The following is a 57,671-nucleotide window of genomic DNA, read 5'->3' on the forward strand; positions in this document are numbered from 1 at the left end:
TGTACAATTTTTTAGCCTGATTTTAAGCATTTTAAGAGATAAATACACCACCAAAAATGACGGCAACCTAGTCGTTTAAGATCGATTGTAAATCCTTTCCTAACACTCATTTGTTCAACCTTCATATATTACTAAAATGTAAAAGCTTCGTACTTTAATAACTGCTTTTTTATATACCCCTTGCTATAAAAATTTTAGCGTTATTAAACAAAAAAACATTAAACTTTTGGTTATCGGTTTTTCTATATTTTGTGTGAAGAATGGGACGTCTATGGGCACTGGTTTTATTCAATAAATTTCCACTAGAGTAAATTCATGATCATTATAGATAATAAATTAAACAGATAAATTGTCTGTTTGATTTTTATGAAGGACTCCCTAGTTACTAAGAAGAAACTGTAAAGCTACCTATCAGTACTACTTTGTATAATTTTTTGCAAAAAAATCATACAAAGGCTCAATTACCTCAATGGTGTTCCCAGTAATGCGCAGCATATTAGTCTTTTATTAAACCCTACTATTAGATTAACTCCTACAAACTAATCAAGGTTTAAAGTTAGTTTTAAATTTTGGACTTATCCACTACTTTGCTATTATGGCCGTTTTTATTTCCCTATTAAGGCAAGAGCACTGCGTGGAAGTTTTTCAACTTAGAGATTATCAACAAGAAGCTGTTTCGGCGGTGCTTAAACACTTTCGAAAAACCAACGAATCTGCGGTGATTGTTTTACCTACAGGCTCAGGTAAAAGTCTGGTAATTGCCGAGCTTGCTCGATTGGCAAAGCGAAAAATACTGGTACTCACCCATGTGAAAGAATTGGTCGAGCAAAATCATCAAAAATATGAAAGCTATGGTGTTACCGCCGGTATTTATTCGGCCGGATTAAAACTGAAAGAAACTCAGCACCAAGTCACGTTCGCTAGCATACAATCGGCAGCTCGCAATTTAGATGACTTTAGTGAGCCCTACTCTTTAATTATTATTGACGAATGTCATAGAGTTAACTTAGCCAGCACTGAGCTTGCTAAGGACAAAGCTAAAGGGGAGCCCAAAGAGCAAACACAAGAAAAAGCAAGCAAGCTGTCCAATACTAACCAGTATCAACAAATTATTGAAAAATTGATGCAAGTTAATCCCGATGTTAAATTATTGGGTTTAACCGCAACCCCTTATCGTTTAGGTATGGGCTGGATTTATAAAAAACATTACCGTGGTTTCATGCGAAGTGAAGAAAAGCGACCTTTTGAGCACTGTATTTATGAACTACCCCTTCGTTACTTAATTAAACGCCAGTATTTAACCGAACCTAATTTAGTCGATGCCACCATAGAACATTATGATTTTAGTAGTCTGCGAGCAAACGCCTCTGGTGAATATAGTCCTGTGGATATCAATCATCTATTGAACAAAAATCCCCGGGTGACTCAAGGCATTATTGAGCAGGTCATTGAGTTAGGCTATAAACGTCAAGGTATTATGATATTTGCCGCTACAGTTGAGCATGCAAAGGAAGTCTTCAGTTATTTACCTGCCCAATTAAGTGCATTAATTACCGGTGCTACCGACAACACTGAACGCGACAAGTTAATTAAGGCATTCAAGCGTAAAGAAATTAAATACCTGGTTAATGTTTCAGTATTAACCACTGGCTTTGACGCACCACATGTCGATATGATTGCGATATTACGCCCAACCCAATCAGTTAGTCTTTATCAGCAAATCATCGGTCGTGGTCTGCGTTTGAGTGATAACAAAAAAGATTGCTTAGTCATTGACTATACGGGCAATGAATTTGACCTCTATCATCCCGAAGTTGGTGAGAAAAAGCCGAATAGTAAAAGTCAGCCGGTGCAAGTTATTTGCCCCAGTTGTGAATTTCCCAATTTATTTTGGGGCATTTGTGATGATGACGGCTATCTAGTGGAACACTACGGCCGACGATGCCAAGGCTTGATTGAAGAACAAGGGTCAGATAACCAATGTGACTATCGTTTTGTATTTAAAGAATGCCCACACTGCGGTGGTGAAAATGACATAGCTGCTCGTAACTGTTTACAGTGTCATGAAGTCTTGGTTGACCCCGATGATATGTTAAAAAAAGCACTGCAACTTAAAGATTCAAAAATTATACGTTGCGCAGGTCTTAATTTAACGAAAGTGAGTGATAAGGGAGCTGATAAGTTAAAAATCACTTACCATGATGAAGAAGGCGTTGAACTCAATGAATCTTTTGACTTCGCTAAGCCCAATCAAGTTAAAGCGTTCAATGATATCTTTTCTAAACGCCTTAGCGCTAAAATTAGTGTTCAGCTGGGCTCTACTGAATCGTTTGAAGTGACTACACTTGAACAGGCATTAACGTTAGCTAACATTTTACCGTGTCCTGACTTTGTCATTGGTAGAAAACAAAAATTCTACTGGCGTGTCAAAAACAGACTTTTTGACTATCAAGGTAAATACCGAAAAGCCAATGAGCTCAAATAGGCTCAATATAAAATATAAACAATGATTAACCTAATGAAAAAAATGAACGCACACACTTAACAAGAGTACTTTAAAAATTAAAATTAATAAGTTATCTGTGTAACTTACAGGATATAGTAGTGCGATAAAAATAGAACTCTGGAAAATAATGCTTCACGTACTCTTTAACTTGTATACTTTCCATCAAACTCACACCATTCTAAAGACTGATATTTTGAAAAAAGAGAGAAGTTTCCTACAACAAACACTCATGTTTTCGATTATATAGTCCAAGGTCACAACTGAGATATTTAGGTATTCACAAAATAACACCTTTTATTACTGATATAAAAAAAAATTTAGTACCTAATATGCTATTTGGGCTAATAAATCAGGAAAATCAAATAGCATTTAACCATAAAGTAACTTTTACCAAGGATAATTCTGATAAATTGGTGACTCCCGCCCTTACAATTTGTGGTCAACGATTTAGAAGAAGTCGGTTAGCCGTTATAGTGCAAAACACCATGTGCCTGATGATTTGAAGTGGTTAAGCAACTTTTAAAGACAAGGGTTGCTAAAACTTACCGTTACCAAATCCTACCATTAAACCTTCATTCTCGGGTCAGTGAGTTATCAGAGAGTTACGCAAAATATAACTATCCACAATTTCTGTTAATAAGGTATTTAACTCTAAAGCCTAGCATAGGTTTTAAAGTCACCACTTTGATAGTTTAAAGATGCGATATTTTGAGACGTATTAAAGCTTTTATTACTTTTATTACTTTTATTATAATAAATATAAAAGTTATTTATCAATATTGATACATTTAGTTATTAATGTTTTTGATATAAATGATGTATATTATTTTTCTTTATAATCTAGAACCTCAAATGAAAAATTTAAAAGTATATTCAATAAAAACGAAACTTATTGTCAGCTATAGTGTTTTAATTTTATTGTTAAGTATAATTGCCTGGTCGGGTATTACTGGGATGTCCAGTATAAATAAGTTACTCAAAGGAGCTGTAGATGTATCAGCTGAAAAAGTAAAACTGTCGGCACGTATAAACCAAAACGTGTTAGCTATTTCGAGAGCAGAAAAAAATATTATCTTAGCTCAAACTAAAGAAGAAATGGACGTGTTTTCTGCCAATACCGCTACAGAAAATATTGAAATGACTGAACGTAGGATCAAACTAAGGGCTTTGATTGATGATGATGGCAAGGCGTTATTAGATCAGTTTTCTAACCTTTGGGATGAATACATAACGATTAATGCTGAAGTACGGACACTCGCTAGACTAAACTCTAACAAGGTGGCAGGAAAATTATCTAAGGGTGAAGCCCGTGAAGCCTTCGATGCTGCATCTAAAGAAATTAGGTCCTTGGTAGAACTTGCAAACAATGCTTTAAACTCATCCAATAAATTAGATTTGGTTCGCCTCGCAGCAGATCAAATTAAACTTTCAGCCCGCATTAATCGGAACTTAGTAGAAATTCATCGTGACGAAAAAAACATGATTCTTTCGACTGATTTAACAGACATAGAAGCGTTCGCTATCAAGATTAACAAGAGGAAACTTGATATTTCTGACCGCTTATCCCAATTAAAATTGATTGTTTCTAATGAAGACAAACCAGTACTTGATAGTTTTATAAAAAAGTACAATCGATATCTAGTTTTACATCAGCAAGTAAGAAATGCTACACGTGAAAACGGTAACCATCGTGCCTTTGAACTATCATCGAATAAAGGACGAGAACTAAGTGACAAAGCCGGCGCTTTAATGACTAGCCTAGTAAAAAAAGCAGAACGTGAGATGGAAGATGATGCCATCAGTAGTTCTGAGAAATACTCTACATCGCGTAATTTCATGTTGATTATTACTTTTATAGCCATTGTTGTAGGTATCATTATGGCCCTATATATAGCAATGAATATCAGTGGTTCTCTGCAAAAAATATTGTCTCGAATGGAAGATATTGCTCAAGGCGAAGGCGACTTGACCGTAGTTATTGACGAAAGTGCTAAAGATGAGACAGGTGATCTCGCACGCGCTTTTAATAAATTTGTTGCCAAAATACGTAAAGTAATTAGTGAAGTAACAGATTCCTCTGATCAGCTTTCAGCAGCCGCAGAAGAGTTATCAACTGTTAGCCAATTAACAGGCCAAGGAGTAGAAAATCTTAGTCGTGAAACTGAACAAGTCGCTACGGCGATGAATGAGATGACAGTAACGGTACAGGACGTAGCCAGCAACGCCGCTCAAGCCGCTAGTTCAGCAGTAGAGGCCAACTCTTATGCTGAAAAAGGTGGTGATCTTATAATAAAAACTGTCGCATCAGTAGGTCTATTAACAGATGAAATTAATAAATCCTCAGAGGAGATTCATAAACTCAAAGTTGATAGTGACAATATTAGTTCTGTATTAGATGTAATTAAAAGTATTGCTGATCAAACAAATTTATTAGCACTCAATGCGGCTATTGAAGCGGCTCGTGCTGGAGAACAGGGGCGTGGCTTCTCAGTTGTTGCAGATGAAGTTCGTACGCTAGCGCAGCGCACTCAGCAATCTACTTTAGAAATTGAAACAATGATCGATAAAATACAAACTGGTACCCTCAACGTTGTTGCCAGTATGAATAAAAGCCATGAGCAAGCACTGCAAGTGGTGGAAAAAATTGATGAAACAGGCGATGTTCTCACACTCATCATATCATCAATAGTTTCTATTAATGATATGAATTGTCAGATTGCAACCGCTGCTGAACAGCAATCTTCTGTTGCTGAAGAAATTAACCGCAATGTTGTTAATGTGCAAAACTTAACGATTGAATCATCAGCATCAACGTCACAGGTATCGACAACAAGTAATGAATTGGCCAGATTAGGTGAAGGACTTACAAGCCAAATCAAACAATTTAAAATATAAACGATTAATTGGCATGAGTTATGTGGAATAAGAATTATCTATTTCCACATAACCACTAAGATCAGTACCTGACAATGACATGCTTGCAGCGATATCCTAAAACTAGCTACTTATTCGCGCTTAGAACTCTGTTAATTGTTGCTTTGCCTACAGGTAAAAAATATCAGCAATATTTTTTCCACTTATTCTACGATGGCTCAACTCCATTATTTTTATATGAAGTTCCTCTGTAATATTTCTAGATAAGCCATACTTTGCTACGTAACCATTATTTTTACTTCGCGTATTGCCCTAGGTTGGAACGGAATAATGGTAGGTTTTAAAAATTCAAGCAGTATTTTTGTTGTTTTAATACTATGTTCTGGCCCATTTGTCAGTCTATGTCTAGCTAAAGCAAACTTGCTATTTATTCTGAATTTTATGGACGCCCTTTTCTAATCACTCAACGACTAAGAATACGACTCAAGCCAGAGAGCCAAGAGAACAAGGGTTTACACTAGCTAAGATACAATAAAAACATGGTATTAATCTTATGACATTGCATAAAAGATTAAAAGGTACTGTGTAAAGTGACCTTCCTTTTGTATTGGTATCTAAAGTACCTGTTAAGGTGTTCTTTAATTATTATTACTAAATAGATTTAACTTGTTATAAGCAAAAAACCGCTAATCTTTCGATTAGCGGTTTTTCTTTGTTTGGCGGTGAGAGTGGATTTGAACTCTACTCGAAGGTTTAGTTCTATAAACCCTTATTTAAAATTTCTAATTATTAAAAAACAAAAAGCCCGTTACTTTCGTAACGGGCTTCTCTTTGTTTGGCGGTGAGATAGAGATTTGAACTCTAGAAGGGCTATAAACCCTTGCTGGTTTTCAAGACCAGTGCTTTCGACCACTCAGCCATCTCACCTGAATGTCTTAAAACAATTGCTTGCTTGAAGACGGGGCAGATATTAAGACCTGCAATAACATTTGTAAAGCACTAATTTTACTATTTCTTCTTTATGTTCGATAAATCAACAAGTGTGCGAAAAAAACAGCTATTTAGCGATAATTTACCATTATTGACTATTTACATAAAAACTTTCGCTGCGTTTAAATAATAATATTACCTGTTTATATCATGCTGAATACGTATGTAATTTGTTGTGTCAGTTTTTTGGTTGTGATTATATGACTTCATCGTGTGTTACTCTCATAAGAAAAATAATAAATGAAAAACAAACCTCAACTCAGTTTTTGGCAAATATGGAATGTTAGCTTCGGCTTTTTGGGCGTTCAATTTGGCTTTGCTTTACAAAACGCTAATGTCAGTCGAATACTTTCAGACTTGGGTGCTGACCTGCACTCTTTATCTTTATTTTGGTTGCTCGCTCCTATTATGGGTTTACTTATCCAACCTCTCGTCGGCGCAGCGTCAGATAGAACATGGAATAAGTTTGGTCGCCGTAACCCCTATATATTAATCGGTGCCATATGCGCAACTGTCGGTATGTTATTAATGCCAAACGCGCCGTTATTTGTCTCTGTTATCACGCCAATGATTTTTGGTGCGATGATGTTAGCGGTTATGGACGCATCTTTTAATATCGCTTTCCAACCTTTTAGAGCGCTAGTGTCTGATATGGTGCCCGATAATCAAATGAACAAGGGTTATGCTATCCAAGCCTTTTTGATTAATATTGGTGCCGTTATCGGCTCTATACTGCCATTTGTTCTTACAAATGTTGTTGGTTTAGAGAATACCTCACAGCAAGGTAGTATTGCTCCATCTGTTGTTTGGGCATTTTATATTGGCGCCACGGTTTTATTAGGCTCGGTGTTATGGACGGTTTTTAAAACTAAAGAATATTCACCTAAAGAATATTATGAATTCAAAGGAATGGATGCTGAACAAGTTGCCAAAGAACAAGCCATTGAAAAGTCGTTAATTGAAAAACTAACTGACTTCGTTGGCTTAATGAAAACTATGCCTGAGGTAATGAAGCGTTTAGCACTCGTACAGTTTTTCTCTTGGTTTTCTCTATTTATAATGTGGGTTTATACCATGCCAGCCATTGCTCAACAGGTTTGGGGCATAGACGTAAAATGGTTTGACCCAACCTATATCAGCTCTGTTGGTGGTATTCCCAATGATATCGCTGCAGCAAAAGGCGCAGCAGGTGACTGGGTAGGTATTTTGTTTGCAGCGTATTCTTTGTTTGCGGCGTTTTTCTCAGTTGTGCTGGCCAAGCTTGCCAATACCTTTGGCCGAAAAGCGGTTTACTCGTTTTCCTTACTCGCCGGTGGCTTAGGTTATTTAAGCTTTATGTTTATCAATAACCCTGAACCAACTTTAGTCAATTTATTGATCACCGAAATCACGGTGCCACAAGGCGCGGTTACTTTATTTATTCCTATGATAGGTGTAGGTATTGCTTGGGCGGCTATTTTAGCAATGCCCTACACAATACTTGCTGGTGCATTACCTGCCAACAAAACCGGTGTATACATGGGGATTTTTAACTTTACCATTGCCGCGCCACAAATTATCTCAGGAATTTTTGCTGGCTGGATATTAAATTCAGTTTTTGAAAATCAGGCAATAAATATTATTATCTTAGCGGGTGTCTCTATGGTACTTGGCGCTGTTTCCGTTTATTTTGTCAAAGAAAAAAGCGAGTAACCTCTACTCGCTTTTGTTTGTAGGTTAGGGCTCTACCTAAAATTTTTTAGTGAAAAACTAACCTATATAAACGCTATAAAACATCAATTACCACTGCCACAAGATTGACGAACCACAAGTGTGGTTGCCATCAACTCTGTTTTTGCTTCTTCACCATTCACTAGTGCTAAAAGCTTCTCTACTAATAACTCCCCTGCTAACATCGTATCTTGTTTAGCCGTAGTTAAGGTCGGAAAAGTAAAACTAGCAACCGGAATATCATCAAAACCAAACACGGCTATATCTTCGGGTACGCGCATATTGTGTTCTTGCAAAGCGCGCATGGCGCCCACGGCAATTAAATCACTGGCTGCCATAATAGCATCAAAACTTTCACCACCCTTGATAAGATTTAATGCAGCGTTATGGCCAGATTCTTCGGTAGAAATCGCGTCAAATTGAAGTTGGGTATTAACGACTAAGTCGTGATCAGTTTGCGCTTTACAATGACCTAAATAACGATCTAAAAATTCAGGAGAGCCCGTTGAAATACCGCCTAGAAAAGCAAATTTTTTGCGGTTATTATTAATGACATGTTCGGTGAGTTGATAGCCTCCTTGGAAGTTATCGCAACCGACAGAAACAACATCGAGGTCTTTTACTTCAGCCCCCCAACGAACAAAATGGGTTTCTTGCTCTATTAACTGAACAAGCTTTTCTTCGTAATCGGTGTAGTCACCGTAACCCAACAAAATTATCCCGTCAGCTTTACGGGTATCTTCAAAGTCAGCATGCCAATCGTGGCTCATTTGCTGAAAAGAGACTAATAAATCATAGCCCTTATTACCACAAGCTCGGGTAATGCTGCCTAACATTGACATAAAAAAAGGATTGATTAATGAGTCATCGTTGGTTGGGTCTTCAAACAATAACAAGGCAATGGTGACACTACGTTGAGTACGTAAACTGCTGGCGTTTTTATCTACTTTGTAATTAAGTTCTTTGGCAATGGCTTGAACACGTAGCCGTGTTTCTTCATTTACTAACGGACTATTACGTAGTGCTCTTGAGACTGTTGACTGAGAAACGCCCGCACGATAAGCAATATCAAACGAAGTATTTTTAGCTTTAACCATTAAATTAACCAATAACTTATTAATAAATATACTACTTAGATACTAACTTAGCCCTCTAGCCTTGTATACCTTATTAAGAGTAAAGCAAAAAATTACTCAGCTGATAAACGACGACTTTCATTAAATTTTAATGGTAGCGAGTAAGTCATCACCCTGAACTTTTCATTAAGCGCCAATAATCATCAAAAATGCATACGTATGCATGGCAAATAGTGCATAAATCCATCATGCATACGTATGTAGTTTATTGCTCTAATTTCTAACATCGGCATAATTTAATCATCACGTTATTTATTGTGGAAAAAATTCGTACAACTGATGCAAATAAAAAATAAGGATGAATAAAGTCCTATATATACGCCACAGATTTTAAATAAACAGGAAACAAATCAAAACGTCAGCAACGAAGAAGACGGTTTTTGATGATAAAAATTTATTATGATAAATAAAAAAATAAAAAGTAGCACCGCTGATATTACCGCCACAGAGTTAAAAAAACGCATTCAGCACCATTTGAATAGTACCTTAGGTGATCGCGTTATTTGTGAAGACGCCTACAAAAACACACCACAAAACAAGCAGGCTTATTGGCAAGCGACATCAATGGCGCTTAATGAAATTATTATTAATAAACTGCAAGCAAGTAAGGTTCAACAAGCAAAATCAGCGACTAAAAGTATTAACTACCTGTCACTTGAATATTTGATGGGGCGACTACTCTCTAACAACTTACATAATTTAGATTTATATAAAAATACCGAAAAGGCCCTTAAATCACTCGGTTTTGATTTAGCCGACTTATGTGAAGAAGGGGCTGATTTAGCACTAGGTAATGGTGGATTAGGCCGTTTAGCTGCATGTTTTCTTGATTCATTAGCGACACTTGATTACAACGCTATGGGTTACGGCATTCATTACCAACATGGTTTATTCAAACAAAGTTTTAAAGACGGACACCAAATAGAACAGCCTGATATGTGGCGTGAGTTTGGTAGTCCTTGGGAAATTTGCCGTTCTGAATCTATCCAGCTTATCCCCGTTTATGGTTATGTTGAACAACAAGCACAAACCAACGGTAGTTTAACATCGGTTTGGCGTGCAGGAAAAATGCTCAAAGGGGTTCCTTGGGATATTCCTATTGTTGGCTATAACTCGTCAACCGTAAATGCTTTACGCTTATGGGAATGTCGCGCAGACTCTGCCTTTGACTGGGATACCCTTAATCAGGGTGACTATTTACAAGCCCACCACGATCAAGTCAATGCTGAAACTGTATCTAAAGTCCTTTATCCTAATGACGAACACGATGCGGGTAATGAATTACGCTTTATTCAACAGTACTTTTTCTGTGCTTGTTCAATTAAAGACATTATTAGTCGTTATCAGCTGCAGTTTGGTCCACTTACCCAAGGAAGTAGTACAAACTTTGCTGAAAAAGTAGCGATCCAACTTAACGATACCCACCCTACCATTGCCATTTTAGAGTTAATGCGCGTATTACTTGATGAGTATGACTTCTCATGGCAAAACGCCTGGCAATTAGCCGGTAAAGTATTTTCTTATACTAACCACACCCTGTTACCTGAAGCGTTAGAAAAATGGTCTGTTTCATTATTTGAGCGCGTATTACCACGCCATTTAACTATTTTATATCGTATCAACGAAGCATTTTTGAATGATGAAGTGAATGCGATGTGGCCAAACAACGAGGCAATGCGCGCTCACCTTTCAATTATTGAAGAAGGTGAACAACGTAAAGTGCGTATGGCACATTTATGTGTCATTACTTCACATAAAGTTAACGGTGTTGCTCAAATCCATTCAGACTTAGTAAAAAAAGATCTATTCCCAGAATTCAACCAACTTTGGCCAGAGAAGTTAACCAATGTAACTAATGGTATTACCCCTAGACGTTGGTTGAAATCATGTAACCCATTACTGTCTGAATTACTATCAAAGCATGTTGACGATGATTGGGCTAAAAACTTAAACAGCTTATCTTCATTATCAACCCTTGCTGATAATGCCAGTTTCCAAAAGAAATTCATGGCAATTAAACATCAAAACAAAGTGGCATTAACCACTGAAATTAAAACATTAACCGGTATAGATGTGAGCCCAGAGGCCATTTTTGATGTCCAAATTAAACGACTTCATGAATACAAACGCCAGCACCTTAATTTATTGCATATCTTAGCGCTATACCACCGTTTATTGTCTGATCCTGACTTACCTATGCAACCACGCGTATTTATCTTTGGTGCAAAAGCAGCGCCGGGCTATCAGTTAGCCAAAGAAATTATTTACGCAACCAATAAAATTGCTGAAAAAATCAATAATGACTCCCGCATTAAAGACAAATTAAAAGTGGTGTTTTTACCTAACTATCGGGTCAGTTTAGCCGAAAAAATAATTCCGGCAGCCGATGTTTCAGAGCAAATATCAACAGCAGGTAAAGAAGCCTCTGGTACTGGCAATATGAAGCTCGCTCTCAACGGTGCCGTAACCATTGGAACTTTAGATGGCGCAAACATTGAAATAGCTGAAGAAGTTGGCGACGACAATATTTTCATCTTTGGCTTAACCGTTGATGAAGTTAAAGCCCTAGATAACATCGGCTACAACCCTTATCACTTTTATGAAACGAATAATGAAATCAAAGCCTGTTTAGACTGGTTAGACACGGACTACTTTACGCCAGGTCATATGGGAGAATTATCTTCGATTAAACAAAGTTTCCTTGGAGGTGGCGATCCGTACAAAGTGCTGGCTGATTTTGAAAGCTACAGTGACGCTCAACAAGCTTTAGGTGTCGCTTATCAAGACAAAAAACGTTGGGCAAAAATGGCCATTTTAAATACAGCGTTCATGGGTAAATTTAATTCTGATCGCTCGATTGAAGACTATGTGAAAAACATTTGGTTTTTAACACCGAGCGCTTAAGCATTAATTATTAAGAAAACTGAGGAAAACATATGAGTTTATCTGTAAATGACATCAAAGCTTTAGTCAGCGCTTGCCATAAGACACCTTACGAAGTTTTAGGGTTAAATGCTGACCAAAACACTTGTTATTTACGGATCACTTGCTACTTTCCTCACCTTAACGATATTGACGCTGTTGAGATAATGGCCATAGCCCCTAATAAAAAATCAGCGCAACTTAATAGTAATGCACAGATAAAATCATTAGGTAAGTTGGTGAAAATTCATCACAGTGGACTTTACTCACTGAAGCTACGTCGTAAAAAATTATTCACTTATAAACTTAAGCTAACCTATGCAAACGCATCATGGTTAATTGACGATCCCTATCAGTTTTCAGCTACCTTAGGGGAGCTTGATATTTACCTGCTGCAACAAGGTAATCATCAAAAACCTTACGAGAAATTAGGCGCTCATCAGCAAAATAAAACCCTTAATGGCCAAAAAATTCAGGGTGTTTCGTTTGCTGTTTGGGCACCTAATGCCAGTCATGTTTCTTTGCTTGGTGACTTTAATCACTGGGATGAACGTAGCCATGCCATGCAAAATATCACCTTGGGCGATGTCGCTAGTGGCTATTGGAATATATTTATCCCACAAGCGTCAGTTGGGCAACAATATAAGTATGCGATTAAAGACAAAAACGGCAACATGTTACCATTTAAAGCCGACCCTTATGGCAACCAAGCCCAATACCGTCCTGACACAGCATCAATTATCAGTGCAAAAGACAATTACCTTTGGCAAGACCAAGATTGGTTAGCTAAACGTGAAAAACATAACAGTAGAAACGCTGCAATTTCAATTTACGAAGTCCATTTAGGCTCTTGGCGCCGAGATAAAAATAACGAATTTTTAAATTACCGTCAGATAGCTGACCAGCTTATTCCTTACACTTTATCAATGGGCTTTACCCATATTCAGCTGATGCCAGTCAGTGAATTTCCATTTGATGGTTCATGGGGATATCAACCCGTTGGCTTGTTTGCACCAACAGCTCGGTTTGGTAATGAAGCTGACTTTCAGTATTTTGTTGATACCTGTCATCAAGCCAATTTAGGCTTATTGATTGATTGGGTACCGGGACATTTTCCAAGTGATAATCACGGTTTAGCGACCTTCGATGGTACTCATCTTTTTGAGCATGAAGACCCCAGACAGGGATATCACCCCGACTGGAATACCCTTATTTATAATTACGAGCGTGTTGAAGTTGCCAATTTTTTGCGAGCAAATGCCCTGCATTGGTTAGATAAATACCATGTTGACGGTATTCGCGTTGACGCAGTTGCCTCAATGCTTTATCTCGACTACAGCCGCAAAGAAAATGAATGGATCCCTAACATCCACGGAGGCAGAGAAAACTTAGCCGCTGTCGACTTTTTAAAACGCTTTAACGAAGAACTCTATCAACAATATCCTGGTACATTTTCTGTTGCAGAAGAGTCTACGTCATGGCCGGGTGTTTCTCGCGCGACCCATGATGGCGGTTTAGGCTTTGGTTATAAATGGAATATGGGCTGGATGAACGACAGCTTACAATACATGCAGCGTGAATCTGTGCATCGTTGCCATCACCATAACGAACTTAGCTTTAGCCTAGTTTATGCCTTTGATGAAAACTTTATTCTGCCACTTAGTCATGACGAGGTCGTTCATGGTAAAGGCTCTATTTTACAAAAGATGCCTGGTGATGCTTGGCAACAGTTTGCCAACATACGTGCTTATTACAGTTTTATGTGGGCACACCCCGGTAAAAAGCTCCTCTTTATGGGCTGTGAATTTGCCCAAGGTAAAGAATGGGATCATGACCACGAACTTGATTGGCATCAACTTGACGTTCACTGGCACAGTGGCGTACAGCGACTGATTAAAGCGTTAAATAAGGTTTATTGCAACACGCCAGCGCTCTATGAAAAAGATTGCCAAAGCGAGGGTTTTCGTTGGTTAGATCATCAAAACAGCGAACAATCAATTTACAGCTTTATACGTTTTGGCAATGACGCCCAAGAGAATGCGGTGGTCGTGGTATGTAACTTTACCTCACAAACCCATCATAACGTTAAGTTAGGGGTACCAAAATCGGGAGAGTACGTCGAATTACTTAACTCGGATGCTGAAATTTATGGCGGCAGTAACACCTTGAATCTTGGTGTTTTACCGAGTGTAGAATTGGCCTGGCAAGGTCAGCAATACTATATAGACATTACTGTACCACCGTTAGCAACAGCAATGTTTATCCTCAAAGATGCACGTTTACCACTTGAGAATAAACAATGACAACTGGCGTAATTAATACTGTATACAAAGTAACTTCGGGGCGTTCGTATCCGATGGGTGCTTCACTGGCTAAAAATGGTCTGGGCTGTAACTTTGCCCTTTTTTCTGCTCATGCAACAAAAGTAGAGCTTTGTCTATTTTCAAGTGACGGTAAATGTGAACTACAGCGCATTGAATTACCTGAGTTTACCGATGATGTTTGGCATGGTTTTGTTGAAGGGATCGTCGAAGGTTGTTTATATGGCTACCGCGTACATGGTCCTTTTGAACCTCATAATGGCCATCGTTTTAACGCTAATAAATTATTGTTAGACCCTTATGCTAAAAAATTGCACGGTAGTTTTATCCGCAGCGACCTTAATTTTAGTTATGATCTAAAAAGCACCCAAAAAGATTTAACTGTTGATAATCGTGATAATTCGGCGATTATGCCAAAGTGTGTGGTTGTTTTACCGTTACTTTTGAGTCAAACGCATCCACAAGTTCGTCGCCGTGACACCATTCTTTATGAATTACATGTTAAAGGCTTTACCCAACAAAACCCCCATGTACCCATTGAGCTACGCGGAACATTCGCGGGTCTTGCTAATAAAAAGGTTTGCCAGTATTTAAAGTCTTTAGGGGTAACCAGTATTGAACTGCTGCCAGTGCAACAGTTTATTAATGAGGACTTTGTCCAAGACAAAGGGTTAACTAATTACTGGGGCTATAACACCATTTCATTTTTTGTTCCACACGCCGCTTACTGCCATTCAGGTGAGGTTGGCGAGTTTCGTTCAATGGTTGAAACTTACCATGAAGCAGGTATCGAAGTTATTCTTGATGTGGTTTATAACCATACGGCAGAAGGTGATGAACTTGGCCAAACGCTGAGTTTTAAAGGCATAGACAATGCCAGTTATTATCGTTTACACCCCGCAGACAAACGCTATTATGAGAATTTTTCAGGGTGCGGCAATACCATTAATGTGCAGCACCCTCGTATTATTCAACTGATCACTGACAGTTTGCGCTACTGGGTTGAAATCATGGGCGTTGATGGTTTTCGTTTCGACTTAGCGCCAGTACTAGGGCGCGATGCACCTGATTTTAAAGCCAACAATCACTTTTTTACCAGTATAAGACAAGATCCTATCTTATCAAGAGTTAAACTTATTGCCGAACCTTGGGATGTCGGTCATGGCGGCTATCAACTAGGCCGTTTTCCCAATAGCTGGTTAGAGCTAAACGATCGTTTTCGTGACTCTTGTCGACGCTTCTGGCGAGGTGAACAAGGCTTAGTTGCAGAGTTTGCTAAACGTTTGCACGGCTCAAGTGACATTTTTGAACAGCCCAGTCGTCGACCTAGTGCCAGTGTAAATTTTATTACTTCACATGATGGTTTTACCTTAACCGATTTAGTGAGCTTCAATAATAAGCAAAACAAAGCGAACGGCGAACAAAACCATGACGGCCATAACAGTAACTTTAGTCATAATTTAGGGACTGAAGGGCCAACCGACAATTGTAGAATTAGTCTGTTACGCCGCCAGCAAAAACGTAATTTACTGACCACCCTCTTTATTGCTCAAGGCACGCCGATGTTACTCAGTGGCGATGAACTCAATAATAGCCAGCGCGGTAACAATAATGCTTACTGCCAAGATAATGAAATATCGTGGCTAGATTGGCAAAGCCCACAAGCACAGCAAGAATCAGATTTTGTTAAAAAATTAATTGCACTACGAAAAGCACATCCGCTATTAAACAGAACACATTACCAACACGGTGTAAAAGTAAGTGAACATACCGGTTTAGTTGATATCAGTTGGTTAAATTGTCACGGTAAAGCGATGACTAAAGACAATTGGCATGATCAATCCATCAAGTGCTTTGCAATGATGTTAGCCAATACCGAGCGCTCATCTACTCCTGAACATCAGCAAGACGATGCCCTACTGATTATTTTTAATGCTCATCAGCGCAGTATCAACTTCTTATTGCCAGTACTTAGCGGTTACTGGCAAGTGCTCATTGATACCGCTGTTGATAATCAAGAATACCGTAACGCTGACAACAAATTGCCAAAAAACAGTAGACACCCCGCTATTACCATTGCTGAACATAGCTGTGTGGTATTGCGGTATTTACATAGCCCAAAAGACAAATAGCAATACGGTTCTGCGTTAAGCAGTTGAATCGTAGATAACAAAATCACCACAAGCATTGGCAAAAGTATTCCTTTAGCCACTCAAAAAGAATAGAGTATTAAACTTATGAATTTGATAGAAAAACTTGCCGACCTAGTTGGCTTTCACAGAAGTTACACTGATAGTTATGGGCACCAAGTTCCAGTAAATGAAAGTGCTAGGCATAGCCTACTTTGTGCTATGGGTTATGACCTGTCTAATAACCATACTATTAATAACAGTATTACCGCCTTACAAGAAGATAGCTGGCGTAAAATGTTGCCTGGCGTCCATATTGCTAAGCTTGAAGAACACAGTCACACTATTATTATTAGCCTACCGGTAGATGAAAGTTTAAAAGTTGCTTGGCAGATAACGACTGAGCAAAGCGAAACCTTAACCGGTGAAGTGTTGGTCAGCGAGTTAATTTTTCAAGAAAAAAATCAGCTTGCTGATAAAGAATATCGAAAGTTTGCCTTAATACTCCCTTTGTTATCGCAAGGTTATCATAAACTTAATCTGAGTTATGACCAACAAACAGCAAGTTGTCATTTGATTTTTGCACCTAAAACTTGTTATAGCCCACAGGAAGCCTCACCAGAAAAAATGTGGGGATATGCTGCTCAGTTATATTCACTCAAAAGTGAAAGTAATTGGGGAATGGGCGATTTTGGTGATTTAAAAACACTGGTTAAAAATTCTGCCGAGCAAGGCGCTGCTGCCATAGGTTTAAATCCGTTGCATCCCTTGTATCAAAATAATCCCGCACATCGCAGCCCTTATTCCCCGACCAGCCGTTGTTTTCTCAATAGTTTGTATATTGATGTTACTCAGGTACCTAACTTTTCCAGCTGCAAGGCCGCTCAACTTCGCTTTAACAGTGATGAATTTCAAGCAAAAGTTAACTTTGTCCGAAACACTGAACTTATCGATTACCCTGGCGTTGCTGATGTTAAATTTGAAATTATTGAATTACTATTTGAAGACTTCATTCAAGCGAATAATGACCAGAATGTAAGCGAGTCCTACCAAGAGTTCAGCGACTTTAAAGCCGAGCAAGGCGATGATTTATTACTGTTAACCACCTTTGACGCCTTATATGAGCATTTTAGAAAGATTGATTTTAATGCTTATGGTTGGAAAATGTGGCCGAGTGAGTTTCAATCACCTCATTCAGCACAAGTCGCTGCTTTTCAACAACAGCATGCTAAACGTCTTGATTACTTTGCCTTTTTGCAATGGCTAGCTCATCGCCAGTTAACTGATGTTGCCGCATTAACAGAACAAACTGGTATGCCGATTGGTTTATATCTAGACCTTGCGGTTGGTTGTGACGGCTCAGGCGTTGATGTTTGGTCTGATAAAGATGTTTATGTGTCTGGTGCAGCGGTTGGTGCTCCACCCGATGCGATGAATACCTTAGGGCAAGATTGGGGGCTAACGCCAATTAACCCCGTAGCACTGCAGCAACAAGGATATTTACCCTTAATAAAGGCACTGCGCAGTAATATGCAATATGCTGGTGCTTTACGTATTGATCATATTTTAGGTTTAATGCGTCAATATTGGGTAGCGCCTGGCATGAAAGCCGATCAAGGTGTTTATATTACCTTTCCTTTTAAAGATATATTGCGCATTATTGCCCTTGAATCTCGTCTTAATGACTGTGTAGTTATCGGCGAAGACTTAGGGACGGTGCCCGATGGCTTTAGTGAAATAATGGCAGCCGCTGGTTTACTATCATACAAGGTGCTATTTTTTGAGCGTTGGGAGTCGGGTTTATTTAAACGCCCTGAGTTGTACCCAGCCCAATCTATGGTAACCGTGTCAACACATGACTTACCTACCCTTACCGGTTGGTGGACTGGACGTGATTTACATTGGCGACAAATATTGAATCTATATCCATCAGACGAAATGGGCCAACAAGAGCGCGAGGCTCGAATACAAGACCGTAGCTTATTAGTTGCAGCCTTAGCAGACTTAGACGTTATCGATGTGACAAAAGCGCCGCAACAAAGTCCGGCGATAATCAATACTGAATTATCAATTGCCGTACAGAAGTATATGGCGAAAGCACACAGCCATATCCAACTTATTCCATTAGAAGATACCTTAGAGATTGTAGAACAAGTTAACATTCCCGGTACTATCGATGAACACCCTAACTGGCGTCAAAAATTACCAGTAACTATGACTGAATTTTGGCAAAAAGATTCTGTTAAATCGCTTGCACAAGCGATGCAAAAAGCCAGGCCGAAAAACTAATATTGGGCATAATGTCGACTTTAATGAACACCATAATGAATGAGAATATAATGATAATAACAAATAGTACATTCACATTGAAAAGATCAAAGATTGCGCTACTTATCTTAAGTAGCTTATTTATTAGCGCTTGTAATGAAACTAAGCCAATTAACACAGAAAAATCAGCCAGCTTAAGTGAGGTAAAAGCCTTACCACTTAAAAATGCTGACGATTTAGCTCCTTATTTAAATAGAAATATACAAGATGAGGTTTTTTACTTTGTTATGCCAGACCGTTTTTATAACGGCAACACTGATAATGACCAAGGGTCTAAGACCGACATAATATCTGCTGGTGGTTTTGATAAAGCCGACAAAGGCATGTATCACGGCGGTGACATTCAAGGTTTGCAAGCTAAACTGCCTTATTTAAAAGGTATGGGTATTAGCGCTATTTGGTTAACACCTATTATGCGTAATCAGGCCATGCAAGGTGATTCTTCGGGTTATCATGGTTACTGGATCTTGGACTTTAATGAAATTGACCCACATTTGGGCAGTAATGAAGATTTAAAACGTTTCATTAATGCTGCACATAAAGAAAATATAAAAGTATTTTTTGACATTATTACTAACCACACCGCTGATGTTATTAAGTATGTTGAATGCCACGGAGAAGATGGCTTACAGTATTTGATGAAAGAAAATGATGGCTGTTTATATAAAACACTTGCTCAAGTGGCAGCCGGGGATACTTATCAAGCCATTATCCCAAAAGGCCAAGAAAACCTTAAATCACCCGCTTGGTTAAATGATAAAAAATATTATCACAACCAAGGAGATACAACCTATGAAGGAGAAGACTCAATATATGGCGACTTTAGTGGCTTAGATGATATTGATACTAATTCACCTGAAGTGGTTACAGGCATGACCAAAATATTCAAAAATGTCATCAGTGAATTTAAACCTGATGGTTTTAGAATTGATACCGTAAAGCACGTCAATATAGAGTTTTGGGCAGAATTTGCCCCTGCGCTTGTTGACCACGCAAAAGCGATAGGTATTCCAGAATTTTTTATGTTTGGTGAAGTATATAGTGGCGATGTTAAAGAATTAAGTGCTTATACCACAGTAGGTAAAATGCAGTCTGTACTTGATTTTTCCTTACAGTTTGCTTTACAAGACACCCTTATTAAACAGCAAGGAACACATAAACTCGTTGAGGTGTTCGAGAGTGATCCTTACTATAATGACAGTGACAGTAATGCCAATCAGTTGCTTAACTTTACCGGTAACCATGACATGGGACGTTTTTCTGGCATGTTGAAAAGTAGTGATTTCAATTATAGCGAAGCAGAGATTATTCAACGCACCTTGCTAGCCCATGCGATGGTTTACTTTCTGCGTGGCGTGCCAATTGTCTATTATGGCGACGAGCAAGGTTTTGTTGGTGATGGCGGAGATAAAGACTCTCGCCAAGACATGATGCCCTCCTTGGTAGAAAGCTACAACGATGATGATTTACTCGCAAATATTAAAACGACCGCTGATGACAACTTTGATGAAAATCATCTATTTTATAAGACATTTGCTGAGTATGCGGATATCTATTATCAATACCCAGCACTTAGGTTTGGCGAACAAAAATTCATAAATGCTGATAATAAGCCGGGGGTTTTTGCGGTATCTCGTACAATTAAAGACGAAGAAGAAATCGTTATTGTCTTTAATACAGCAAAAACAGAAAAGTCTGTCGCGTTAGGCTTTACCCTCAAAAATGGCGAAAAAATATACCCAGCCTTTAAAAGTGATGAGTTTGTCGGTGGAACATTAACCGTTCCCCCGTTAAGCTTTGCAATTTATCAGGTCAGGTAGCTGAGGATTTAGTGTTTTTTGTACAGATAAAGAAAAACCAAGGCGTTATGGGAGTGTCCTTGGTTTTTAATTTATTTATTCTTTAATTAGTAAACTATTTCATTATTTGCTGTTTCACCTCCTTATCTTATTTAAATAAATGATTGAACACACCTTTACCTTCACTTATACCAACACTTAATAATTATTAGCCACTTGCTCGGTGTTACTGTGCAGCTTTATGACTACACGTCGGTCATAAAAACTGACTTCTTGTTGAGTGTTAGCCACTACCGGCGCTTGCTCACCAAAAGCAAACAATTTAATGCGTTCTGCTTTAACGCCTTGATCAATTAGGGCATTTTTAACGGTGTTAACACGAGCAATAGAGAGCGCTTGGTTTAATTTTTTATTACCTTGTTTATCGGTATAACCCGATAAATCGATAAAGAGTTTTGGCGATTGTTGTAACATTTCTGCCAAAGCAACGATTTGACTTTTATAGTGCGGCTGTAAGTCACTAGAGCCAGTTGAAAATTGTAAACTCATCAGTAAATTTTCAGCCTGCAGTTGATTGGCATTTTGGTATTTTTTATCAAAGTTTTGTTCTAAAACCAATAATTCTAATTGATGATTTTGTTCAGAGCGTTGTAAATTGCGACGGAACTCGTTTGCAGCCTGCAAATAATCATGCTCTTGCTTTTTCAATGATGCCTGTAGTTCACTCAAGTTTTCTTTGTCGTTTTGTGTTTTCGCAATAAGTGTTCCGGTCGCTCCCACTAAAATAGCGCCAATAGGACCACCAAATATCGCGCCAATGATCATGCCGCTACCTAAGCCAATACTTTCTTTATCTCTGTCACTCAGTTCCACCGAATCGCTTGCTGTTAAGTTTGACTTTTCAAAGGCGTAAGCGGAGTGACTTAATGTTGGTGCAGCAATAAGCGCTGTGATTAAGAAAAGTTTCGCTGGGTTTAATTTACTGTTAATTTTTTTCATATTAATTCCTAAATGATTAAGGTGTTTTTTGTTGACGAGGTAATTAAAACAAGAAAAATAGGCTTTGAAACGACACAAAAAAGGCAAAGTAATGAGCAAATGTGGCAACAATGTGGCAATTACAACAATTGCGCGCATTTATAAAAAAACTCTTATATAGTGCCTTAAAACAAGTTAACCAATAGAGTCGTATAAAGTGTTAAAACGAATTGCCATAGTCGAAGATGAAGCCGCTATAAGAGAAAACTATGCGGATGTGCTGCGCGTTCAAGGTTATCAAGTGCAGACCTTTGCTAATAGAGAAAGCGCTTGTAAGGCCTTTGCAATAAGTTTGCCCCACCTTGTGATATTAGATATTGGCTTAGAACAAGAATATGACGGCGGTTTTACCCTATGCCAATGGCTTAGGAATATATCAACGACCTTGCCTATTATTTTTTTAACTGCGCGTGATAATGATGTTGATACGGTGTCAGGATTGCGTATTGGTGCTGACGATTATTTAACTAAAGATATTAGCCTGCCACATTTATCAGCGCGCATTGCAGCACTCTTTCGTCGCCAAGAAGCACTAAAGCAGCCAACGGCTGAAAGTAGTTTACTCACATTAGGGCCGCTAACTATCGACAATCAACGAATGAGCATTGTTTGGCAGGAACAAAGTGTTGATTTAACGATCACCGAGTTTTGGATGGTCTTTGCCTTAGCTAAAAACCCCGGACATGTGAAGAACCGTCAACAACTGATGAAAGACTCCAACATCTATGTCGATGACAGTACCATTACTTCCCATGTAAAACGCATTCGTAAAAAATTTAACCAAATAGATAAAGACTTTAACTGCATAGAAACAGTTTATGGCATGGGCTATCGTTGGAACAAAGATGAAAAATAAGCTCAATTTTCGTTTTGGCTTACGAACTAAGCTTTTACTCCTGTCTAGTTTTCTCTTTGCCATTCCCTGGTTTGGTTATCAATACGTATGGGAAATGGAAAAGTATTTACGCTTTGGTCAAGAACAAACAATCATAGGAACAGCAAGAGCCCTCGCGACTTCGTTGCATGAACGCCCTAACCTTTTTAATAACCAAGCCAGTTTTTTACCTGATGTTGAAAAAGGTAAAGACCTTTACGGTTATCAGTTATCCCAAGCGATAAATCTGGACGGTTTACCCAACGACTGGCCAAGTTTTCAAGAAAAAGCCCACTATTATGGGGTTAATAACCAGCTTGGTCAGCAATTAAGCGTTGATAAGCTCACTAATCATTTCAGTGCCGCTGTTGGTAAATATGACAAATACTTATACTTTTTTATTCAGGTGATCGACGATACGGTTATTTATCGTGATGAAAATGCTCGAGCCATCAACAAAAATGATCATCTGGAATTATCATTCAACGATATTAATGCCAATTTTCAACGTTTTATAGTCAGTAATAAAAATCAGGGCTGGCTTGCTGCCTATCGCATTAATGATCTTGAAAGTAATGAACGGCTTCAATTTCCAAAGCCCGTTAGCTTCATTCAGGGCCAATGGCGCAATACCGAGCAAGGTTATAATATTGAACTGCGCATCCCTTTAACTAAAATCAGTGACCGCTTAGCCTTTGCCATTCATGATGTCGATGCGCCATTGAGTGCAGCCACAACAATAATAGGCAGTGCAGATCCAAGTAGTGCAGCAACCTTAGGCACCATTTTAGTGCCATCACCTGAAATTGAACGCATAGTAAAGGGCATGAGTTACACGCAGTCACGTATTTGGGTGGTTGATCAACATCATCGCGTGCTAGCAAAAAGTGGCGACATAAAAAAAGCCAGTGGCTTATGGCAAAAAAACATCAATAACTCTGATGACGATGGCTCTTGGTATGCTTGGACCCAAAAATATTTACAACCGTTATTTCAACATTTGCTCAACAAACCTCAAGATGATTTTATTGACCGTCTTTACGACACGCAAAATCTAACGGGTGAACATATTGAAGCCGCACTTGCGGGGACGCCAAAATCTCAATGGCGATTAACCACAGATAAAAAAGCGGTAATCATATCAGCCGCATACCCTATTTATATCAGCGATAAGGTCAACGGTGCGGTAATTGTTGAAGAAACAACCAATGGCATTCTCAGTGTACGAAATAAAGCCTTAGAGAAATTGTTTACGTCAATTTTAGCGATTATGTTATTGGGTGCTTTCGCTTTTTTCTTTTTTGCGTCACGTATCTCAAATCGCATTCGCCAACTGCGTAATCAGGCAGAAATTGCTATTGATGAACACGGTCGAATCAATAACGAGATAGCCGAGAGTATGCAAGTATCAACAGCGAATGATGAAATTGGCGATCTCTCTCGCAGTTTTTCAACGGCGGTAAATCGTTTGAGCCAGTACAATCATTATTTAGAAAATATGTCGTCACGACTCTCTCATGAACTCCGCACCCCAATAGCGATTGTTAGAACGTCCTTAGAAAATTTGTCTTTACAAGCCTTGCCTGATAAAAGTACCGCTTACATTGACCGTGCCCAAAGTGGTATTAATCGCTTAAACAATATATTAACGAATATGAGTGAAGCGACTCGTCTTGAACAAATGCTCAATCAAACTGACAAGGTCAGTTTTAATCTCTTTGATGTGCTTAATGGTTGTGTACAAGGATATCAGCAGATATACCCTAACTTTACTATTGAGTATTTGGCCTCAGATAAAAAAGTAATGTTGGCGGGATCGCCTGAGCATATAGCGCAATTATTAGATAAGGTTGTTACTAATGCCGTAGAGTTTAGTGATGATAATAAACTTTTCATAACGATAGCGTTGAAAAACAAAGACATCGCCATTCACGTTAGCAATAACGGCACGTTATTACCCGACACGATGGAAGAGCGACTTTTTGATTCTATGGTTTCAATGCGTGAAACACCGCAAATGAAAGAAGATAAGACCCCTCATTTGGGCTTAGGCTTATATATTGCCCGCTTGATTTGTGAATTTCATCAGGGGCATATCGTGGCAAGTAATCATCATAATCCGCAAGGTGTCACGGTGTCGATTACCTTGCCATTGCAGGTAAAGTAATTATTTACTCTATACCTAAATATTTATGTACTTGAACGGATAAACGCCAATTATTTTCAATACAGCTTTTTATTGCTAACGCTGTTGCCCTTTCTTTTTGACTAATCGGTTGCAAATAAACTTGAGTGTTAACAATATTATGTTCGGCTAATAACGCTTTTAAGTCGTCTATATGTTGCTCAGTCGCCACTGGATGTTTAATTTCATTGGCACGTAACATCGCTGAGTTTAATATTTTGTAGCCACCCTTCATGTTTACTTTGGGTGAAACAGTCACCCAGCACTTATCCGTCACCTGTATTTCAAAAGTACCCGATGTTTCTAACTGACAACTAAAACCATTGGTTTCAAGTGCTTGGCACAGAGGGAGTAAATCAACCATCGCTGGCTCACCGCCAGTGATAACGATGTGTTTGGCTTGATAACCTTCTGCCGTTATCATCGCTAAAATATCTTTAACCGTAAGCGCTGACCACGTTTGAGATTCAACTTCTTTTGTTAACATAGCATTCGATGTTACTTCATCTTCAAGGTTTATTGCCCAAGTATGCTTAGTATCACACCACGAGCAAGCAACGGGGCAACCTTGCAAACGGATAAAAATTGAAGGTTGACCGGTAAAAGCGCCCTCTCCTTGAATAGTTTCAAATAATTCATTAATTTTGTATTTTACGGTCATCGGGGTTTTTGCCTGTTTATTGCTGGTGTAAATTGAAGTAAAATGCGCAATATTAATTATACCCTAAGAGACTTTAGAAATGACAAACAAAGTTGTTGTTATTTATTCTGGTGGCATGGACTCATTCACTGTTCTTAATCGCGCCTTGCATGATGGCAAAGAAGTGTTCGCATTAACTTTTGATTACGGACAGCGTCATGTCAAAGAAATTGAATTTGCCAGTACGGTTTGTCAATCACTTGATGTAAACCATAAAATTATCGATATATCATCTATTAATCAATTACTTGCTGGTTCATCATTAACTGATAATATTGATATTCCTGAAGGTCATTACGAAGCTGAAAGTATGAAATCAACGGTTGTTCCTAATCGTAACATGATTTTGTTATCACTTGCGGTCGGTTATGCCGTTTCAGTGGGTGCTAGCCAAGTTTATTACGGCGCACATTCAGGGGATCATGCAATATATCCTGATTGTCGTCCCGAATTTGTAATGAAAATGAATGAGGTGTGTAAAATAGCTAACTACGAGTCAGTAGAAATATTTAGCCCTTATTTAACGGTTACTAAAAGTGATATTTTAACCGATGGATTAAGAATGGGCTTAAGCTATAATAATACTTGGACATGTTATAACGGCCGTGAAAAAGCCTGTGGAAAATGTGGTGCCTGCCAAGAGCGTTTAGAAGCTTTTAGTGATAATAATGTTACCGATCCGTTAAGTTACGAATCGTGATAAATAAAAGATAAAACACGACAAGGTGTTTTATCTTTTTTCGTTACTGACCAAAGAAAGAATATGCTTAAAGCTTATGAAAATAAGGCATTGTGTAGCTTTTCAACGGTCTCATTTGCTTGTTTCTCATCGACTAAGAAACATAAGTTATGTTCACTGGCGCCATGACAAATCATCCGTACGTTTATCCCTGAGATAGTTTCAAAAATACTGGTACCGACGCCATTACTGCGATGCATTTTATTTCCTATAACCGCTATTAACGATAAACCGTGCTCTACGGTCACTTCACAAAGTTGCTCTAATTCTTCAACAACGGTTGAGTTTAAAAGCGCTTGTGTTGAACCCGTTGGATTATCAAAGGTTAGCGCAACACTGATTTCACTGGTGGTAATTAGATCAACACTCAGTTCATGTTTGGCTAAAATACCAAAGACTTGCGCAAGAAAACCACTAGCATGTAGCATGGCTGGACTCTTTACCGTTACTAATGTTTGCTCTCTACGTAAGGCAATTGAGCGATATATTGGGCTTGATTCAACAAACTGTTGAATGCGTGTGCCGCCCTTCTCTGGTTCCTTACTTGAACCAACAAAAACCGGAATATTCTTTCTCATCGCGGGAATAAGTGTTGCCGGATGAAGAATTTTTGCACCAAAGGTCGCCATTTCAGCCGCTTCACCAAAACTGATTTCTTTAATAGCACGAGCATGCTCAGTAATACGTGGGTCTGTGGTAAAAATACCGACGACATCAGTCCAAATAGAAAGATTATCGGCATGTAACGCTTCGGCTAAAAGTGCCGCACTGTAATCAGAACCGCCACGGCCTAGGGTTGTCGTATGACCGTCTTCGTCTTGACCAATGAAGCCTTGGGTAACGATAACTTTATCAACCAGCAAAGGCGTAAGAAGTTGCTGTGCATTATTAGCGAGCAACTCAAGGTTAACAACGGCTTTACCGTATAATGCGTTGGTTTTCATGACTTGGCGAACATCAAACATTTCGCCATTAACACCAACAGATTTAAGGACTTGTGCAAAGATACATGAACTCATTTGTTCACCAAATGACAAAATTGCATCGGCTATGCGTGGGCAATAGTTAAGTGATTGCGCGTTAGAAAACTCGCTTAACTCATTTAGCAGTTGATCAATTTGAAAGTTTAGCTGTGTTTCTTCAGCTAAATGTTGGGTAATATTAAATTGGATAGCGCGAATACTGCTAACGATTGCTAATTGTTCATGCTGAGATACATCTTTTTGACTTAAACGAACCAGTAAATTAGTAACGCCTGAACTTGCAGATACGACAACAACTTTATTACTTGCATCGTTTTTAATGATCTGAGCGCATCGCAACATCGCTTGATGATCAGCTAGACTTGTGCCGCCAAATTTTGCAACGGTAAAAGGTAATAATGACATCTAAGGTCTCCCTAATTAAGCCCCCAGTAATAATTATAGGGTAACTTTATAAACTTCAAGGAAGAGCATGGCTGAATTAAGAAGTGTTCTTGGTAAGATAAACTAAACTTTTCAGCCAGAAGCTCTCCACCATAATCTAATTAGCACTTAATATACTAACTAGAGGTGACAATCCTAGGGATTCAGCCCTAGTAACCGAATAAATAACGCCACTCGCTAATTACTCTCGGCAATAGTCTCCCTCAATAACAGTCAAAAGAATGGTGGTTCTTCGTGTTATCTACTTAGCTAATGCTCCTCTTCTGGTTGATTATTAAAAACATACAATTTGAGTATTTATTCTAACAACCGACAAGCGGATTAAATCCTATCTGTAATAATAAATCAACAGGCTAAGTCGATCTTTTTTAGAAATAATAGCTTAATAGCATTGCCCGAAGTTCAGCTGAAGCTTGGCTAGACTTTTATACAAAAATTAACGGTTGCTGCAGCGCATTAATTTTATACCACCGACATCCGTTGAAAAGCCAAGATTTTTATAAAAGCTTTCCAGTTCAGGTAAGCAATATAATTCAAAATATTTTACCTTGACTAATTCATCATGGTTTTTAACCAGGCTTATCAATCGCTGACCGGTACCATTACCGCGATGAGAGACGCTTACAATCACATCAAAGATGATTGCTTTGTAGATAAAGTCGCTGAGAATTCGCGTAAAACCAATGAGCTTATTGTCTTCATCGAGAATACCAATACAAATTTGAGAACCACGAATACAATTTTGAGTGTCTTCGAGTGAGCGTTCTTTACCCCACCATACACTTTTATAAAGTTGGTGAACTTGCTTTATATGGTCATCAGAAAAGCTGTAAATTATGGTCATCTTTAATTTTTAAACCCAATATTCACTGACCTATTAACAGACAGTAATTAGCCAGCAACATTATTTAATAAGGGTAACACCCGCAACTTCTACCACTGTTTTTGCATCAGCACGTTCAATAACTTTTAATAGTGTTGTTTGAATAGTTTCATCTTTTCTCGCATCAACTTTACTGGTAAATTTTTGCTCTTGTGGAGCATCACCTTCAGCGGCAATAAAACCAACCACAACTTCAGTAGCACAATCAGCTGACTGACCAAAATAAGCTAATGAAATTTGTGGGTAGCCTTGAAATCCTTTCTTAACTCTTTTATCAATACGTTTAGTCGATTTGTCTAAGTTCATAATAATTATCCAAAAAATAACGCAATATTAGCGCGAATAAAACAATAGTTATCTAAAATCATAAATGATTTATCAATATAAGCTAAACCCTACAACATATGCTGAACCAATAAGATGAACATTAATACTACATGAGGAAATGCAACAGTAGGTCTTATTGATTGACAGGCATATTCTTTAATTAAGGCAAGACCTGATAAGCTAACTTTATGATATTCACAGTTAAATTGACATACATTTTCACTACTGTCGGCTAAAATATATATTTCTAACTATAAAAGCCGTGTCTCAATACGTGATTGAAATGTCTTCCAAACAGCATCTTAAAGCCATAAAACAACTAAGATTAAAAAGATAGGAATCATGATTACATTCGATATAATGGCTAATAGTAAAACGATAACGGCAATAATTTTTATATAAAGCGAATGTTTTTCATAGCTGTCAAACTGATTCAGGAGTAAGGACCATTCTGAGCTGAATTTATTTTTTTCAATTTTTTCCTCTTATAATTAGAATAAATTTTTACAACACGTAGCACGATACAATAAGTTTTTAATTAAAAATGTAAATAATAAAAACTAAAATCGATTTGTATACGTATAATTAATAATAACCAACTTAATGGTAAATAAAATGTTTGGAATATTTAAAAAAGACCCGATAAAAAAATTAAACAAACTCTATGAAGCTAAGCTTGAGCAAGCGATGTTTTCGCAAAGAAATGGAGATATAAAATCATATTCGATGATCACTGCTGAAGCTGAAAAAATAGCCGTGCAAATTAAAGATTTAGAAGATTCAAAAAAGAACTAACGCGGTAATAGCGAACATATCCCGCCAATTCATTTAAGGTGATGGCGGGATTTTATTGCTTGCCTTTTTAAATCAATGTTTATCTGCTTGCAGTCCTCAGTAAACTCAATTGATTAATAATTCGTAATGATCAGCCTTTTTGGTAAAGCCAACCCTTCTCAAGTAAAGTTCATGTGCATCATCTGATGGTTCAACGATTAAATGTTTAATACCTTCTTGTCTTAGTTGATTTTGTTCAGCTGAGAACATAAATTTTGCTGCTTTAAAATCTCGGTCTTCGGGGATGATATAGTCGAGTAGCACTTCAACCTTACCGTCCTCATCTAACTCCCGATAAGCAAATAATCCTACGGGCTTCATGTTCCTAAACAATAACAATACCACGGCATCATCAAGTTGCTGCCACTGAAAGTTTTTACATAAGCCAATGATATCTTTACCGTAACGTTCCTTTAACAAGTTGAAAAAAGATGATTCCACCGATTTTAGTTTAATTAAATCAAATTGATCTTTCTCTTGATATATACGGATTAAATAGTAGACATCAACCAAAGCAATCCAGCCGTTTAAAATAAAAACAGGGTAGGCATCAATAAAGTACCCATAAACACTAAAGGCAGCAGCACCAAATAGATTGATCCAACGCAATCGCTTGATATTAGACATCATTAACGATAAGGCGATTAGCACACTTGCGACATAACCAAAGGCTTCTAACAGGGACATGACAATACTCTTTTTAGTAAAACAACAGGGATAGTATAATAATCTGACCAAATGGTCAGAAAAACACGATTAGATCTTGACACATGAGTCAGGAAAACACAATATATGGCTAATAAATGTATTTAACAGCTAGTTATGACTCAACTATAATACTAAATAAAAGCAATACATAGCTATGCTATTAGCAACCAATTAACAAACTTAAAAGTATGGACGTTTACATAATTGTTACCTAATGCTTTTCAACTCAATTATTATCTAAAGGGATCACTATGCACTTACCTCAAAATATCATTCGTCAAAAACGTAATAAACAAGCTTTAACTGTAGATGAAATTCAATGCTTTGTTGATGGTCTTAAAACAGGTGATTTCACCGATGCACAAGTTGGCTCAATGGCTATGGCAATTTGGCTTAATGGCATGACAACTGATGAAGTTGTTAATCTAACCATGGCTATGCGTGATTCGGGTACCGTTGTTGATTGGCATAATAAATTAGACAAACCCATCGTAGATAAACATTCAACCGGTGGTGTTGGTGATAAAGTAAGCTTAATGCTAGCCCCAATAGTGGCAGCATGTGGGGCTAATGTGCCAATGATTGCAGGGCAAGGTTTAGGTCATACTGGTGGTACGGTTGATAAATTAGAGGCCATCCCAGGTTTTAATGTTCGCCCTAGCCTTGCAGAGTTCCAAGCAACAGTTAAGGAGCAAGGCACAGCAATTATTTCACAAACCAAAGATTTAGCACCAGCCGACAAACGCCTTTATTCAATTCGTGACGTAACGAGCACAGTAGAATCCATCCCATTGATCACCGCTTCTATTTTATCAAAAAAATTAGCGGCTGGCCTCGAGTCATTAGTCATGGATGTAAAAGTAGGCAATGGTGCGATGATGGCCGATATTGAATCAGCTCAAGCATTAGCTCATTCAATTGTCTCAGTCGCCAATGGCGCAGGAACACCGACACAAGCATTAATCACTGATATGAATCAGCCGCTAGGTACCACAGTGGGTAATGCACTTGAAATACAAGAAACTATTGACTATTTGACTGGAAAATATCGTGAGCCAAGGTTGCATGAAGTCACCATAGCCCTCGCTGCTAGAATGTTATTAACCAGTAAAATAGCCAGTGATATTGAACAAGCGACAACGTTAGCCGAAGAGGCATTAACATCAGGTAAAGCCGCTGAAATATTTGGCAAAATGATCACCGCGATGGGTGGCCCAGCTGATTTATTAACCCACAGTGAAAGTTTACTACCTAAAGCTAATATGACTAAAAACATCGTCGCCTCAAAAGCTGGTTACATTGGCATTATGGATACTCGTGCTATAGGTATGGCATTAGTAGAAATGGGTGGTGGTCGTGTCGACCATAATCAAAGCTTAGATTACAGTGTCGGCTTTAGTGATATTAAACCAAAAGGCACGAAAGTCGCTGAAGGCGACATCATTGCTATTGTTCATGCCAAAGATGACGCACAAGCAACTCAAGCGATTAAACAATACTTAAATGCGGTTGAGATTTCAGTAGCGCCAGTTATTGTTGAACCTGTAATACATCAACTCATTACCTAATTATTGATGCTCAACTGAGATGAATCCATTATTAAGGCGACTGTAAGGTCGCCTTAAGTTTTTATCCCCTTCTTTTAAATAAATTTATAAAATGAGAACAATTATGTCGAGAGCAATTATTTTGGTCATTGACGGTTTTGGGTTAGGTCATGCCCCTGATGCAGAAGCTTTTGGTGATGTTAATGCCAACACCTTTGCAAATTTAGCCGAAAAATTTCAAGAAATTAAAGGACGCCCTTTAAAGCTTCCTCATTTAAGTAAGCTGGGTTTAGTTAAGGCTTGCCAACAAGCGTCAGGTCGCACACTTTGTGTTGAGCCCGTTGAGCCAACTAAAGGGGCTTATGGTTACGCTGCTGAAATAAGTACCGGTAAGGATACCCCCAGTGGCCACTGGGAAATGGCAGGAGTTCCGGTGTTATTTGATTGGACTTACTTTACTGATAAGAAAAATAGCTTTTCAGCAGAACTGATGGCACAAATAAACCAAGCCACAGGTTATGCTGATATGTTAGGAAATTGCCATGCCTCTGGCACCGATATTATCGCTAATTTAGGTGAACAACATATAAAAACAGGTTTACCTATTTGTTACACCTCAGGCGACAGTGTTTTCCAAGTAGCCGCTCATGAACAACACTTTGGCTTAGATAACCTTTATAAATATTGTCAACAAGTGCGGGTCATACTCGATCCGTTAAATATAGGACGTGTGATCGCTCGCCCTTTTATTGGTGAAATTCCTGCCGATTTTGAGCGAACCGGTAATCGCAGAGATTATTCAGTATTACCTCCAGCGACCACCGTATTAGAAAAATTAACCCAAGCCGATGGTACGGTAATAAGTGTCGGTAAAATTGCTGATATTTTTGCGCATCAGGGTATTAGCATCAAAACTAAAGCAACCGGACTACCTGCGTTATTAGATGGAACGCTCGCACATATGAAAACCGCAGCAGATAAGAGTATTATTTTTACCAATTTAGTTAATTTTGATCAAGACTTTGGTCATCGACGAGACCCTGTCGGGTTTGGCGAAGCGTTAGAATATTTCGATGAGCGTTTAGCAGAGTTTTTAGATCAAATAGCTGATGATGACTTACTGCTATTAACCGCTGATCACGGTTGTGATCCTACTTGGCCGGGCAATGATCATACGCGTGAATTCGTGCCAGTTATCGCTTATCACAATCATATCGATTCGATAAACTTAGGCCAGCGCAATAGTTTTGCCGATTTGGGACAAACTTTAGCCAGTTTATTTACCTTAGACGCAATGGATTATGGTCAGTCTTTTTTAGACGAACTAAAATTTTAAACATTGAAGTCTTAACTCAAGGACCTTAAATGGTCCCTTGATAAACGTATTTACTAACAATAAATTGGCTTGTCAATTTGCCAACAGATTTAACAACACGGCCTGATATCGACAGATTAAATAAAAAAACCGAGTAAACTATTATTGATACATAGTCTTACTCGGTTATTGATTTTTATTGAGTATTTAAAGAAGGCCTGATGTTACATCAATGATTTATTAGCATCTCGGTATTGCGCAAGAAGTAATTCTGTCGAACTGTCTGAAAGTTCAGTATTATTAGGCTGTCCAATGCGAGATAAGATATCATCACCCAATATTTTCCCAAGCTCAACACCCCATTGGTCGAAGGAATTTAAGTTCCAAATAACCCCTTGAACAAAAACTTTATGCTCATATAAAGCAATTAGCGTCCCGAGTTGGTAAGGTGTTAATCGGTCAAAGGTTAACGTATTCGATGGTCGATTCCCTGGCATTTCTTTATGTTTAGCAATCACTTTGGCTAATGCCTCTTCCATACCTGAAGCGACAAGTTCATCATAGGCTTGTTGATGAGTTTTACCTTGCATTAGCGTTTTACTTTGTGCAAAACAATTGGCGACAAGCATATCTTGATGACCGTTCATATTATGTTCAGCAACTAATGGCTGAATAAAATCAACCGGTACTACTGACGTACCTTGATGTAATAACTGATGAAAAGCATGTTGACCATTCGTGCCTTCTGCGCCCCAAATAACCGGACCGGTAGTACTGCTGACAATTTCATTATTAAGCTGGCAGCTTTTACCGTTAGACTCCATGTCCATCTGTTGTACATACGCAGGAAAACCACGTAAATAATGACTGTATGGTAATAAAGCATGGGTTTGACAACCAAAAAAGTTATGGTTCCACACGCCTAACATCCCCATGAGTACCGGTAAATTTTGCTCAAGCGGCGCCTCTTTAAAATGCTTATCAAGATCGGCTGCACCTTTTAGTAATTCAGTAAATCCTTGATTACCTATTGCCATCGCAATAGGCATGCCAATAGCTGACCATAATGAATATCGTCCCCCAACCCAATCCCACATCGGAAAAACATTGTCACTATTAATGCCAAATTCGACCGCTTTAGTTACATTTGATGATATGGCAATAAAGTGTCGGTTGAGCTGCTCAAACGTAACACCATAGTCATAAAACCATTGGCGAGTAGACTCGGCATTCGTCAGAGTTTCCTGAGTATTAAAAGACTTTGAAGCAATCAACACTAAGGTTGTTTCAGGGTTTAAATGAGTTAAAACATCATGTAGATGATTTCCATCGATATTGGCCACAAAATGCTGTTTAGGCCCACCTTCAACATAAGGCTTTAATGCGGTGGTCACTATTTTAGGTCCTAAGAAAGAGCCACCAATACCTAGATTTAAGACATCAGTAATAGATTGACCACTATAACCTAACCATTTCTTGTCACGCACTTGGTTAACGACTGCTTCTACCTTAAGACGCACCGCTTTGATTTGAGGTATAATATCAACTCTGTCAACAAGTACGGGTGTACTGTCTTGTTGTCGCAAAGCTGTGTGTAATACCGATCTGTTCTCAGTATTATTAATCGGCGCACCAGCGAACATCGCCTCTCTTTTTTCAGCTAATTGCGCTGATTCGGCTAACTCGATTAACAAAGCGCGCGTTTTCTCAGTAATGCGATTTTTTGAATAATCTAAATTTAAGCGACAAGCACTCACCGATAAATTTTCTGCTCGTAGTGGATCACTGGCAAACAAGTCACGTAAATGGCTACTTTTTATCTCAAGCAAGTGTTGTTGAAGTTCTCGCCACTTATCGTTAAAAGTATCCATTAACATGAGTGTTGTCCTAAAGTGTCGTTAAAAGTATCCATTAGCATGAAGGGTTTCCTAAAGTTATCTTAAAATAATTGGCTTAGTTGTACTTCGAGCTTGCACTGGTCAATGGCAAAGTTACGAATACCTTCTGCTAGTTTCTCTGTTGCCATCGCATCTTGATTCATTTCCCAGCGAAACTCAGCTTCGGTTAATGCTACGGGTTTATCTTGAACACGAGTTGCTGGCATTAATTGCTGTGTTATACCTTGATAATTATCGGATAACTCACTCATTAATGGTGGACTAATCGTTAATCTATCACAGCCAGCAAGGGCAATAACTTCATCGATATTACGAAAGCTTGCGCCCATCACTACAGTATTGTAGTCATGCTGTTTGTAATAATTAAAAATTTCTGTAACAGAAATCACCCCAGGATCTTCATTGGCTAAGTAGCTATCACGACCGGTATCTTTTTTGTGCCAATCAAGAATTCGACCAACGAAGGGTGAAATTAAATACACTTGTGCTTCAGCACAAGCTTTTGCTTGAGCAAAGCTAAATAACAAGGTTAAATTACATTGAATTCCCTCTTGCTCAAGTTGTTTAGCCGCTTGAATACCTTCCCAAGTTGACGCCATTTTTATCAGAATACGTTCTTTACCAATACCGGCTTCTTGATACATAGCGATAAGTTGACGGGCCTTAACAATACTTGCTTCTTTATCAAAAGATAAACGTGCATCGACTTCAGTAGAAATACGACCGGGTACAATCGCTAAAATTTCTAAGCCAATTAATACTGATAATTTATCAGCCGCAAGACTGACTTCAATGGCTTTGTCTTTAGTCTGACTTTTTGCCCATTTAACAGCTTCTGTCAGTAATTTTTGATAAGCAGGTATAGCAGCAGCTTTTAATAATAATGAAGGATTAGTCGTCGCATCCATTGGTGAAAATTTTGCTATGGCTTCAATATCCCCCGTATCAGCAACGACTGTTGTCATGGTTTTTAATTGTTCGAGTTGAGATAGTTGTGCTTGCATAATAATTCCTGTTAAAAAGTTTCTGTTTATTTATTTGTTTAAATTAATGAGGTAAATTAGATAAAAATTCCCGCAATAGTTGCGCTCATCAGGTTAGCCATAGCCCCAGCAAGAACCGCTTTCATGCCAAGCTTAGCAATATCGGGGCGACGAGAAGGTGCCATGTTACCCATGCCGCCTAATAAAATAGCCACGGAAGATAAGTTGGCAAAGCCACAAAGCGCAAAGGTAATAATGGCTTGGGTTCTGGCACTTAATTGATCAGCAACAGTAATAAAATCTAGATAGGCAACAAATTCATTGATGATAATTTTTTGACCAAGGAAACTCCCAGCCATGTTTGCTTCATGCCAAGGGATCCCAATAAGATAAGCGACTGGTTGAAAAACATAACCTAAAATCAGTTGTAAGCTTAAATTTTGTAGGCCAAACCATTCTCCAAAGCCACCTAGCAAACCGTTTACCATCGCCAGTAGAGCAACAAATGCTAATAACATGGCTCCAACATTTAGCGCGAGCATCATGCCATTTGATGCTCCGGTGGCCGCTGCATCAATAACATTAACGGCCTCTTTAGCATCGCTTTTCATATCGTCTAAGTTGTCGTTCGGCTGTTCAGTTTCAGGCACTAACATTTTTGCCATCAGCAAGCCGCCAGGAGCAGCCATAAAGCTAGCAGCGATGAGGTATTTTAAATCAATACCAATACCAGCGTAACCGGCGACTACCGAGCCTGCTACCGATGCTAAGCCACCAACCATTACCGCAAAAAGTTCAGAGCGGGTCATCTTAGGCAAAAATGGTTTTATCACTAAAGGCGCTTCTGTTTGACCAACAAAAATATTTGCGGTCGCTGACATAGATTCAGCTTGACTGGTTTTAAGAAGTTTTTGCAAACCACCACCAATAAACTTAATGACCAACTCCATTACACCAATATAATAAAGCACGGCAATCAACGCCGAGAAAAAGACGATGACGGGTAAAACATGGAAAGCAAACATAAAGCCTAAGCTTTTTTCACCTATTTGTTCACCAAATATAAAGCTAATACCGTCATTGGCATAGCCAATAACACTAGATACGCCGCTAGCAACACTCAACAAAATATCTTTACCTGCGGGGATATATAACACAAAAGCACCCAGAGATATTTGTAACACTAGTGCACCAATAATCGTTCGCCAATTAATGTTCTTTCTATCTGACGAGGCGAAATAGGCAATAGCTAAAAGGACAAAAATCCCCAAAATGCTGCGTAGTATATTCGTATCCATGTTATTCCCTGTTATTTTGATTTTCTTATTATTTTTATGACAATGGAGACTAAGACCAAATACAGCATTTTATTTATTTTGAGTATTGATATTAAAAACCTGACTATATAGTCAGGTTTTTAATCTAAACTAAGATTCTACTTAGGTCAATAGGATATTATCGAATAACCACCAATTACTCGGATACTACAACAGCAATATTTATCGATAATATTAATGATGATGCCACTAGCAATTTAGCTGATAAATTGAACCTATAGACAGGCCATAACAACGAGGTTAAAACTTTGTTGTATTGCTGTTATTTATCAAAAAAATGAATTTTTATGGTGCTATTGACGGCAATCAAGATAACTTAAATCACTATATCAACTACTTATGATTGTTAGTCAGACTGCTGCACTATCTGCGCTAAGTCATACCTAATTGGTCAAAGTTAGATTACTAAAGGCTTTAGCACAGCCAACTCCAACAAATAAACTCTGTATGATTAGCGTTTATGTTATGACACTTATCAACCCCTTTTCATTGCTGTCTGTCTTAAGCCTCGCTTTTCATGGTCAGATAAGAAAGCCATTTTTAACGCGTTATCTTGCAATGTACGACACTGCGCGTGACTTAGCCCCGCTTCAAGTGCCGCCTGCTGATATTCATATTTTATGTCACACCCCTGCACAGCAGGATCGTCACTGTTGAGGCAAACAAGTAAACCTCTATCAAGAAATGTTTTAACGGGATGCTGACTAATATTTTTTACTGTCCCTGTTTGATAATTTGACGTTAAACATGATTCAATGGCGATATTGTGCTGATACATATAATCCATTAATTTTTCATCGCCAACAGCATGAGTACCATGGCCAATGCGGGTTGCATGTAATTCATTGATAGCCTGATAGATGCTCGATGCTCCATCCGCTTCACCAGCATGAATAGTCACCTGTAAACCGGCTTTATCAACCAAAGCAAAGTGTTCAACAAAGAGTTGACCTGGCTTGCCTAACTCATCTCCAGCCAAATCGACCGCGACAAGATCATTTTTGTGCGCAAGTAAGGCATGTAACTCCTCAAAACAGGCATTAACACCAAAGGTACGACTTAAAATACCAATAAGGTTAATTTGGACAGGGAAATCTTTTTGCGCTAACTTTACGCCGTCGACCACCGCAGCAACCACGTCGGTGACATTGAGCTTATGTTCCATAGCCATATAATAAGGAGAGAATCTTAATTCAGCATAATCAAGCCCTTGCAAAAAAGCATCTTCAACGTTTTCATAAGCGATACGTTTACATGCCTCTAAATTAGCTAACACGCTAACGCCATAATCAAGTTTTTGTAAAAAAGAGACTAAGTCACTTTCTTTACCTTGAATTTGTACATGCTGTAGTAAATCAGTCAAATTATCAGCAGGTAATTCGATACCATGCTGTTGTCCTAATGCCAGAATTGTTTTTGCTCTTATATTGCCATCTAAATGGCGGTGTAAATCAATAAAGGGAATATCGCTAAACATTCTACTATTCCTTAACATTTTATCTGTTTATACTCATGGACAAAGAAAACTTGACCATATGGTTAATTTATTTTACATTCTAAACACAACCTGACACAACCTGACACAAGTGACAAGTTATGTTTGATTGATGACTTATTCACCTACTAATATAAGTACATGAAATTGTGATAAATATATGAAATTCAAAATACAATTACTGACTAAAATTAAACATAAAAAGACCCATAAACCACTTAAAATTAATTTTATTCAACTAGCGTTACCGCTTTTATTAGCTGTTTTTGTCACACAAGCATCCGTTATTCAACCTGCAATAGACCAACAACCTGACATTAGAGTAGCAACATTTAATGTCAGCATGGACGCAACTAATTACCTACCTAATAATAAAATAGGGTCAGGTGTTGAACTTATCGCTGCTCTTAAAGACGATCGTCAACAAATTAAGAATATTGCTGAAATTATTCAACGTAACCGCCCAGATATTATTCTCCTTAATGAATTTGACTATATTGCCGACCCAAAACAAGGCGTTGAAATATTTTTAAAGCAATATTTAGGTAAATCACAACAGGGAATAGCTGCCATTGATTACCCCTATTATTATTTTGCTCCGGTAAATACTGGTGTAAGCACGCCTTTTGATTTGGACAATAACGGTAAAAAAACTAATAATCTTGGCGACGCTCAAGGTTATGGCCACTTCCCTGGTCATTTTGGTATGTTAGTGCTATCTAAATATCCAATTGATGAGGATAATATTAGAACTTTCCAACATTTCCTTTGGAAAGATATGCCCAATGCCATAGTGCCAATCAATCCAAGTACGAAAGAGCATTGGTATAATGAACAAGAATGGCAAATGCTGCGTTTATCGTCTAAATCGCACTGGGATATTCCGATTAATGTCCAAGGTAAACTTGTTCATATACTAGCAAGCCACCCTACACCACCGGTGTTCGACGGTGAAGAAGACCGTAATGGTGCTAGAAACCATGACGAAATACGCTTTTGGCAAGACTATATTACCCCCAACAAAGGCAATTATATTTACGATGACCAAGGGGGTAAAGGTGGGTTAACATTAGATAGCCGCTTTGTTATTTTGGGTGATCAAAACGCCTCTAAAGATGAAGGTGCTGCCCGCAAAGAAGGCATTAGTAACCTCTTGGCTAGTCCTTTTATTAATAATGATATGACGCCTGCTAGCGTCGCTGCAATAAAAAATAGTAACAGCCCTTTTGCTGCTAATCATACCGCTGGCTGGGGTATGCAAGCAGACTATGTGTTACCTTCTCGCCTTGGTATTAACCTAAAAAATAATGGTGTTTTTTGGCCAAAGAAAGACAGCCCACTTTATCGCTTAATTGAAACGCGCTCCGCTTCATCTGATCATCGTTTGGTTTGGGCGGATTTAATTTTAACAGCCAAAGATAAGCTAGCTAAAAATATTATCATGGTTATTGGCGACGGAATGGGACCCGCCTACACCACGGGTTATCGTTATTATATGGATAATATAAATACGCCACAGGTAGAGACAACTATTTTTGATGAACTGCTAACAGGCATGGTCAGTACTTATCCGGTTAATAGCCAAGGTTACGTTACCGACTCTGCCGCAGCCGCTACTGCATTATCTACCGGTTATAAGACCTATAATGGGGCGATTGGTGTTGATGTAAATAAAAAACCGTTATTAACGCTAATGGAGCGAGCAAAACAATTAGGCAAGAAAACCGGCTTAGTGGTTACCTCCCAAATTAACCACGCAACTCCTGCCGCCTATTTTTCTCACAATGAAAGTCGTAAAAATTATAATGAAATCGCCGACAGTTACTTTGACGACAAAATTAACGGTCACTTTAAGGCTAATTTAATGCTCGGCGGCGGTAGCAAATATTTTATTCGCCCTGACAGAAACTTAGTCAGCGAATTCAAGCAAGCAGACTTTCAATATATTGATGATTTATCAAAACTTACTTCGCTTAATAAACAACAACCGGTATTGGGTTTATTTGCTGAAGTCGGACTGCCGTGGACACTTGACAATAAAAATGAAAACCATTTACTGGCAATGGCTAAAGCTGGCGTACGACATTTAGAAAATAATGAAGGTTACGTACTACTTGTTGAAGCAAGTCAAATAGACTGGGCGGGTCATAGTAATGATATTGCTGCTGCTATGGCTGAAATGCAAGATTTAGCCGAAACACTTACTTGGTTGAAGAACTATGTGGAAAATCGTGATGACACCTTATTAGTTGCCACGGCAGATCATAGTACAGGTGGCTTAACCCTGGGTGCTAACGGCGATTATCGCTGGCAACCTGAATTTTTGAAAAACTTAACCGCATCACCTAAAAGTATTGCAACAAAATTAGCGCATCAAAACACAGCTATTTCTGCCCAGCAATTAACAGACGCTCTCGGCTTTATTATTACCGACCAAGAAGCTAATTTGTTTATTGGGCGCAGCGATGAAAAATCTATCTATGAGCAAATTAAATTATTAATTGATTCAAGAACTAATACCGGTTGGACTTCTGGTGGCCATACCGGTATTGACGTACAAGTTTTTGCCACTGGTAATGGCGCTAAAGCCTTTAACCGTCATCAAACGAATACCGACATAGCTAAGCAGCTATTTTTGGTGCTTGAAGGCAATTAACTAAGATTCACTAATGGTCATTAATGACTGAATAATACTAACGAAGAGACTCAATACCATTGAGCAAACAACCTAAAGGAAAATTATGAAAATACAAATGTTAACAGCGGTACTCGGCCTTAGCGTGCTTTCTAGTCATGCTAATGTTGTGATCACTGAATATGTTGAAGGTGGAGGTAGTAATAAAGCTATTGAAATTTCTAATCTTGGCAGCGTAAATGTCGACTTAGCCGCGGAAGGTTATAAACTCGACCTTTATTCTAATGGTAAAACAGAAACAACTAACGGTATATCATTGCAAGGCTTATTAGTGCCAGGCTCGAGCATTGTTGTTTATAACAAGGATGCCACTGCCGAATTTAAATTTGATGCTCCTCAAGGCCTTGAAGATTCAAGTGCCACTTACTTTAATGGTGATGATGCCCTATTACTTTCAAACGCTAATGGCGTTGTTGACAGTTTTGGACAATTAGGAACAGACCCAGGCAGCAACTGGGGTGAAGGTGATTTTTCTACTAAAGATCATACTTTACGCCGCTTAACATCAGTCACTGAAGGTGATACCACTTCTGACGATGCTTTTGACCCCGCGACCCAATGGGCGACCTTTCCAAAAGACACCTCTGACGGTTTAGGATGTACTGGTATAGCGGCCTGTGATGGCAATCAACCCTTACCGACTGAAGGCGGGGCATCAACTGGCCAAGGCATTGTTCTTATCACTGAGTATGTTGAAGGCGGTGGCAGTAATAAAGCCATTGAAATATCTAACTTAGGTACTGCAGATGTAGATCTAGCGGTAGATGGTTATAAACTAGAGCTTTATGCAAATGGCAAGACAGATTCACCAAATGAGCTATTATTGCAAGGTTTACTTGTACCTGGCTCTAGTATTGTTGTTTATAATCAGGGGGCAACTGAACTATTTACATTTGATGCTCCTCAAGGTATTGAAGACACAAGCGTAACTTACTTTAATGGTGATGATGCTATTTTACTTATTAACAATGCCGGTATTGTTGATAGCTTTGGCCAATTTGGTGTTGACCCAGGTAGCAATTGGGGTACGGGTGATTTTTCAACAAAAGATCATACCTTACGTCGCCTAAACTCGGTTACCGAAGGTGATACCACAGCTGATGATGCTTTTGACCCAGCAACACAATGGGCTACTTTTGCTAAAGATACTGCTGATGGTTTAGGCTGTAGTGGCGAAGTAACTTGTGATGGTTCACAAGCTTTACCTACTGCTGGTACGCCTACTGGTGATGGATCAACACCGGCTACAGGAATTTGTACAAACTGCCCTGACTTAGCAAAAATAGCTGACCGAACGACTTATGTCGAAGCCACTTATTATAGCCAAGCAAACGCTGCAGAAGCCGCCGGTTTACGTGCAGCAATTACAGCGGACATCAGTGTTAATCATAAACAACTAACCTACTCTGAAGTATGGACCGCGCTAACCAGTACCGATGAAGATGCTACAAATGCTGACAACATAATTTTACTCTATTCAGGACGTTCAATTGCCAAAGCAGATAACGGTAGTGGTTCTGCTTCAAGTAATCAAAATTTTTGGAATCGAGAGCATACATGGGCTAAATCACATGGTTTTCCAGAGACTAACCAATTAGGTTATACCGATATTCATCATTTGCGCCCTACTGATATATCGATGAATAGTGACCGTGGTAATCGTGATTTTGATATTGGTGGTACCGCTAATACTGAAGCGCCTGAAAACAGAAGCACAGCAGATACTTGGGAACCAAGAGATGACGTTAAAGGTGATGTTGCCCGTATGATGTTTTATATGGATGTACGTTACGATGCAGGTACAGAAAGTACTATGCCTGATTTAATCTTAGTTGATACTGTTGGAACAGCAACGAGCAAATTGAGTGATGGTACTGGCAAACTAGGTAAATTGTGTACCTTGTTTGACTGGCATTCACAAGACCCCATAGATACCTTTGAAATAAACCGTAACCACACTATTTATGAGTTTCAAGGCAACCGTAATCCTTTTATCGATCACCCAGAGTGGGTTGATGGTCTTTATGCTTCAGCTTGTGGTGCTGCTAGTGATGGTGGTGATGCTAATGCAGCACCAACCGTTTCAGCAGGTGACGAACAATCAGTTGCTTCTGCTGCTAACGTAACACTAACGGCAACAGCTGCAGATAGTGATGGCAGTATTGCTAGCTATGTTTGGACACAAACTAGCGGTAAAGTTGCTGACCTTACTGTTTATGACACAGCTACCATTACTTTTGTTGCACCAAAAGTTGGTAAAGATGAAAGCCTCATATTTAACGTGACTGTTATGGATGATCAAGGTAAAACAAGCTCAGCCACTGTTACTATTAATGTTGCCGCTGAAGTAATAGCAAAGGAAGACACCAGTGGTGGTACTGTTTACTTTTTACTTGCAGGACTTGCCCTACTATCGTTAAGAAGATTTAATAAGTAGGTTACAACTCAGCTTCTTGTTAGCAGAACGAGTTGCATTAATGATAAATTAATGCAACTCGCATCTCTGCAACTACCAGCAAAACCTCCCCAAGTAATAAAGTTCTTTACTGCTCTATCAAGCTTAATCATACTTAGATATAAAATAGTTTACTGCAGATAAGAAAACACTAAAACAAGGATTATGTAGATGATAAATAAAAGTTTGATGGCTGTTATGGTCATTACACTCGCACACCTGCCGATTAAATCAGCATTCGCACTTGGCCCTAATGGGCATCGTATGGTTGCCAAAATAGCCGAGGATAACTTAGAGCCTTCGGCCAAAAAGGCGCTAATGCAGCTAACCGATGGCGCACCATTAGCTCAAATGGCTAATTGGTCTGATAACATACGTTCAGATAAAAAATGGGATTATGCTAAGCCTTGGCACTATATTTCTATTGATGATGACGAAGTATTTGATGGGCTAAAAAGAAATGAAGATGGCGACATATTAAAAGCTTTAGCTGATTTTGAAAAAAAACTTCGCGATAAAAAAATCACCAAAGAAGAGAAATGGCAAGCACTAGCTTTCTATATTCACTTTGTTGGCGATATTCACCAACCGCTTCATGTTGGACGCAGAGATGACCTTGGCGGTAATAAAATAACCGTTAAATGGTTTGGAAAACCAACAAAACTTCATGCTGTGTGGGATTCGTCAATTATTGAGCATCAAAAGCTTTCTTATACCGAATATGCTAACTTTTTAAATAATCAAACGCCAGACACCATTAACTTATGGCAAGATACCGTTTATCTTGATTGGGCGAAAGAATCTAAATCTAACAGAGAAACAGTCTATGACTTCCCTGAAGATAAAGAATTAAGTTACCAGTATGCGTATAAAAACACCCCGATATTAAATGAACAAATAGCCAAAGCAGGCTTCCGTCTTGCTGGAATGCTAAACGATATTTTTAAAGAATAAATAATCGTTATTCACATAAGAGCCTAGTAAATATCTGGGCTCTTTCAGTTTAGTAAAACGCCGCAACTAAACAAGTAAAATCATTACCTAGGCTAATTAAGCCATTATTTATTAATGGTTTTACCTCAAAATTTCTAATGGATTCAATCGCTACTATTTTGCTAACGCAAACAACTTTACTTTATTAGATATTTCATTGCCGTCTGCGCAAACTGCTGTAAATTTATTGGAATAATAACAAAGAGCGCTATCCCTTGATCAAAGTCAGGGTTGAGCTGACAATAATATTGAATTTCTGCTTTGTCGCTACAGCGCAACATTTCCAATTCATGCTGGCTATAATTACTGCTTCGATTGACTGAAACTAAACAACGCAACTGATTTTCATTACTGTTTTTTCCGTTTGGATTAAAACGCGTAAACAATTCCTTGGGTGCAGATTGCCCAAAATGTGGCCAAACAATGGCGGTATTCTTGGCAATTGCTCGATACATAGCAGGGCTGAGCATAGTATCGGCATAATAGTGTTTGCGCCAGGGTCTTTGTAACCAGCTTTTAAAGCTCTCTTTAATTGAAAATAAAAAAGTATTACTCCCCTTTCGATATTGTGGAAGAAATGCAGCAGAAGCCTTAATTACCGTATAATTTGCACTGTCTGTGAAGGTGAGTAAGCAGTAGCCTATGATTTGCTCATTATTGACGTAAAGTCTCAACTTCCTCTGATTGGGCTCAGGGCTATCAAAATATTTTAGTAGATAATCTTCTGCATCTATATCAGCAAAACTAACCTTGATAATATCGCTAAGTGCGTTTCTTTGCCAAGCTGACAACCATTGTTTAGACTGTATCAAGTCTAAGGAGCTGAGTTCACTAATAACAAATCTCTCTAATAATATAAGTTAGGGTAATAGATTAATTTGAAAAGCTTATAAGTGCAAACCATCAAATAAGCTACTGGGCCAATTAGAAGTGTTATCTATAGAGTATTTTTAAGGGCTAGCCAGAGTATTTTGTAAGGTAGGCGCTAAAAATGGAAAATAAGGGGGTTGCGGCAACCACCCGTTATTTTCCGTTTAATTAACTTATTATGATTCTTTAGTCGCTCTTAACATCCACGCTGTTTTCTCGTGTATACGCATACGATCAGACACTAACGAAGCGGTTGACTCATCATCAGCAGCTTGTGCAATTTTTAAAACTTCACGCGATGTTTTAATAACTTGTTCGTGCCCTTTGGTAAGTAACTCAACCATCTGCGCAGAACTTGGTACACCGTCAATCTCTTTAATAGAGCTTAATTTTGAAAACTCTTTATAGGTTCCTGGTGCAGGTACATCTAGGGTTCTAATGCGTTCAGCGATGTCATCAACAGCAATTGCTAATTCGGTATAATGCTCTTCAAACATCAAGTGTAATTCACGAAATTGTAAACCAGTTACATTCCAATGAAAGTTATGTGTTTGCAAATATAGCGTATAAGAGTCGGCTAAAAGTCGTTTTAAACCGTCTGATATTTCCGTTCTATTTTCTTTATTTATGCCAATATCTATATCAGTCATGTAATTTCCTAATTTTTAGAATTTGATAAATGTATAACGCCTTATCGAACGAGCGATAAATTGTTGACTAAAATTGAAAACTTCAAACGCCAGTCAACTGCTTACGTTCTTTTGAGCAATTTAGATTCTTACTCTACTTTGATTTCTAAAGCAATTCGTATCATAACACAAATCACCCTTGCCTATAAACCAGCATAATAATAGTAAAAATATAGAGTACCGTTTAAAGCGTTCATAACAACAATAATCTTTCCTCTTTATTTTAACTGTTTTTGCCGATACATCATGCGGTCAGCGTGATCAATTAAGTCTTTTAGTGATTCGCCATATATTTTCCATACAGCGAGATCATAAGAAATTGAAGCAGGTGTGTTTTTCGCCAGACTATACTCATCAACCCCTTTAGCTAATCGTTCTGGAAGTTTAGTCACATGATTTTCAGAAAATATATTAGTCAAGACAATGATAAACGACTCCCCCCGAAACTTAATTCATATGAGCAATAGCCTCCTCAACTGGCCATGCATTTTTATATGACCGCTCAGACAATATCTAAATCCAATGTCATCTTCAATTAGAGACCCTCGACAAAATGTTATATTATTGTGGTAAATATTGCTGGATTTTAAAGTGACGACTTAAGTATCGATGAGTTTTATTATCTATTGTGTTATTATTTTAAGAAAGTTCAGACAATTTCTTGGGGGTGTTAACTTAAACACGTTTAGCCCATTTTCATTAACTACTGTTGTACTATAGCTACTTCATCTTCTCATTTAAGTGTTATCGACATGGATCTATTTTCATCTTTATTTGAACAGCCGATTAATCTTTTACCATATGATGGTGATGTCGATTATTTTGGTGAGATTATCTCTTTAGACGATAGCGACTATTACTTTAATCGCTTACTTAACGGTATTGATTGGCGTTGTGACCAAGCGGTTATTTTTGGTAAAACTATTGAAACAAAAAGAAAAGTGGCTTGGCATGCTACTGAATGTTTTAGCTATACCTACTCAAATATTACTAAAACAGCGTTGCCTTTTACCGATGATTTGCTTTCATTAAAAGCACTTGTCGAGCGCCATAGTGGTGAAACTTATAATTCATGCTTACTTAACCTTTATCACAGTGGAGAAGAAGGCATGGCTTGGCACAGCGACGGTGAAAAAGATTTAAAGGACCAAGGTGCGATTGCATCGTTAAGTTTTGGTGCTGAAAGAAAATTTGCTTTTAAGCACAAGATATCAAAAGAAGTCATTACCTTACCCCTTAAAGCAGGCAGTTTGTTAGTCATGAAAGGACCAACACAACAGCATTGGCTCCATCGTTTACCGCCAACTAAACTCATTAAAGACGCAAGGATTAACCTTACGTTTAGAACGATTGTCAACACATAACGTATTATCGTTAACAAGAGTAATTTTCGTCACTTTGTATAAGCAAGGTGATGAATATACCGCCATTAACCGTCAAACTATGCTTTATTGTCAACGTCTTTAGGTCCTAGTCAGCCGCTAATCAACGGGCTTACTCGACACTATCTGTTGACAATGCCTTATATAAGATTGAAATAATATCAATATGCCCTATTCATTTTCATAAGTTTTTCGATAGATTTTAGTCAGTTTTTTAAGTCGTAGTTGGTCAAAAATCAGTGAAAATAATGGTGATGAGTTTAATTTTGGGGCTTTACCTTTGCCAATACGTTGTAACTGACGTTTGGTAATAGCCATCGTTGCAAGTGCGGCTAAAGTTTTATCTTGCCATTTCACTTGAGGTAGAATGGCTACTGCGTCTGGTGATGTTTTCCAGCGTTGAGGAAGATTTGGACTAAAGGCCAGCGCTCTGCCAATGCCGACCATATCTACGCCTTCATTTACTACTTTTTGTGCAGTCGCTAAACGGACAATCCCTCCTGTTGTCATAATTGGCATAGGAGCGTGTTTGGCAATTTCTTTCGCAAACTCAAGAAAATAAGCTTCTCTATTTAGGGGCTGTCCATCAGCTGTATTACCTTGCATTGCTGGACTTTCATAGCTACCACCTGACAATTCAACTAAATCTACTTTTAAATGGCCAAGTTCTCTTACCACGACTAAGGCATCTTGTGCATCAAAACCTCCACGTTGGAAATCTGCGGAGTTTAACTTAACTGCTACCGCTATATTTTCAGGTATAACTTGCTTGACCGCCTTAACAATTTCATAAAGGAGGCGAGCACGGTTTTCAAGGCTGCCACCCCAATTATCATTTCTCTTATTGGTCAGCGGCGACAAAAATTGTGATAACAGGTAGCCATGAGCTGCGTGGATCTCAATACCATGAAACCCAGCTTCAACAGCACGTAATGCTGTGACAACAAATCGCTGAATTAATGCTTGAATTTCAAGCTCGGTCATCGGACTTGGTTTACTAAATAACTGACTATGCTTCCCCATATCCAATGCAATATCTGAGGGAGAAAACACCTGCCCTCCCATAGCAGCATAGACTTGTCGGCCAGGATGGTTTATTTGCATCCATATTTTCGTGCCATTTTTACTTGCTATTTCAGCCCACTTTTCAAAGGGCTCTAAGGGGGTATCTTCCTCTAAAGCAATACCTCCTGGGCCGGTCATTGCACGGTGATCTACCATGACATTACCCGTAATAAGCAGACCCGTGCCTCCCGATGCCCATGTTTTATATAGTTGAAAAATGTCATCGCCAGGTAAATGGCCCGTGACAGCCATATTTTCTTCCATGGCGGCTTTTGCTAAACGATTTGGCAGAATTGCGCCATTAGGAAGAGTTATCGGTGTAAATACAGAGTGACTCAAGTAGAACTCCTGTTAATAAGTTTAACGAGCTGGATTTTGGACAAGTATAAGCTTAAAGTTGACTTTAATGTCAACAGTTTACATACATATAAAGTGACTACCCGATGAAAATTAGTTTGTTAGCAAAAATAAGTGGTGTACCAGCCTCTACTATACGGTTTTATGAAGCCGAAGGATTACTCCCTAAAATACAAAGAAATATAAAGGGTATCGACATTATTCGCAAGATAGTGTGCAGCGTTTAGCAACGATTGAATGTGCAAAGCGGCTAGGTTTCAGATTGGCAGATATCTTAAATGTTTTAGCAGATAGTGGCGTAACCGAAGGACTTGATCACAACAAAATAGTCGAGCAACTTGATATACGCTTGCTTGAGGCAGAGAGTTTAATTAAGAAATTATTAGCACAACGAGACGAAATAGTATTATTTAAACAACGCTTACAAGAGAGCTGGCAACAAGGTAACCTTGCATTAATTCAATACCAAAATCACGTAAACAGCGGTATTCTTCTTTAGTCTCTATTCCCTCAGCGAGCTGAGTAATGTTTAGGTCATTAAAAATATTTAAACAATTTTTTACTATTGACTGACGCACCTTATCTTCATTAATGTTACGGATTAATCCCATATCAATTTTTACGATGTTAGTTTGAAAATCAGCTAATAAACCCAAACCAGCATACCCTGCGCCAAAGTCATCTATTGCAGTTTTAAAGCCTATTTTCTTATAAGACTCAACAATATTCTTAATAAAAGCGGTGTCATCAATTTGTTCAACTTCGGTAAATTCAAACATTATTTTTTCAGTCGGAAAGCCATACTTTTTGGCTGCCTCTAATGTTGTGCGAATGCAACGCTCAGGTTTATATAGCGTTGGGGAGGAAATTAATACTGAGCATAGATTGAAGTTTTAACTTAGAGGCAAGAGCTATCGCTTTAACTCGGCAAAGCTGATCAAATAAATAACGGTTATCGTCGTTTACCTGCGATATTATTGAATAAGCGGATTCGTTATTTAATCCACGTACTAATGCCTCATAGCCATAAATTTTCTGGCTAGTACAGTTAATGATTGGCTGAAAAGCCATGGTAAAATCAAAATCAAGGCTACCTTTATCTGCGCAATTAGCACATGAAAATCTGTCATAGATTATAGGTTGTTCTTTCATTTTATTACTCTCATTAGATAACACCTAATTTCTAGCTAATAATTTATAATTATATGTAAAAAAATCAACTTTCATCCGATATTGTAGCTGTATATCAGTAATTAACACTCTATTATTTATATTAATGACCTTAAATATGATCACCTGAACAACAGATAGGCTGTTTGTTGAGTAATGATATTGATTCTCTATTTAGATATTGTTTAATGAAGAATGAAATATTGTTTTGTCGTACCGGTAATTAGTATGGTTGACACCAATAACGCGCCAACCTCAGTAACACCAATCACTAAAAGTAAAAACCGTAAAATTAACTTTAGCTATTTGGTAATATAAGATTCTATATTTTTTCTAGCTATTACTTATCTTATTAAAAGCACTAATCGCAATTAACCTCAGCTAATTCACCTTGTATATAAGTGGCTTTAACCGCACGGTCATCCCCTAATATAGTGAAAGAAAAAAGTTTCTCTGCCAATGATTGACACTGCTCTAGCCGTAATTTCATTAATGGTGTTGCATGATAATCTAAGACTATAAAGTCAGCCTCACAACCCACTTGAAAATTACCTACTGTACCTTCTAAGTCTAGCGCCCTTGCGCCACCTAAAGTTGCCAAATAGAAAGATTGTAATGAATCTAATTTTTTGCCTCTTAACTGCTGCGTTTTGTAGGCATCTTTTAAGGTTTCTAATAGTGAGAAACTGGTTCCTGCGCCTATATCTGTACCTAGACCGACTTTAATATTGTGTTGCTGGGCAACATCAAGTTTAAACAGACCACTCCCTAAAAATAGATTTGAACTTGGACAAAATGACAAGGCTGAATTAGATTGAGATAAGTCACTATATTCAGCATCACATAAATGTATGCCATGAGCAAAAACACTACGACTCCCAAGTAATTGATGCTTTTTATAAACATCTAAATAGTTTTCGCAATCAGGATTAAGCGATTTAACCCATTCAATTTCCTTTAAATTTTCAGACAAATGGGTTTGCATATAAACACCTGGGTGCTCTTTTAATAGTTTCCCCGCCAAGCTTAACTGCTCATCACTACTGGTCGGCGCAAACCTTGGGGTAATAGCATATTGCAAACGCCCTTTGCCATGCCAATCCTTGATAAGTTGCTTAGACTGCTGATAACTACTTTGCGCGGTATCGAGTAAATAGTCAGGAGCATTCCTATCCATCATCACTTTGCCAGCAATCATGCGGAGATTTTTAGCTAAAGCCACTTCAAAAAAGGCATTAACCGACTCAGCATGGACAGTGCCAAAAACTAATGCGGTTGTTGTGCCGTTAGCAAGCAATTGATTGAGGAAAAACTCACTGATTTTAGTGGCGTAGGCTTTATCAGCAAACTTTTTTTCGGTCGGAAAAGTATAATCTTCTAACCATTGTAATAATTGTTCACCATAACTCCCTATCATCTCAGTTTGAGGATAATGGATATGAGTATCAATAAAGCCAGGGACAATCAGGCCATTTTCAATATGTTGGATCTCTAGGGAATGTTCTAAATCAGCCAACATAGCTTTAGCTGTACCCAACTGTTTAATCTTGCCATTTTCTATCAGCAAAATACCATCTTCAAAATACTGGTAGCTGCTTTGCTCTGCTTGCTCTTTATCTTGGCAAGGCGTCGAAGCTGGGTCTTCGACAAAATGTAAAATCTCACCGCGAAATGCTTTTACTGACATCGACTTAATCGCTCCGGTTATCTAAATTAAAATGTATGGTAATTTTATTTTCTAAAGCGATTTCATCGCAGTTTTTGCCGACACCTTTTCGGTCAACAACTAAGAAATCAGCGGTTTCACTTAAAGCTAAACTATAATGATGCCAAGTACCTTTGTGGTAATTAACACCTTGGTTGCCTGTAGCAAGAAATACGGCTAATTTAGTCACATCAAATTCGCCCGCAGGTCCAACAACTACCAAATAAGCGTTAGCAGACAAAGGATAAAAAGCCTGGCTTGATAAAGGATGACGTTCCATACAGTCAATGGTTATTTGACCCATACCGGCGTTGATCTGACAGCATTCTTTAGGCGACGAGCGAAAAACACTGATAATACCTTGCCCTGCTTCCTCACTAACATCTAGCGTCGCTAATGCATGATATCTTTGTGTAAGCCCATAATTTATTGTTATTTTTTCTACTTGTTCATTGACTTCAATCACATCACCAAAAGCTTGAAAGGCTTTTTGGCTTAGTGGTTTAGCATGTAAAATCATCTTAGCTGCCACGATAAGTTGAGTAACCAAAAGCGGTCAGTAATAATGGAATATGGTAGTGTTCACCATCTCCACTGATATCAAACACAATATCAACATAAGGATAAAATGCTTGCTCATTCAGCGCGTTAAAATAATCACTGACCGCAAAATGAACGCGATAACTCCCCGCAGGTAATATTCGCTCTTTCTCAAGTAAGGCCGGTACTCGCCCATCACTGTTTGTTTGGCCTTGTGCCAAAAGTGACCACTGTGCTTGGATATTACTGTCACCATCATTTGAACCCTTAAGTTCAAAGAGGGAAATAGTGATACCAGCGGCAGGTTTACCGCGACTGGTGTCTAATATATGTGAAGTTATTTGACTCATAAACTTAGGTCTCTTTTACGTTTGAAGCAGCAGTGGCAATCATTTTTACGATTCGTAACTGTAATATTTTTCGTTGCTCTTCTGCTGCATTAATGATTTCTTCCGCGCGATTATTCGCGTAACGTTTTACCAATATATCTAACATCTGCGTGGCTGTTTTACCTGTGGCACAAACAATAAAAATGAAACCAAATTTTTCTTGATAGTCATCATTTAATTGCTTTAACTCACTTAATGCTTGTTCTGTCGCTGTATTAACACCCGATTGTTCTCCGGCGGCAATTTTCTCTGTCGAGCGGTATTTTTCTCTTAGGCTAGACACATCGCCAATTTTAGGATGCCCTTCAAAAGCCTGCAAATAATCGGCTTCTGTTAGGTTTTTCCAGCTGATATCAGCATGGGCAGATAACGCCGCTAAATTGTTATATGGCATAGCAGCCACCATGCGGCTCACCCAAGTATTGGCTGTACAGCACTGCATAAAGGCCAAGTGGGCCGTCTGAGGTTGCAAAGCATTTAACACGATAATCGACATAACTTTTCCTTATTCAAGGTAACCAATAATGCACCTTGTCTTAAGGACATTATTAGGGTAAATATATAATTTGATCTCATTATTATGCGGTTTTTAACCTGTCGCTGTTAATAATAAGTGTTGCAGCTTTCCTACCTTCGGCGCTAATAACGCCTGTTGAACCTAAGGTAAAGTTATTCATTAATCTTATCTGTAATCGGTTTGCTATCAGTTACTTTATTTTTGCTTCGACCGGTAATATGGAGATTAGTCGCGCTATTAAGTAACGGCGTTAACGCTTTAAAACTAATACCTTGCGCGGTAGTTGACTGATGACCCGCATTGTCGTCTTTTTGATATAAACCAATAATTTCAGCCGCAATTGATACCGCAACTTCCATAGGACGTTTACCCGGCACGGCGCTTAAACCAATAGGACAAGTGAGCTGTTCAATGGCTTGCTTACTAAATTCTCGATGTTTTAAGCGATGCTGAAAGCGTTTCCATTTTGTCTCAGAACCAATTAAACCGGCATACGCAAAATCACCACGCTTTAACAGCGCCTGGCATAATTCAAAATCTAATTGATGATTATGGGTCATAATGATAAAAAAACTGCCTACAGGCATGCTAGCTATTTCATCTACCGGGTTGTCACTGACAATACACTCAATATTAGCTGGCGCATTTGCCAACATCTCAACAGGAAACTGTTCTCGGCGATTATCAACCCATTTTAGCTGGCAAGGTAATTCAGCAAGGATGGTCGTTAACGCTTTACCAACATGGCCGGCGCCAAAAAGCATTATTTGAGTTTTACAAGCTGCAAAGCTTTCAAATAATACGCTACAATCTCCGCCGCAACATTGCCCTAAGGAAGCACCTAAAGAAAAGTGCTCGATATGTTGATTTTTATCTTCGTCTGCTAATAATTGTTGCGCTATCGCGATAGACTTAAACTCTAAGTGACCACCACCAATAGTGTCATAAGTGCTATTGGTACTCACCACCATCTTAGTACCAGAATTTCTAGGCGCTGAGCCATACACACCAATAATTGTTAGCAAGACAAAGGCCTCTCCTTTGAACTTTAATGAACTAACCGCTTCAGACCAACTTTGTCGGTTATTCATCGGCTGCTATCCCTTGCTGGGCGGTTATTAATTGTACAGCCTTTAAAACTCGCTCTGGTGTAGCAGGAGTATCAAGCGACGGAATAACACCTTTGGCTCTATTTTTTGCAGCAACAGAGTTAGCAATAGCGGCGCGCAGCGCTGACCAGACAGAAATAGCCAACATAAACGGTGGTTCGCCTACCGCTTTAGAATGGTAAATGGTCGCTTCACGATTAGGTGAATCTTTTAACAACTCAACGTTAAAGACTTTTGGTGCATCGCTAATAGCAGGAATTTTATAGGTGGCTGGCCCAGTCGTTAACAAACGTCCCTTATCATTCCAATGTAATTCTTCAGTGGTTAACCAACCGACGCCTTGAATATAGCCACCTTCAATTTGGCCTATATCTATCGCAGGGTTTAAAGAGTCACCAACATCATGAAGGATATCGGTTTGTAATAACTTGTATTCACCGGTCAGCGTATCGATTAATACTTCAGATACTGAAGCACCCATTGCAAAATAGAAAAACGGTCGACCTTGGGCATTTTCTCTATCGTAATAAATTTTTGGCGTTCGATAAAAGCCGGTCGACGATAAAGATACCCGAGCAAAATACGCTTTTTGGACTAACTCGACAAAACTGAGTTTATGTTCACCAGCATCGATTAAATCGTCACTAAAAGTTATCTTGTCACTCTCAACAGCAAAGTGCTCGACAGCAAAATCAATTAACCTTTGTTTAATTGTTTGTGCAGCGTTTTGAGCGGCTTTACCATTGAGATCGGTACCTGAAGAAGCCGCTGTTGGTGAAGCATTAGGGACTTTGTCGGTCCGCGTTGCTGATACTTTTACCTTATCAACGGTGATACCAAAAACTTGTGCAACGATTTGGGCAATTTTAGTATGCAAGCCTTGGCCCATTTCAGTGCCGCCATGTGTAACATCAACACTACCGTCGGTATAAATGTTAATCAGCGCCCCCGCTTGATTAAGATGCTGTGCGGTAAACGAAATACCAAATTTAACCGGTGTTAGTGAAATACCTTTTTTAAGAAATTTACTGCCAGCATTAAATTCATCAATTTCTTGGCAACGTTCGGCATAACGAGAACTATGCTCAAGTTTGGTTATCATCTCGGCTAAATTATTGTGCTCTACTTGCTGATGGTACGGGGTAATATTGCGCGTATCTGTACCGTAAAGGTTAGCTTTTCGCACAGCAAGTGGGTCTAATCCTAGAGAGTAAGCAATATCATCCATGACACACTCAATAATCATCATACCTTGCGGACCACCAAAACCTCGAAAAGCGGTATTGGAGGCGATATTCGTCTTACAACGATTACCGATAATACTGACATGGTCCAAGTAATAACCATTATCAGCATGAAACATGGCTCTGTCGACGATGGCATCTGATAAATCAGGTGAGTAACCACAATTACCATTGACCGTTATATCTATGCCTTCAATAACACCTTGATCATTAAACCCCACTTGATAATGATTTTCAAAAGGATGACGTTTACCAGTCATCATCATATCGTCGCTACGATTTAAACGCAGTTTTACCGCTTTTTGGGTTTTATCGGCAAGTACCGCCGCTAAACAAGACCAACCAGCCGCTTGTGTTTCTTTGCCGCCAAAACCACCACCCATACGTTTCATATCGACAACGACGCGGTTAAAAGGAATACCTAACACTTCTGCCACAAGTTTTTGAACTTCAGCAGGATGTTGGCTAGATGAATAAACGGTCATTCCGCCATCTTCGGTGGGAATAACACTGGCTATTTGACCTTCCAAATAAAAATGTTCTTGGCCACCAATAGCAATTTCACCGCTCAGCTGATGCTTAGCTTGCTCAATAGCAGTGGCACTATCACCCCGTTTCATACTGTGCGGTGGACGAACAAAGCTCTTAGCTTCTAACGCTTGCTTAATAGTCAGTACTGGCGTTTTTTCTTTATAGTCAACTTTTGCCAACGCTACCGCTTGTTTTGCTAACTCATGGCTCGTCGCAGCGACCGCAAAGATAGCTTGACCATAAAATTCAACGATATCTTTGGTGAGTATTGGATCGCCCGGAAAAACAGGACCAATATCAGTATGGCCAACAATATCATCTAAGGTAATAACAGCAACCACACCCTTGGCGGCGCGTACTGCCGATAAGTCTATCGCGGTAATATTACCACTGGCAATCGTTGCCATACCCACAGCAGCATGCAATTGCCCTAACGACTCTAATTTGTCATCGGTATAAACGGCTTTGCCGGTAACATGCATTTCAGCACTTTCATGCTTGGTCGATTGCCCAACCGCACCAGAACTTTTTTTACCTTCGAGACTTTTTTCAATTTCACTTAATTTACGCATGAGTCACTCCTTTCACTTCGAAGGTATCGACTTCAAAGGTTTCGATTCGGGTTGCTGCATGCGTTTGCTCTATTTCATAAAAACATTTTTTCACTAAATTTTTGGCCACTTGTAAGCGATATTCACTGCTCGCGCGCACATCTGACATCGGAGAGAAGTCTTTTGCTAATGCTGTCATCGCTAAAGCAATATTTTGTTCGCTAGGCTCTTTGCCCATTAAAGCTTGTTCACAGGAAAAAGCGCGTTTTGGTATGCCTGCCATACCGCCGAAAGCAATGGTAATGTTAGCCACTTTTTTATTGGCAAATTTAATATAGAAACAGGCAAGCACCGTCGATATGTCATCATCTAATCGTTTTGATATTTTAAAGACTTTGAGATGT

General features: G+C 38.7%; 40 protein-coding genes, 1 tRNA gene, 4 pseudogenes and 1 riboswitch (1 of these 46 running past the window's edge). Of the genes and pseudogenes, 21 read left to right on the top strand and 24 right to left on the bottom strand.

The window, feature by feature from the left end:
* Positions 1-595 precede the first annotated feature (595 nt).
* The gene (locus H4J67_RS11455; protein WP_182203789.1) at positions 596-2,485 is read left to right on the top strand and encodes a DEAD/DEAH box helicase; all 1,890 of its coding nucleotides are present in this window, start codon (positions 596-598) and stop codon (positions 2,483-2,485) included.
* 873 nt (positions 2,486-3,358) lie between these two features.
* On the top strand, positions 3,359-5,401 hold the full coding sequence (locus H4J67_RS11460; protein WP_182172380.1) for a methyl-accepting chemotaxis protein: 2,043 nt from the start codon (positions 3,359-3,361) through the stop codon (positions 5,399-5,401).
* Between the two features lie 815 nt (positions 5,402-6,216).
* Here H4J67_RS11460 and H4J67_RS11465 read toward each other — a convergent pair.
* Positions 6,217-6,307, bottom strand: a tRNA-Ser gene (locus tag H4J67_RS11465).
* A gap of 303 nt (positions 6,308-6,610) precedes the next feature.
* Here H4J67_RS11465 and H4J67_RS11470 point away from each other — a divergent pair.
* Positions 6,611-8,062 carry an MFS transporter gene (locus H4J67_RS11470; RefSeq protein WP_182172379.1) on the top strand — a complete coding sequence of 484 codons (1,452 nt, stop codon included), beginning with the start codon at positions 6,611-6,613 and terminating at the stop codon, positions 8,060-8,062.
* Between the two features lie 83 nt (positions 8,063-8,145).
* Here the strand turns inward: H4J67_RS11470 and H4J67_RS11475 are convergent, their stop codons facing one another.
* Positions 8,146-9,177 carry a LacI family DNA-binding transcriptional regulator gene (locus H4J67_RS11475; protein WP_182172377.1) on the bottom strand — a complete coding sequence of 344 codons (1,032 nt, stop codon included), beginning with the start codon at positions 9,175-9,177 and terminating at the stop codon, positions 8,146-8,148.
* Between the two features lie 438 nt (positions 9,178-9,615).
* Between H4J67_RS11475 and H4J67_RS11480 the strand changes: the two genes are divergently transcribed.
* The 5 genes from H4J67_RS11480 (at position 9,616) to H4J67_RS11500 (ending at position 20,736) form a co-directional block, all read left to right on the top strand.
* Positions 9,616-12,120 carry a glycogen/starch/alpha-glucan phosphorylase gene (locus H4J67_RS11480; protein WP_182203791.1) on the top strand — a complete coding sequence of 835 codons (2,505 nt, stop codon included), beginning with the start codon at positions 9,616-9,618 and terminating at the stop codon, positions 12,118-12,120.
* Between the two features lie 32 nt (positions 12,121-12,152).
* Positions 12,153-14,441 carry a 1,4-alpha-glucan branching protein GlgB gene (gene glgB, locus H4J67_RS11485; RefSeq protein WP_182203793.1) on the top strand — a complete coding sequence of 763 codons (2,289 nt, stop codon included), beginning with the start codon at positions 12,153-12,155 and terminating at the stop codon, positions 14,439-14,441.
* Positions 14,438-16,591: a glycogen debranching protein GlgX gene (gene glgX, locus H4J67_RS11490; RefSeq protein WP_220471642.1), complete on the top strand. Its 2,154-nt coding sequence runs from the start codon at positions 14,438-14,440 to the stop codon at positions 16,589-16,591. Before glgB ends, glgX begins: the two co-directional genes overlap by 4 nt.
* Before the next feature lie 105 nt (positions 16,592-16,696).
* The gene (gene malQ / locus H4J67_RS11495; protein ID WP_182203795.1) at positions 16,697-18,877 is read left to right on the top strand and encodes a 4-alpha-glucanotransferase; all 2,181 of its coding nucleotides are present in this window, start codon (positions 16,697-16,699) and stop codon (positions 18,875-18,877) included.
* A 50-nt stretch (positions 18,878-18,927) separates the two neighbouring features.
* Positions 18,928-20,736 (top strand): alpha-amylase family glycosyl hydrolase, encoded by a 1,809-nt coding sequence (locus H4J67_RS11500; protein WP_182203796.1) that lies wholly within the window; start codon positions 18,928-18,930, stop codon positions 20,734-20,736.
* A 177-nt stretch (positions 20,737-20,913) separates the two neighbouring features.
* Here the strand turns inward: H4J67_RS11500 and pdsO are convergent, their stop codons facing one another.
* Complete coding sequence (gene pdsO, locus H4J67_RS11505; RefSeq protein ID WP_182203798.1) at positions 20,914-21,714, bottom strand: sortase-associated OmpA-like protein PdsO; 801 nt, start codon at positions 21,712-21,714, stop codon at positions 20,914-20,916.
* Positions 21,715-21,910: 196 nt separating this feature from the next.
* Here pdsO and pdsR point away from each other — a divergent pair, with 196 nt between their 5' ends.
* Together pdsR and pdsS are read left to right on the top strand one after the other, a co-directional pair.
* Positions 21,911-22,609: a proteobacterial dedicated sortase system response regulator gene (pdsR, locus tag H4J67_RS11510; RefSeq protein WP_182203800.1), complete on the top strand. Its 699-nt coding sequence runs from the start codon at positions 21,911-21,913 to the stop codon at positions 22,607-22,609.
* Complete coding sequence (pdsS, locus tag H4J67_RS11515) at positions 22,599-24,794, top strand: proteobacterial dedicated sortase system histidine kinase (protein WP_182203801.1); 2,196 nt, start codon at positions 22,599-22,601, stop codon at positions 24,792-24,794. The genes pdsR and pdsS overlap by 11 nt, the downstream gene beginning before the upstream one ends.
* A 4-nt stretch (positions 24,795-24,798) precedes the next feature.
* Here pdsS and queE read toward each other — a convergent pair whose 3' ends face one another.
* On the bottom strand, positions 24,799-25,473 hold the full coding sequence (gene queE / locus H4J67_RS11520; RefSeq protein WP_182203803.1) for a 7-carboxy-7-deazaguanine synthase QueE: 675 nt from the start codon (positions 25,471-25,473) through the stop codon (positions 24,799-24,801).
* A gap of 79 nt (positions 25,474-25,552) precedes the next feature.
* Here queE and queC point away from each other — a divergent pair, with 79 nt between their 5' ends.
* Complete coding sequence (gene queC, locus H4J67_RS11525) at positions 25,553-26,212, top strand: 7-cyano-7-deazaguanine synthase QueC (protein WP_182203805.1); 660 nt, start codon at positions 25,553-25,555, stop codon at positions 26,210-26,212.
* A 74-nt stretch (positions 26,213-26,286) separates the two neighbouring features.
* Here the strand turns inward: queC and lysC are convergent, their stop codons facing one another.
* The 3 genes from lysC to H4J67_RS11540 all read right to left on the bottom strand — a co-directional run bounded on the left by lysC (position 26,287) and on the right by H4J67_RS11540 (position 28,867).
* Positions 26,287-27,639, bottom strand: coding sequence for a lysine-sensitive aspartokinase 3 (gene lysC, locus H4J67_RS11530; RefSeq protein WP_182203806.1), 1,353 nt, complete (start codon positions 27,637-27,639; stop codon positions 26,287-26,289).
* A gap of 111 nt (positions 27,640-27,750) precedes the next feature.
* A riboswitch (Lysine riboswitch) is annotated at positions 27,751-27,949 on the bottom strand.
* Between the two features lie 165 nt (positions 27,950-28,114).
* Positions 28,115-28,522 carry a GNAT family N-acetyltransferase gene (locus tag H4J67_RS11535; protein WP_182203808.1) on the bottom strand — a complete coding sequence of 136 codons (408 nt, stop codon included), beginning with the start codon at positions 28,520-28,522 and terminating at the stop codon, positions 28,115-28,117.
* A 60-nt stretch (positions 28,523-28,582) separates the two neighbouring features.
* Positions 28,583-28,867 (bottom strand): hypothetical protein, encoded by a 285-nt coding sequence (locus tag H4J67_RS11540; RefSeq protein WP_182203810.1) that lies wholly within the window; start codon positions 28,865-28,867, stop codon positions 28,583-28,585.
* 636 nt (positions 28,868-29,503) lie between these two features.
* On the opposite strand from H4J67_RS11540, the gene H4J67_RS11545 reads away from it, so the two are divergent.
* Positions 29,504-29,683 (top strand): DUF6435 family protein, encoded by a 180-nt coding sequence (locus tag H4J67_RS11545; RefSeq protein ID WP_182172347.1) that lies wholly within the window; start codon positions 29,504-29,506, stop codon positions 29,681-29,683.
* Positions 29,684-29,788: 105 nt separating this feature from the next.
* Here H4J67_RS11545 and H4J67_RS11550 read toward each other — a convergent pair whose 3' ends face one another.
* The gene (locus H4J67_RS11550; protein WP_070376823.1) at positions 29,789-30,409 is read right to left on the bottom strand and encodes a hypothetical protein; all 621 of its coding nucleotides are present in this window, start codon (positions 30,407-30,409) and stop codon (positions 29,789-29,791) included.
* Between the two features lie 272 nt (positions 30,410-30,681).
* On the opposite strand from H4J67_RS11550, the gene deoA reads away from it, so the two are divergent.
* Positions 30,682-31,998 (top strand): thymidine phosphorylase, encoded by a 1,317-nt coding sequence (gene deoA / locus H4J67_RS11555; protein ID WP_182172344.1) that lies wholly within the window; start codon positions 30,682-30,684, stop codon positions 31,996-31,998.
* Positions 31,999-32,101: 103 nt separating this feature from the next.
* Positions 32,102-33,313: a phosphopentomutase gene (locus tag H4J67_RS11560; protein ID WP_182172341.1), complete on the top strand. Its 1,212-nt coding sequence runs from the start codon at positions 32,102-32,104 to the stop codon at positions 33,311-33,313.
* A gap of 203 nt (positions 33,314-33,516) precedes the next feature.
* Here H4J67_RS11560 and pgi read toward each other — a convergent pair whose 3' ends face one another.
* From pgi to add, 4 genes are all read right to left on the bottom strand, one after another.
* A complete protein-coding gene (gene pgi / locus H4J67_RS11565) occupies positions 33,517-35,169 on the bottom strand; it encodes a glucose-6-phosphate isomerase (protein WP_182172338.1) in 1,653 nt (550 codons plus the stop codon).
* Between the two features lie 62 nt (positions 35,170-35,231).
* Positions 35,232-36,194: a transaldolase gene (gene tal, locus H4J67_RS11570; RefSeq protein WP_182172335.1), complete on the bottom strand. Its 963-nt coding sequence runs from the start codon at positions 36,192-36,194 to the stop codon at positions 35,232-35,234.
* Positions 36,195-36,250: 56 nt separating this feature from the next.
* On the bottom strand, positions 36,251-37,471 hold the full coding sequence (locus H4J67_RS11575) for a NupC/NupG family nucleoside CNT transporter (protein ID WP_182172333.1): 1,221 nt from the start codon (positions 37,469-37,471) through the stop codon (positions 36,251-36,253).
* A 514-nt stretch (positions 37,472-37,985) separates the two neighbouring features.
* Complete coding sequence (add, locus tag H4J67_RS11580) at positions 37,986-38,987, bottom strand: adenosine deaminase (protein WP_182172330.1); 1,002 nt, start codon at positions 38,985-38,987, stop codon at positions 37,986-37,988.
* Positions 38,988-39,165: 178 nt separating this feature from the next.
* Between add and H4J67_RS20635 the strand changes: the two are divergent.
* The 4 genes and pseudogenes from H4J67_RS20635 to H4J67_RS11595 all read left to right on the top strand — a co-directional run.
* Positions 39,166-40,413: pseudogene (locus tag H4J67_RS20635) on the top strand (endonuclease/exonuclease/phosphatase family protein); the annotation flags it as partial.
* Positions 40,414-40,443: 30 nt separating this feature from the next.
* A pseudogene (locus tag H4J67_RS20640) lies at positions 40,444-41,661 on the top strand (alkaline phosphatase); the annotation flags it as partial.
* Between the two features lie 85 nt (positions 41,662-41,746).
* Positions 41,747-44,137 carry an endonuclease gene (locus H4J67_RS11590; RefSeq protein WP_182172324.1) on the top strand — a complete coding sequence of 797 codons (2,391 nt, stop codon included), beginning with the start codon at positions 41,747-41,749 and terminating at the stop codon, positions 44,135-44,137.
* 189 nt (positions 44,138-44,326) lie between these two features.
* Positions 44,327-45,109, top strand: coding sequence for a S1/P1 nuclease (locus H4J67_RS11595; protein ID WP_083278102.1), 783 nt, complete (start codon positions 44,327-44,329; stop codon positions 45,107-45,109).
* A 176-nt stretch (positions 45,110-45,285) separates the two neighbouring features.
* Here the strand turns inward: H4J67_RS11595 and H4J67_RS11600 are convergent, their stop codons facing one another.
* From H4J67_RS11600 to H4J67_RS11610, 3 genes are all read right to left on the bottom strand, one after another.
* The gene (locus H4J67_RS11600) at positions 45,286-45,960 is read right to left on the bottom strand and encodes a hypothetical protein (protein WP_182172321.1); all 675 of its coding nucleotides are present in this window, start codon (positions 45,958-45,960) and stop codon (positions 45,286-45,288) included.
* Positions 45,961-46,194: 234 nt separating this feature from the next.
* Positions 46,195-46,668 (bottom strand): Dps family protein, encoded by a 474-nt coding sequence (locus H4J67_RS11605; RefSeq protein ID WP_182172318.1) that lies wholly within the window; start codon positions 46,666-46,668, stop codon positions 46,195-46,197.
* A gap of 257 nt (positions 46,669-46,925) precedes the next feature.
* On the bottom strand, positions 46,926-47,159 hold the full coding sequence (locus tag H4J67_RS11610; RefSeq protein ID WP_310650633.1) for a diguanylate cyclase domain-containing protein: 234 nt from the start codon (positions 47,157-47,159) through the stop codon (positions 46,926-46,928).
* A gap of 300 nt (positions 47,160-47,459) precedes the next feature.
* Here H4J67_RS11610 and H4J67_RS11615 point away from each other — a divergent pair, with 300 nt between their 5' ends.
* Positions 47,460-48,071: an alpha-ketoglutarate-dependent dioxygenase AlkB gene (locus H4J67_RS11615; RefSeq protein WP_182172312.1), complete on the top strand. Its 612-nt coding sequence runs from the start codon at positions 47,460-47,462 to the stop codon at positions 48,069-48,071.
* Between the two features lie 189 nt (positions 48,072-48,260).
* Here the strand turns inward: H4J67_RS11615 and H4J67_RS11620 are convergent, their stop codons facing one another.
* Positions 48,261-49,493 carry an NADH:flavin oxidoreductase/NADH oxidase family protein gene (locus tag H4J67_RS11620; protein WP_182203813.1) on the bottom strand — a complete coding sequence of 411 codons (1,233 nt, stop codon included), beginning with the start codon at positions 49,491-49,493 and terminating at the stop codon, positions 48,261-48,263.
* 104 nt (positions 49,494-49,597) lie between these two features.
* On the opposite strand from H4J67_RS11620, the gene H4J67_RS20645 reads away from it, so the two are divergent.
* Together H4J67_RS20645 and H4J67_RS21230 are read left to right on the top strand one after the other, a co-directional pair.
* Positions 49,598-49,738: a MerR family DNA-binding transcriptional regulator gene (locus tag H4J67_RS20645; protein ID WP_182172306.1), complete on the top strand. Its 141-nt coding sequence runs from the start codon at positions 49,598-49,600 to the stop codon at positions 49,736-49,738.
* Positions 49,708-50,010 (top strand): annotated as a pseudogene (locus H4J67_RS21230) (hypothetical protein); the annotation flags it as partial. The gene H4J67_RS20645 and the pseudogene H4J67_RS21230, both read left to right, overlap by 31 nt.
* Here the strand turns inward: H4J67_RS21230 and H4J67_RS11635 are convergent.
* The 8 genes and pseudogenes from H4J67_RS11635 to xdhA form a co-directional block, all read right to left on the bottom strand.
* Positions 49,922-50,663 (bottom strand): annotated as a pseudogene (locus tag H4J67_RS11635) (EAL domain-containing protein). The pseudogenes H4J67_RS21230 and H4J67_RS11635 sit on opposite strands and share 89 nt — an antisense overlap.
* 379 nt (positions 50,664-51,042) lie before the next feature.
* A complete protein-coding gene (gene guaD, locus H4J67_RS11640) occupies positions 51,043-52,368 on the bottom strand; it encodes a guanine deaminase (protein ID WP_182203815.1) in 1,326 nt (441 codons plus the stop codon).
* A gap of 4 nt (positions 52,369-52,372) precedes the next feature.
* Entirely contained in the window at positions 52,373-52,906 is a 534-nt protein-coding gene (locus H4J67_RS11645; RefSeq protein WP_182203817.1) for an ureidoglycolate lyase, read from the bottom strand.
* A 1-nt stretch (position 52,907) separates the two neighbouring features.
* The gene (gene uraH / locus H4J67_RS11650; protein ID WP_182172294.1) at positions 52,908-53,276 is read right to left on the bottom strand and encodes a hydroxyisourate hydrolase; all 369 of its coding nucleotides are present in this window, start codon (positions 53,274-53,276) and stop codon (positions 52,908-52,910) included.
* Positions 53,277-53,280: 4 nt separating this feature from the next.
* Complete coding sequence (uraD, locus tag H4J67_RS11655; protein ID WP_182172291.1) at positions 53,281-53,811, bottom strand: 2-oxo-4-hydroxy-4-carboxy-5-ureidoimidazoline decarboxylase; 531 nt, start codon at positions 53,809-53,811, stop codon at positions 53,281-53,283.
* A 173-nt stretch (positions 53,812-53,984) separates the two neighbouring features.
* Positions 53,985-54,923, bottom strand: coding sequence for a xanthine dehydrogenase accessory protein XdhC (gene xdhC / locus H4J67_RS11660; RefSeq protein WP_182172288.1), 939 nt, complete (start codon positions 54,921-54,923; stop codon positions 53,985-53,987).
* Positions 54,916-57,288, bottom strand: coding sequence for a xanthine dehydrogenase molybdopterin binding subunit (gene xdhB, locus H4J67_RS11665; protein ID WP_182172285.1), 2,373 nt, complete (start codon positions 57,286-57,288; stop codon positions 54,916-54,918). The genes xdhC and xdhB overlap by 8 nt, the downstream gene beginning before the upstream one ends.
* Positions 57,281-57,671, bottom strand: the final stretch of a protein-coding gene (xdhA, locus tag H4J67_RS11670; RefSeq protein WP_182203819.1) for a xanthine dehydrogenase small subunit. Its footprint extends 1,163 nt past the window's final position; the window shows 391 of its 1,554 coding nt (coding positions 1,164-1,554); the start codon falls outside the window, past its right edge; the stop codon is at positions 57,281-57,283. The genes xdhB and xdhA overlap by 8 nt, the downstream gene beginning before the upstream one ends.

Source organism: Colwellia sp. BRX10-4, from assembly GCF_014077465.1.
Lineage (GTDB): Bacteria > Pseudomonadota > Gammaproteobacteria > Enterobacterales > Alteromonadaceae > Colwellia_A.

Bases quoted from the DNA above. Each gene is read 5' to 3' on its own strand.
- H4J67_RS11575 (WP_182172333.1), bottom strand. From the start codon at position 37,471: ATGGATACGAATATACTACGCAGCATTTTGGGGATTTTTGTCCTTTTA.
- uraD (WP_182172291.1), bottom strand. From the start codon at position 53,811: ATGTCGATTATCGTGTTAAATGCTTTGCAACCTCAGACGGCCCACTTG.
- H4J67_RS11560 (WP_182172341.1), top strand. From the start codon at position 32,102: ATGTCGAGAGCAATTATTTTGGTCATTGACGGTTTTGGGTTAGGTCAT.
- H4J67_RS11460 (WP_182172380.1), top strand. From the start codon at position 3,359: ATGAAAAATTTAAAAGTATATTCAATAAAAACGAAACTTATTGTCAGC.
- H4J67_RS11545 (WP_182172347.1), top strand. From the start codon at position 29,504: ATGTTTGGAATATTTAAAAAAGACCCGATAAAAAAATTAAACAAACTC.
- pdsO (WP_182203798.1), bottom strand. From the start codon at position 21,714: ATGAAAAAAATTAACAGTAAATTAAACCCAGCGAAACTTTTCTTAATC.
- add (WP_182172330.1), bottom strand. From the start codon at position 38,987: ATGTTTAGCGATATTCCCTTTATTGATTTACACCGCCATTTAGATGGC.
- H4J67_RS11475 (WP_182172377.1), bottom strand. From the start codon at position 9,177: ATGGTTAAAGCTAAAAATACTTCGTTTGATATTGCTTATCGTGCGGGC.
- pdsS (WP_182203801.1), top strand. From the start codon at position 22,599: ATGAAAAATAAGCTCAATTTTCGTTTTGGCTTACGAACTAAGCTTTTA.
- H4J67_RS11480 (WP_182203791.1), top strand. From the start codon at position 9,616: ATGATAAATAAAAAAATAAAAAGTAGCACCGCTGATATTACCGCCACA.
- H4J67_RS11535 (WP_182203808.1), bottom strand. From the start codon at position 28,522: ATGACCATAATTTACAGCTTTTCTGATGACCATATAAAGCAAGTTCAC.
- H4J67_RS11550 (WP_070376823.1), bottom strand. From the start codon at position 30,409: ATGTCCCTGTTAGAAGCCTTTGGTTATGTCGCAAGTGTGCTAATCGCC.
- queE (WP_182203803.1), bottom strand. From the start codon at position 25,473: ATGACCGTAAAATACAAAATTAATGAATTATTTGAAACTATTCAAGGA.
- H4J67_RS11500 (WP_182203796.1), top strand. From the start codon at position 18,928: ATGATAATAACAAATAGTACATTCACATTGAAAAGATCAAAGATTGCG.
- H4J67_RS11615 (WP_182172312.1), top strand. From the start codon at position 47,460: ATGGATCTATTTTCATCTTTATTTGAACAGCCGATTAATCTTTTACCA.
- H4J67_RS11605 (WP_182172318.1), bottom strand. From the start codon at position 46,668: ATGACTGATATAGATATTGGCATAAATAAAGAAAATAGAACGGAAATA.
- H4J67_RS11455 (WP_182203789.1), top strand. From the start codon at position 596: ATGGCCGTTTTTATTTCCCTATTAAGGCAAGAGCACTGCGTGGAAGTT.
- tal (WP_182172335.1), bottom strand. From the start codon at position 36,194: ATGCAAGCACAACTATCTCAACTCGAACAATTAAAAACCATGACAACA.
- H4J67_RS11470 (WP_182172379.1), top strand. From the start codon at position 6,611: ATGAAAAACAAACCTCAACTCAGTTTTTGGCAAATATGGAATGTTAGC.
- guaD (WP_182203815.1), bottom strand. From the start codon at position 52,368: ATGTCAGTAAAAGCATTTCGCGGTGAGATTTTACATTTTGTCGAAGAC.
- pgi (WP_182172338.1), bottom strand. From the start codon at position 35,169: ATGTTAATGGATACTTTTAACGATAAGTGGCGAGAACTTCAACAACAC.
- glgX (WP_220471642.1), top strand. From the start codon at position 14,438: ATGACAACTGGCGTAATTAATACTGTATACAAAGTAACTTCGGGGCGT.
- H4J67_RS20645 (WP_182172306.1), top strand. From the start codon at position 49,598: ATGAAAATTAGTTTGTTAGCAAAAATAAGTGGTGTACCAGCCTCTACT.
- malQ (WP_182203795.1), top strand. From the start codon at position 16,697: ATGAATTTGATAGAAAAACTTGCCGACCTAGTTGGCTTTCACAGAAGT.
- xdhB (WP_182172285.1), bottom strand. From the start codon at position 57,288: ATGCGTAAATTAAGTGAAATTGAAAAAAGTCTCGAAGGTAAAAAAAGT.
- H4J67_RS11540 (WP_182203810.1), bottom strand. From the start codon at position 28,867: ATGAACTTAGACAAATCGACTAAACGTATTGATAAAAGAGTTAAGAAA.
- H4J67_RS11590 (WP_182172324.1), top strand. From the start codon at position 41,747: ATGAAAATACAAATGTTAACAGCGGTACTCGGCCTTAGCGTGCTTTCT.
- lysC (WP_182203806.1), bottom strand. From the start codon at position 27,639: ATGTCATTATTACCTTTTACCGTTGCAAAATTTGGCGGCACAAGTCTA.
- H4J67_RS11645 (WP_182203817.1), bottom strand. From the start codon at position 52,906: ATGATTTTACATGCTAAACCACTAAGCCAAAAAGCCTTTCAAGCTTTT.
- uraH (WP_182172294.1), bottom strand. From the start codon at position 53,276: ATGAGTCAAATAACTTCACATATATTAGACACCAGTCGCGGTAAACCT.
- H4J67_RS11595 (WP_083278102.1), top strand. From the start codon at position 44,327: ATGATAAATAAAAGTTTGATGGCTGTTATGGTCATTACACTCGCACAC.
- xdhC (WP_182172288.1), bottom strand. From the start codon at position 54,923: ATGAATAACCGACAAAGTTGGTCTGAAGCGGTTAGTTCATTAAAGTTC.
- deoA (WP_182172344.1), top strand. From the start codon at position 30,682: ATGCACTTACCTCAAAATATCATTCGTCAAAAACGTAATAAACAAGCT.
- glgB (WP_182203793.1), top strand. From the start codon at position 12,153: ATGAGTTTATCTGTAAATGACATCAAAGCTTTAGTCAGCGCTTGCCAT.
- queC (WP_182203805.1), top strand. From the start codon at position 25,553: ATGACAAACAAAGTTGTTGTTATTTATTCTGGTGGCATGGACTCATTC.